Consider the following 50,058-nt stretch of genomic DNA (forward strand, 5'->3'; position numbering starts at 1 on the left):
GGTCCCGGAATCCGGGACCGGGCGACGACGGCGGTACTGCCGCCGCTCGTGCCGGCAACGCGCCTACGAGCAGCGGACGGCCGCGTCCGGTGGGCGGACCGACCCCGACGGTGTGGTGCTCACCGCCGCGGAGGCGACCGCCGTCACCGACCGCGCCTACCTGGTGCGGTGCGCCGCCGAGGACGTCGCGACGGCGGTCGACGAAGACGCCGACACCGACGAGTTGCGCCGCCTGTGCGGGACACTGCTGGAACTGGCGCGCGACGCCGAACGGTTGCGGTGAGCACCGGCCCGATCGGACCCACCGGTTCAGGCGAAGAACCCGCCCATCGTGTACACGACCTGGCAGAACGCACCGTTGGTGTACCGGATCGATCCGAACAGGGCCCCCATGATCGCACCACCGCCGGTGGAGACGGTCGTCGACAGCGGACCGACGGCGGACTGGTCGAGAGTTTCGATGCCGCCGCGGTACGCCTCCATGTTCATCCACACGAACGTCAGATCGGACGAGGCGATCGGTGCGGCGACGGTCGGTTCGACGTACACCCCGATCTGGCCGGGCAGCGCGGCGGCGTGCGGCCCCGGATGCACCCACGCGTTGGTCATCGCGTAGGGGACGATGCCGCCGCCGCAGCCGGGCCCCAGAGTCGGTGCGGGCGTGCTGAACGGTTGGACGACGTTGCGCGGCGGCGGTTCGAACGGATTCGCCGACCCGGAGTCGGCGACGAGCCGTTCGACCGCGGCGAGCATGTCGGGGGACTGCGCGGCGGCCTCGGCGCGCAGCACGTCGAGGGGAACCCCCGGTGGTGCGGGCTCGGCGGAGGCGTACGCGGGGGCGACCGCGACGACCGCGGCGGCGCCGAGCGCGGTCAGCAGTCGTAGGGTCCGGCGACGCGGCATCGGGTGCTCCTTTACGGACGGGTGCGGGTCGGTGCGTCAGGCGAACGAGCCGAATCACCGGCTGTGAACCCTGTGATTCGAGATTCGACAATAGGCACCGGTGACGCATCTCCGGGTGATTTCGGTATTTGTCGTCACGAAACCGACATTCACCCGCGACCGCACCCGATCGTCACCGAACCGCGATCGGAAAGTGACCCACAGGGGTGTTTTCGGTGTTCACGGTGCGGTGTCCGGGCGGGCCACGCACCGCGCCCGGAGGCGACGTGCGGTGGTGGTGCCGTCGGGTCGCCGGAAACCGCACCCGTGCCGGGAATCTGGTCTAGCTTGGGGGTTGCCGCCGACCCGACGGGTCGGGCACGACCGTGGGGCGCCGGTCGCGACGTCGGGTGCGGCCGGCGCCGCCGCGCGGCGCCTCGAAACGCAGATCCGGCCGTCCTCGCTTCTCGGAGGAGAAATTCGGAGGGGAAATGTCGTTGCGAGATCACCGGTTCCCATTGCCCGACGACGCGCATCCCCTGTCGTCGGCGCAACGCTCCATCTGGTTCGCGCAACAAATGGCACCGGACGTGCCGATCTGCATCGCGCAGTACGTGGATCTGCGCGGCGCGCTCGACATCGATCTGCTGCGCCGCGCCGGGTACACCGCCGGCCACGAGTTCCGGTCCGCGTTCCTGCGGGTCGTCGAGGTCGACGGGGAGCCCTACCAGTTCGTCGACCCGACGATCGCCGCGACGAGCATCCCGCTGCTCGACTTCCGCGACGCCGACGACCCGATGGCCGCGGCGCACACCTGGATGGACGCCGACTACGCGCAACCGATGGATCTGGCCGTCGATCCGCTGGTGAACATGACCATCCTGCGGGTCGCCGACGACCGGCACCTGTGGTACAGCCGCATCCACCACGTCGCGCTCGACGGGTACGCGGCGATGACGATGGTCAACCGGATCGCCGAGTTGTACAGCGCCGGGCTCACCGGTACGACCCCGTCCGCGTCCCGCGCCGCGGATCTGCGCACCCTCTACGAGTGGGACCGCGACTACCGGGAGTCGGCGCGGTACCGCACCGACCGGGACTGGTGGCTCGACCGGGTCGCCGGACTCGAGGACGGCTCGAGCCTGGCGCGGCGCCGGGGTCCGGTCGCCGCGCATTCGCTGCTCACCGGCACGGTGCTGCCCGCACCGATGGTCGCGGCGCTGACCGCGACCGACGACGCCCCGGGCGTCTCGTCGACCGCCACGGTGATCGCCGCGTTCGCCTGCTATCTGGCGCGGATGACCGGGCGGGACGATGTGGTGATCAATCTGCCGGTGTCGGCGCGGACCACCGCGTTGGTCCGCCGCTCCGGTGGCATGCTCGTCAACACCGTGCCGCTGCACATCCGGCTGCAGCCGGACGACACCCGCAGCGAGCTGGTGGCGCGGGTGCAGCTCGAGCTGACCGGGGCGCTGCGACACCAGCGGTGCAGCCTCGAGGACGTCCGCCGCGAGAGCGGGGCGGCGGGGGATCCGCACCGCTACGCCGGCCCGATGGTCAACGTGATGCTGTTCCACCAGCAGATCTCCCTCGGCGACATCCGCGGTGACTTCCACATCATGACCTCCGGCCCCGTCGAGGACCTGCTGGTCAACATCTATCTCAGCGGCACCCCGGCACGCACCCACCTGGATTTCCGCGGCAACCCGCACCGCTACGACGAGGACGAACTGCGCGGCCACCACAGGGATTTCACGACCCTGCTCGACGCGTTCCTCGGCGCCGCGCCCGCCACCGCCGTCGCCGACATCGACCCGGTCACCGCCCGGGTGGGTCGGCAACGCCGACGCACCGCCACCGACCTCGCGTTCTGGCGGGCCCGATCGGCGGACCTTCCCGACCTGCTCGCGTTGCCCCCCGCCGCCGACGGGGACGACACCCACACCGTCGCCGAGGTGGATCCCTCTGTGTCCGCGGCGGCGCTGCGCGCGTTGCTGCCCGATCCCGCCGCGGGCGCGCACCGGCACGGTGCGGGCACGGACGACTCCGGCACGGACGGCTCTGCCCCCGACCCGGTCGCCGCGCCGGTACCGTTCGCGGTACTGCACGCCGCGCTCGCGGTGGTGCTGACCCGGCTCACCGGCACCACCGACACCCTCGTCGGTCACCGGCTCCACCACGATGGGCCGCTGCTGCCGCTGCGGCTGCGACTCGACCCCGCCGAACCGTTCACCACGGTCGTGGCGCGCGCCGCGGACACCGGCCGGGACGCCGCCGCGCACGCCGACGTCACCGACACCGAACTGGCGGCCGCGGGCACACCCCCGATTCCCGTCGCCGTCACCGTCACCACCGGAGACGGTGACGGTGACAGTGACGGTGACGGGGGAGAGGGACACACCACCGACGGCACCGACCTGCACGTGCACGTGCGGGTCCACGACGATCGGGTGTTGCTGCGCGTCGCCCCGCGCGGCGACACCACCACCGCGACCACCACCGATTTCACCGGGCGGCTCGCCCGGATCCTGGCCGCGGCCGTCGCCGACCCGACCCGGCCGGTGGGGGACCTGCCGTTGACCGCCGCGCACGAACCCACCGGGCTGCTGCCGGCCCGCGGGCTGCCCCCGATGTCCGCGCAGACCTGGCCGGAACTGCTCACCGCGGTCGCCGCGATCGTGCCCGAGTCGACCGCCGTGGTGTGCGGTGACCGTGCGATGACGTACGCCGAACTCGACGAGTGGTCCAATCGGCTCGCCCGGATCCTCGTCGCCGACGGTGCCCGCCCGGAAACCTTCGTGGCCATCGGCATCGCCCGCTCCCTCGAATCGGTCGCCGCGGTGTGGGCCGTCGCCAAGTCCGGTGCCGCGTTCGTGCCGGTCGACCCCGGTTACCCGGCCGACCGCATCGACTACATGCTCACCGACTCCGGTGCGGTGCTCGGGGTGACCACCGGTGCGCACCGCGCCGCGCTCCCCGACACCGTGCCGTGGTCGGTGCTCGACGACGATCCGGTCCGCGACCGCCTCGCCGCGGTGTCACCGGCCCCGCTCACCGACCGTGACCGTCCCACCGACCTGCAGTTCGATCATCCCGCCTACCTGATCTACACGTCCGGGTCCACCGGCCGCCCCAAGGGTGTCGTCGTGCCGCACCGTGGCCTGGCGAACCTGTCCGCGAGCCTGCACGCCCGCCTGACCCCGACCCCCGATGCGCGGGTCTCGCACTTCTCGTCCCCGAGCTTCGACGCCTCGATCTTCGAGTACATGACCGCGTTCGGGATCGGCGCGACCCTCGTGGTGGTGCCCCCGCACGTCTACGGCGGCGAGGAACTCGCCCGGGTGCTGCGCGACCAGCACGTCACCCACGCGTTCTCCACCCCCGCCGCGCTGGCGTCCGTCGACCCCGCCGCCGTCGACTGCGGTGTCGTCACCGTCGCCGGGGACACCTGCCCCCCGGAGCTCGTGGCGCGGTGGGCGCCGGGCCGACGCATGTTCAACGCGTACGGGCCCACCGAAACCACCATCGTCGTCAACATCACCGCCCCGCTGATCGCGGGGGACACCGTCACCGTCGGTGCCCCGGTCTGCGGGGTCCGGGAGGTCCTGCTCGACACCCGGCTGCACCCGGTGCCCCGCGCGGTCGCGGGCGAGCTGTACATCGCCGGGCCCGGGGTGACCCGCGGCTACCACGACCGGCCGGCGCTGACCGCGACCCGGTTCGTCGCCGACCCGTACGGCCCACCCGGATCCCGGATGTACCGCACCGGCGACGTGGTGCGCTGGCACCGGCCCCGCACCGGCGACGACACCACCGACACCGTCGAACACCTGGGCCGCTCCGACTTCCAGGTCAAGGTCCGGGGTTTCCGCATCGAACTCGGGGAGATCGACGCGGCCCTGACCGGGCACGACGACGTCGTCTTCGCCGTCACGGTGGGCCGCACCGCCCCGTCCGGCGACACCCTGCTGGTGTCCTACGTGCTGCCCGGCACCGGACGCGTCGCCGACCCCGAGCAGCTCACCGCGCACCTGCGGACCCGGTTGCCCGCGCACATGGTGCCCGCCGCGATCGTCGTGCTCGACCGGATCCCGCTGACCCCCGTCGGGAAACTGGACCGTCGGGCCCTGCCCGACCCCCGGTTCGGTGCCGCCGGCGGCCCCGCCCCCGGCACCGACACCGAACGGGCCGTCGCGGCGGTGTTCGCCGACCAGCTCGGTCTCGACGGGATCGGTCTCGACGACGGTTTCTTCGATCTCGGCGGCAACTCGCTGATCGCCACCCGCGTCCTGGCGCGCCTCAACGACACCCTCGGCACCGACCTGGGGGTGCGTGCCCTGTTCGAGGCCCCCACGGTGCGGGCCCTGGCCCGCCGGTTGGCCGACGCCGGGATCTCCGCGCGCCCCGCGCTTTCCGCCCGCCCCCGCCCCGAGCACGTGCCGGTCGCCGCGGCCGCACGCCGACTGTGGTTCGTCAACCAACTCGACACCACCTCCGCGGCCTACAACATTCCCGTCGCGATCGGCCTGCGCGGAACCCTCGACGTGCCCGCGCTGGCCGCCGCCGTCACCGACGTCCTCGACCGGCACGAGTCGCTGCGCACCCGCTACCCGGCCGGCCCCGACGGTCCCGTCCAGCAGATCCTGCCGACCACCCCCGTCGATCTGACGCCGCGGCCCGTCACCCCCGAGCAGCTGCCCGCGGCCGTCGACGCGTGCGTGCACGCGGGCTTCGACGTCGCCGTCGACCCGCCGGTGCGGATCCGGTTGCTGCGCCTGACCGACGACCACCACGTCCTGGCGGTCGTCGTGCACCACATCGCCGCGGACGGCGCCTCGCTGGCGCCGCTCGCCCGCGATCTGATGACCGCGTATCTGGCGCGCCGCGACGGGCACCACCCCGACTGGGTGCCGCTGCCGGTGCAGTACGCCGACTACACCCTGTGGTTCGACGAACTGCTCGGCTCCGTCGACGATCCACGGTCCCGCGCCGGCACCCAACTCGCGTACTGGCGGGACCGGCTCGCCGGTGCCCCGGAACTGCTGCCGCTGCCCACCGACCGGCCCCGGCCCGCACAACAGTCCTTCCGCGGTGGGACCGTCGACATCGACATCCCCGCCGACCTCTACCGGCGGGTGCGTGCGCTCGCGCGCCGCCGCGGCGCCACCGACTTCATGGTCGTGCACGCGGCCCTGACGGTGCTCCTCGCCCGACTGTCCGGCACCGACGACATCGTCGTGGGCACCCCCGTGTCGGGACGCGGCGAAACCGCCCTCGACGACCTGGTCGGCATGTTCGTCGGCACCGTCGCGTTACGCACCGCCGTCCCCGCCGGCATCGGATTCGGAGACCATCTGCAGGCCGTGCGCGACACCGACGTCGCCGCGTTCGCGCACGCCGACGTGCCGTTCGACACGCTCGTCGACACCCTCGCGCCGACCCGCTCGGCGGCGCATTCCCCGCTGTTCCAGGTGATGCTCGCGTTCCAGAACAACGAACACGCCCACCTGCAACTACCCGACCTCACCGTCGACATCGACGAAATCGACACGGGCACCACCAAATTCGATCTGCACCTGCAGTTGACGACGGTCCCCGGCGACGACGGCGGCACCGTCGCGTTGCACGGTGCCCTGTCCTACGCGACGGACCTGTTCGACGCCGGAACCGCCGCCGCGTTCGTCGACCGGTTCGTGCGGGTGCTCACCGCCGCCACCGACGATCCCCGCATCCCCGTCGGAGACCTCGACCTGCTCACCGACACCGAACGCGCCCGACTGCGCACCTTCGACGGTGCCACCGTCGACGTCCCCGCAACCACCCTCGCGCAGATGTTCACCGCGCAGGTCACCGCGACCCCGCACGCCCCGGCGGTGACCTGCGGGGACCGCACCGTCGACTACGCGAGCTTCGACGCGGCCGCGACCCGGCTCGCGCATGCGCTGGCCCGCCGCGGCGCCGGACCCGAGCGCATCGTCGCGCTGGCCGCCCGCCGCAGCCTCGACATGATGGTGGGCCTGTACGCGATCGTCAAGACCGGCGCCGCGTACCTGCCCCTCGACCCCGACCACCCCACCGACCGCACCCGCTACGTCCTCGAGTCGGCCCGCCCCGTACTGCTGCTGACCACCACCGGCGACGCCGACGCCCTCACCGACGCCGTCGACGGCCGCGACATCCCCCTGCTGCGCATCGACGACCTCGACACCACCACCGAACCGGACACCCCACTGGACGTACCCGTCCACGGCGACACCGTCGCCTACGTGATCTACACCTCCGGCTCCACCGGCCGCCCCAAGGGCGTGGCCGTCACCCACCGGGCGATCGTCAACCGGCTCCACTGGATGCAGGACACCTACCGGCTCACCCACACCGACACGGTGCTGCAGAAAACCCCCCTCACCTTCGACGTGTCGGTGTGGGAATTGTTCTGGCCGTTGCAGACCGGAGCCCGGCTCGTGCTCGCCGCACCCGACGGGCACCGCGACCCCGCCTACCTGCTGCGCACCATCGACACCGAGACCGTCACCGTCGCGCATTTCGTACCGTCGATGCTCGCGGTGTTCACCGCCGCCGCCGGAGGCGGGCACGCCACCTGCCTGCGACTGCTGTTCGCGTCGGGGGAGGCCCTGCCCCCCGAGACCGCGGCCGCGACCCGCGCCGCACTCCCCGGCGCCGCCCTGCACAACCTGTACGGCCCCACCGAGGCCGCCGTCGACGTCACCGCGTGGCCCACCTCCGACACCGACACCGGCACCGTCCCGATCGGCACCGCCGTGTGGAACACCCGCGTGCACGTCCTCGACCGGCGACTGCACCCGCTGCCCCCCGGCGCCGTCGGCGAACTGTACCTGGCCGGGGTGCAACTGGCCCGCGGCTACCACGACCGGCCCGCCCTGACCGCCGACCGGTTCGTCGCCGACCCGTTCGGGCCCCCCGGATCCCGCCTCTACCGCACCGGTGACCTCGGGGTGCGCCGCCCCGACGGCGCCCTCGACTACATCGGCCGCACCGACTTCCAGGTCAAGATCCGCGGACTACGCATCGAACTCGGCGAGATCGAACACGTCCTGCGCGGCCACCGCGACGTCGCGCAGGCCGCCGTGCTCGTGCACCACCACGCCGACAGCGTGCTCACCGCCTACCTGGTCCCCGACGGCGACCGCACCGTCGACGTCGCCGCGCTCACCGCGCACCTGCGCAGCCGCCTCCCCGACTACATGGTGCCCACCTCGTTGATCGTCCTCGACGCCCTACCCGTCGGCGCGAACGGCAAACTGGACCGCGCGGCGCTGCCCGCACCGGACCCGACCGCGACCGCCACCGGATACCTGCCGCCCCGCACTCCCGTCGAACACACCGTCGCCGACACCTTCGCCGAACTGCTCGAGGTGCCGCGCGTCGGGGTGCACGACAACTTCCTCGACCTGGGCGGCACCTCGCTGCTGGCGATGCGGCTGGCGGCGCGCCTGTCCGCGACGCTCGGCACCGACCTCGGCATCCGCGACGTGTTCGACCATCCCACCGTCGCGGACCTCACCGACCACGTCCACCGCGGCGCCGGCACCGGCCACCGCCCCGACCCGGTCGCCGGGCCCCGCCCCGACCCGGTACCGCTGTCCCCGGCCCAGCAACGCATGTGGTTCGTCAACCAGTTCGACACCACCTCCCCGGCCTACAACATCGCGGTGGCGTTGCGGCTGCGCGGGCACCTGGATCTCCCGGCGCTGCGCGCCGCCCTCGGCGACGTCGTCGCCCGCCACGAGAGCCTGCGCACCCGCTACCCGCTCACCGACGGCGGACCCGTGCAGGTCGTGCTGCCGGCCTCCGCGTCCACCACCGGCGACCTCACCGTCGACGTCGTGCCCGCCGACACCGTCACCGACACCGTCGACCGGATCATCGCCACCGGGTTCGACGTCGCCACCGAGATCCCCGTGCGGGTACGGTTGCTGCGCCCCACCGACGACGACCACGTGCTGGTGCTGGTCGTGCACCACATCTCCGCCGACGGCTTCTCCCTCGGCCCGCTCGCGCGGGACGTGCTCACCGCGTACACCGCCCGCCGCGGCGGGCACCACCCCGACTGGGCGCCGCTGCCCGTGCAGTACGCCGACTACACCCTGTGGCAACACCGGGTGCTCGGCCCCGAAACCGACCCGCAGTCCACCGCCGCGCGGCAACTGGCGTACTGGACCGACCGGCTCGCCGGCATGCCGGATCTGCTCGAACTGCCCCTGGACCGGCCCCGCCCGGTGCAGCAGTCCCGCCGCGGCGCGCACGTCCCGTTCACCGTCGACGCCGCCACCCACCGGGCGTTGACCGAGCTGGCGCGCCGCCACGACACGTCCCTGTTCATGGTGCTGCACACCGCGCTGGCGGTGCTGCTGGCGCGCCTGTCGTCGAGCCGCGACATCGCCGTGGGCACCCCCGTCGCCGGGCGCGGCCACCGGCACCTCGACGACCTCGTCGGCATGTTCGTCGGCACCGTGGTGCTGCGCACCGACATCGACGACACCGCCCCGTTCGCCGACCTGCTCCGCGGTGTCCGCGACACCGACCTCGCCGCGTTCGACCACGCCGACATCCCGTTCGAACGTCTCGTCGAGGTCCTCGACCCACCCCGCTCCACCGCGTACACCCCGCTGTTCCAGGTGCTGTTCGAATTCCAGGACATCGAACGCCCCACGGTGACCCTGCCCGACCTGACCGTCACCGTCGTCGACCGCGCCCCCACCCTGTCCCTGTTCGACCTGCAACTGACCGTCGCCGAAACCGTCGACGAGCACGGCCCCGCCGGGATCACCGCGTCGTTCACCTACGCCACCGACCTGTTCGACGCCGACACCGTCGCCTCGTTCGCCGACCGGCTGCGCCGCATCCTCGACGCGATCACCACCGACGACACCGTCGTCGTCGGCGACATCGGCATCGTCACCGGGCGGGAACTCGCCGCGCTCGCCCCCGCCCGCGGGCTCCCCCCGGTCGCGCCCCGGCAGTGGCCGGAGATGCTCACCTCCGTCGCCGCGATCCTGCCCGACTCGGTCGCGTTGACCTACCGCGGCCACGACCTGACCTACCGGGACCTCGACGACCGCTCCACCCGCCTCGCCCGCCTCCTCATCGGGCACGGCATCGGACCGGAAACCGTGGTGGCCCTGGGCATCCCCCGATCCCTCGACTCGGTCACCGCGGTGTGGGCGGTCACCAAGACCGGCGCGGCGTTCGTGCCCGTCGACCCCACCTACCCACCCGACCGCGTCGACTACATGCTCACCGACTGCTCCGCGGCGCTCGGCGTGACCACCGCGGCCCACCGGCCGTCACTGCCCGCGACCGTGCCGTGGCTCGTCCTCGACGACCCGCAGACCCACGCGCGGCTCGCCGCCACCGAGACCACCGCGATCACCGACGCCGACCGCACCACCGCGCTGCGCTTCGACCATCCCGCCTACCTGATCTACACCTCCGGCTCCACCGGCCGCCCCAAGGGGGTGGTCGTCACCCACCGCGGCCTGACCAACCTCAACGCCGAGGTCCGCGACCACTTCGACATCACCCACCACGCCCGCATCTCCCACCTGGCGTCCCCGAGCTTCGACGCGTCGATCTTCGAATACACCAAGGCGTTCTGCGCCGGCGCGACCCTGGTGATCGTGCCGCCGGACATCTACGGCGGCGACGAACTGGCCCGCTACCTCCGCGACCAACGGGTCACCCACGCGTTCATCACCCCCACCGCGCTGGCCTCCCTCGACCCCACCGGCCTCGACACCCTGAAGGTCCTCGTCGTCGCGGGGGAGGCGTGCCCCCCGGAACTCGTGGCGCGGTGGGCACCCGGCCGCCGCATGTTCAACGGCTACGGCCCCTCCGAAGCCACCATCGAAACCAGCGTCAGCCCCGCCCTGCACCCCGGGCACACCGTCACCGTCGGTGGACCCGCCGTCGGCTTCCACCAGGTGGTCCTCGACGACCGACTGCACCCCGTCCCCGTCGGGGTCGCCGGGGAACTGTACATCGCCGGTCCCGGCGTGGCCCGCGGCTACCATCGGCGCCCCGACCTGTCCGCCGCCCGGTTCGTCGCCGACCCCTACGGCACCACCGGCGAACGCATGTACCGCACCGGCGACATCGTGCGGTGGCGCGGCGACGGCACCGTCGAATACCTCGGCCGCTCCGACTTCCAGGTCAAGGTCCGCGGATTCCGCATCGAACCCGGCGAGATCGACGCGGCCCTGACCGGCCACGACGACATCGTCTTCGCGCACACCCTCGGGCACACCGCCCCGTCCGGCGACACCGTCCTGGTGTCGTATGTGCTGCCCGCCACCGGACGCACCGTCACCCCCGCCGCGTTGCGCACCCACGCCGCATCCCACCTGCCCGCGCACATGGTGCCCGCCGCCGTCGTCGTCCTCGACGAGATCCCCCTGACCCCCGTCGGCAAACTCGACCGCCGTGCCCTGCCGGTGCCCGACCTGTCCACCACCGGCGGCGACTACCGGGCACCCGGCACCGATCTCGAAGTCGCCCTCGCCGACATCATCGCCGACGTCCTCGGCCACGAGCGGATCTCCGCCGACGACAACTTCTTCGACCTCGGCGGCAACTCCCTGATCGCCACCCGCGCCGTCGCCCGCATCAACGAGACGCTCGGCACCGACGCCGGGGTCCGCGCCCTGTTCGAAGCCCCCACCGTCGCCGCGCTCGCCGACCGCATCCTCGACGACCACGGCGGCCACGACGGCATCCCGCTGACCGCCGGGCCCCGCCCCGACCGCGTCCCCCTCGCCCCCGCCCAGCAACGCATGTGGTTCGTCAACCAGTTCGACACCACCTCCGCCGCCTACAACATCCCCCTCGCCCTGCAGCTGACCGGCCCCCTCGACACCGACGCCCTCGACGCCGCCGTCCACGACGTCCTCGACCGGCACGAAGCCCTCCGCACCTGGTATCCCGGCGACGACCACGGGCCCCGCCAACTGGTCACCACCGCCGACCGGGTCGTCGCCACCGTGCCCGTCGACGACGTCACCGACATCGACGCCACCACCCGCATCACCGACCTGATCGGCACCGGCTTCGACGTCGCCACCGCCGTTCCCGTGCGCATCCGGCTGCTGCGCCGCACCACCACCGACCACATCCTCGTGGTCGTCGTGCACCACATCGCCGCCGACGGCGCGTCCATGGCACCGCTGGCCCGCGACCTGGTCACCGCGTACACCGCCCGCGCCGCCGGCACCGCCCCCGACCGGACGCCGCTGCCCGTGCAGTACGCCGACTACGCGCTGTGGCACCGGCACCTGCTCGGCGACCTCGACGACCCCACCTCCGTCGGTGGGCGCCAACTCGGCTACTGGCGGGACCGGCTCGCCGACCTCCCCGACCTCCTCGACCTGCCCACCGACCGGCCCCGCCCCACCCGGCAGTCCTTCCGCGGCGACACCGTCCGGTTCACCGTCGATCCGGCCCTGCACACCCGGCTGCGGACCCTCGCCGCCGCGCACGACGCCACCGTGTTCATGGTCGTGCACACCGCGCTGGCGGTGCTGCTGGCGCGCCTGTCGTCGAGCCGCGACATCGCCGTGGGCACCCCCGTCGCCGGGCGCGGCCACCGGCACCTCGACGACCTCGTCGGCATGTTCGTCGGCACCGTGGTGCTGCGCACCGCCGTCGACACCGGCAGCGGCTTCGCGGACCTGCTCCGCGGTGTCCGCGACACCGACCTCGCCGCGTTCACCCACACCGACCTGCCGTTCGAACAACTCGTCGACGAACTCGCCCCGGCCCGCTCCACCGCGCACGCCCCGCTGTTCCAGGTGATGCTCGAATACGGCAACACCGAACGCGCCCACCTGCAGCTCCCCGACCTGACCGTCACCGCCCTCGACGCCGACACCCACGTCGCGAAGTTCGACCTGCAACTGAACATCGCCGAGCACCCCGCCGGGCACCTCGACGCCGCCCTGACCTACGCCACCGACCTGTTCGACGCCGCCACCGCCACCGCCACCGCCGACCGGTTCCTGCGTCTCCTCGACGCCGCCACCGGCGACCCGCACCGCCCCGTCGGCGACCTCGACCTGCTGCTGCCGGGCGAACACCCCGCACCCCCCGCACCCCCCGCACCCACCGGCACCGGGGACACCCTGCTCGACCTCTACGCGCGCGGCGCCGCACACGACCCCGCGGCCGTCGCGGTGACCGACGCGGACACCACCGTCACCTACGCGGACCTGTCCGCGCGGGTGCACCGGCTGGCCCGGTTGCTCATCGACCGTGGCGCCGCCCCCGGCACCCTCGTCGCGGTCGCGTTGCCCCGCACCACCGACGTGGTCGTGGCGTTGCTCGCGGTCCTGCACAGCGGAGCCGGGTACCTGCCCGTGGACGTGTCGTACCCCCCGGACCGTCTCGCCTTCATGTTCACCGACGCCGACCCCGTGACCGTGCTCACCACCACCGCGGACGCGGCGACCCTGCCCGACGCCGCCCCCGACCCGATCCTGCTCGACGACCCGCAGGTCACCGCCCGCCTCGCGGCCCTGCCCACCGACCCGATCGACGACACCGAACGCCACGCCACACCGCACCCCGGATCCACCGCGTACGTCATCTACACGTCCGGGTCCACCGGCCGACCCAAGGGCGTGACGGTGCCGCACCGCACCGTCGTGACCCTCCTGCGCGACACCCGCGGCCTGTTCGGTTTCGATCACACCGACGTGTGGACACTGTTCCACTCGTACGCCTTCGACTTCTCCGTGTGGGAATTGTGGGGGGCGCTCGCGCACGGCGGTCGCCTCGTCGTCGTCGACTACCACACCGCCCGCACCCCCGACCGGTTCCTGACGTTGCTCCGCGACGAACACGTCACCGTGCTCAACCAGACACCCACCGCCTTCACCCAACTCGTCGACGCCGACACCGCCGCCGGCGTCACCCACCCCCTCGACCTGCGGTGGATCATCTTCGGTGGGGAAGCCCTCGACCTGCAGTTGCTCGACCGCTGGTACCGGCGGCACGACGACACCGCCCCCACCCTGGTGAACATGTACGGCATCACCGAAACCACCGTGCACGTCACCGCGCTGCCACTGACCCGCGACTCGGCGGCCACCGCCACCGCCAGCCTCATCGGCACCTCCCTCCCCGCGCTGCACCTGCACATCCTCGACGACCGGCTGCATCCCGTGCCCCCCGGCGTGACCGGCGAACTGTACGTCTCCGGTGGGCAACTCACCGACGGCTACCACCGGCGACCCGACCTGACCGCCGCCCGCTTCGTCGCCGACCCGTTCGGCGGCACCGGGCACCGCCTCTACCGCACCGGGGACCGGGCGCGCCGCACCCGCCACGGCGACATCGAATACCTCGGCCGCACCGACTTCCAGGTGCAGCTGCGCGGCTTCCGCGTCGAACTCGGCGAGATCGAGGCGGCCCTGACCCGCAGCATCGGGGTGTCCCGCGCCGTCGTCGTCGTCCACCACGACGACCGCACCGACACCGACCGGCTCGTCGGGTACGTGGTGCCCGAACCCGGCACCGACCTCGACGTCGACACCGTCCTCGCCGACGCCGCCACCGACCTCGCCGCCTACATGGTGCCCGCCGCCGTGACCGTGCTCGACACCCTGCCGGTGACCGCCCACGGCAAACTCGACCGGCGGGCCCTGCCCGCACCGGACTTCGCGGCCCGCAGCCGCACCACCCGCGCCCCGGCCGGCGACACCGAAACCCGCCTGGTGACCCTGTTCGCGCAGGTCCTCGGCCTCGACACCGTCGGCGTCGACGACTCCTTCTTCGCGCTCGGCGGCGACTCGATCATGTCCATCCAGCTCGTTTCCCGCGCCAAGGACCTCGGGTTGACCCTGACCCCCCGCGACGTGTTCGAACACAAGACCCCCGCCGCCCTGGCCACCGTCACCACCACCGCCGAGGCCCCCACCGTCCTCGACGAACTGCCCGGCGGCGGCCTCGGCGACATCCCGCTGCCCCCGATCGTGCAGTGGATGCTCACCCGCGGCGGCAGCCACCACCGTTACGCGCAGGCGGTGCTGCTGCGGCTGCCCGCGGCGCTGCCCGCCGCGGACCTGACCGCGGTGCTGCAGGCCGTACTCGACCGGCACGACATGCTCCGCGCCCGCCTGCACCACGACCCCACCGCCGCGCACGGCACCCGCCTGACCGTCGACGCACCCGGCGCCGTCGACGCCGCCACCGCGATCCATCGCGTGCCGGTGACCAGCGCCGCCGACAGCGACGACTTCTTCGCGTTGGCCGCCACCGAACTCGACGCCGCCGCCGACCGCCTCGACCCCGCCACCGGCACCGTGCTGCAGGCGGTGTGGTTCGACGCCGCCAGCGGCGCCGGCCGGCTGCTGCTGGTGATCCACCACCTGGCCGTCGACGGCGTGTCCTGGCGGATCCTGGTGCCCGACCTCGCCGCGGCGTGGGCGGCCCGCACCGCCGCACCCGCCGATCCACCCGCGACACTGCTCCCGGCGTTCACCGGCACCTCCGTGCGCCGCTGGGCGCACGCCCTGCACGACGCCGCCGCCACCGACGACCGGCACCGCGAACTCGACTTCTGGACCCGCACCCTCGACGTCACCGACCCCCCGCTCGGACACCGGCCCGCCGACCCGGCCCGCGATACCACCGCCACCGTCGTCACCATCGCCACCGACCTGCCCACCACCGTCACCGACACCCTGCTGACCACCGTCCCGGACCGCTTCCACGGCTCCGTCGACCACGGGCTGCTGACCGCCCTGGCGTTGGCGGTCACCGCGTGGCGCCGCGACCGCGGCACCGACACCACCCGACTACTGCTGACCGTCGAGGGCCACGGCCGCGACAGTACCGCCGCGACCGGCGCCGACCTGTCCGGCACCGTCGGCTGGTTCACCACCATCCACCCGCTGCTGCTCGACCTGACCGGCGTCGACATCGACGCCGCGTTCGCGGCCGGCCCCGCCACCGGCCGCGCCGTCAAGACCGTCAAGGAACACCTCGCCGCGGTACCCGATCACGGCACCGGATACGGGTTGCTGCGCTACCTGCGCGCGGACACCGCCGCGCACCTCGCGGCGCTACCCACCCCGCAGATCAGCTTCAACTACCTCGGCCGCCCCACCGCCGGCACCGCCGGCACCGCCGCGCCGTGGATGCCGGTCGACGGCTTCGACCGCGGCGGCACCCAGAACCCCGACATGCCCGCCGCCGCCGTCATCGACATCAACGCCGTCACCGTCGACACCGACACCGGTCCGGTGCTGCGGCTGCACTGGTCCTACCCGGCCGGACTGCTCGACCACACCGACCTCACCGACCTCACCGACCGGTTCACCGCCGCCGCGACCGCCGTCGCACGGCACGCCCGCACCCCCCACGCCGGCGGCCTGACCCCCTCGGACCTGCCGTTGGTGCGGCTGCACCAGGACACCATCGACGCCCACGAACACCGCTACGGGCCCCTCGACACGATCTGGCCCGCCGCGCCCCTGCAAACCGGCCTACTGTTCCACGCGCTGCTCGCCGGCGACGCCCCCGACGCCTACGTGGTGCAACTGGTCCTCGACATCGACGGGGACCTCGACACCGACCGGCTGCGCCGCGCCACCGCGCACCTGCTCACCCGCCACCCCAACCTGCGGGCCGCGTTCACCACCGACACCACCGACGGCCCCGTGCAGATCGTGCCCAGCCATGTGGACGTCCCGTTCACCGTCGCCGACACCACCGACGACCCCGACCCCGACGAGGCCGCCGCGCACCTCCTCGACACCGACCGGCGCACCCCCTTCGACACCACCCGGCCACCGCTGCTGCGGGTGACCGTCGTACACACCGGCGGCACCCGCCACCGGGTGGCGCTCACCAACCACCACCTGCTGCTCGACGGCTGGTCCACACCGGTGCTGCTGCGCGAACTGCTCACCCTGTACGCCACCGGCAACGACACCACCGCGCTGGACCGCCCCCACAGCTTCGGGACGTTCCTGGCGTGGCTCGCCGACCGCGACGCCGACGCCTCGGTCGACGCATACCGGCGGGCCCTGACCGGCCTCGACCAACCCACCCTGCTGGCCCCACACCACGACACCACCCTCTCCGGAACCTCCCGGGATCTGGACGTGCACCTGACCGCCGCGCTGTCGACCCGACTCGACCGGGTCGCCGCGGACCGCTCGGTGACCGTCAACACACTGATACAGACCGCGTGGGCGCTCGTGCTCGGCGCACTCACCGGCCGCCGCGACGTGGTGTTCGGCGCCACCGTGTCCGGTCGGCCACCACAGATCGACGGTATCGAGACGATGATCGGGCTGTTCATCAACACCGTGCCGGTACGCATCACCATCCGCGACGACGACACCGTCGGCTCCCTCCTCGACCGGGTGCAGGCCGAACAGGCCGCGCTGCTCGACCACCACCACGTGAACCTGACCACCCTCGACGCCCGACTCGGCGCCGCCGCCCGCTTCGACACCCTCACCGTGTTCGAGTCGTACCCGATGGACACCACCGGGTACGCCGACACCGACCTCGGCGGCATCCGCGTCACCGGCGTGACCGGACACGACGCCGCGCACTACCCGCTGAGCATCGTCGCGCACACCGACACCACCGCACACCTCCGCATGAAATACCTGCCCGAGGTGTTCGACCGCGACCAGGTCGCGACGATCGCCGACCGGATCGTGCGGGCCCTGACCGCGCTCACCGGCGACCCGGCCGTGCCCCCGACCCACATCGACGTGCTCTCCGACCCCGAACGCCGCGCGCTGCTCCCGGTCCGCGGACCCGACGGCGGCTCCACCCTGACCCTGCCGGAACTGCTGGCCGCGACCGTCGCCGCGCACCCGCACACCATCGCCGTCACCGACGGACACCGGTCCCTGACCTACCGGCAACTCGACTCCGCCGCCGGCACCCTCGCCGCGGCCCTGCGCGCGGCAGGGGCCCGACCGGAAACGTTCGTGGCGCTCGGCATCGCACGGTCCCTCGAATCGGTCACCGCGATGTGCGCGATCACCCGCACCGGCGCGGCGTTCGTGCCGGTGGATCCGCGGTATCCGGCCGACCGGGTGGCGTTCATGCTCGACGACTGCGGGGCCACCCTCGGGGTGACGGTGCCCGCGCACCGCGCGCAGCTGCCCGACACGGTGCGGTGGCTCGACGTGCACCCCGACGTGCACCCCGACGTGCACCCCGACGCGCACACCGCCACCGCGACCGCCACCGCGACCACCACCGCGGCGCCGCACCTCGATCAGGCGGCGTACCTGATCTACACGTCCGGGTCCACCGGCCGCCCCAAGGGAGTGCTCACCACCCACCGCAGCCTGCACAACTTCGCGCTCGACCAACGCGACCGGTTCGGTGCCGGCCCCGGCGCGCGGGTCATGCACGTCTCGTCCCCGAGCTTCGACGCCTCGATCTTCGAGTACCTGCTGGCGTTCGGGTCCGGCGCGACCCTGGTGGTGGTGCCCCCGGATCTGTACGGGGGGCGGGAGTTGGGCCGGTTCCTCGCCGACACCGCCGTCACCCACGGATTCATCACCCCCGCGGCGCTGGCATCCCTGGACCCCACGGACGTGCCGGCACTGACCGACCTCGCGGTCGGTGGTGAGGCGTGGCCCGCGGAACTGCTCGACACGTGGGCACCCGACCGGCGGCTCGTCAACGCGTACGGGCCGACGGAAACCACGATCATGGTGGCGATCAGCACCCCACTGCACCCCGGTGACGACCCGATCCTCGGTCCACCACTGCGCGGTGCCCGCGCCGTGGTCCTCGACACCCGGCTGCGGCCCGTCCCGATCGGGGTGGCCGGGGACCTGTACGTTGCGGGAGTCGGTCTGGCCCGCGGCTACCATCGCCGCCCCGATCTGACCGCCGGACGGTTCGTGCCCGACCCGTACGGCCCGCCCGGAACCCGCATGTACCGCACCGGGGACGTGGTGCGGTGGATCGGGGACCCGGATCGTGGGGTGCAGCTCGAGTACGTGGGTCGCTCCGATTTCCAGGTCAAGATCCGCGGGTTCCGTGTCGAGCTCGGCGAGATCGATGCGGTGCTCACCGCGCACCCGACGGTCGGGTTCGCGGTGACCGTGGCCCGCACCGCACCGTCCGGCGACAGCGTTCTCGTCGCCTACTGCCATCCCGCACCCGACGCGACCATCGACCCGGAAGCATTGAAAGACCATGCGACACAGCACCTGCCGTCGCACATGGTGCCGTCGACGATCGTCGCGCTCGAGCAGATCCCGCTGACCCCCGTCGGGAAACTCGACCGCCGCGCCCTTCCCGAGATCGACCTGACCGGCAGCGACCACCCCCACCGGGCACCCGCCCCGGGCCTGGAAACCGTCGTCGCCGACACCCTCGCCGACGTCCTCGGCCTCGACACGATCTCCGCCGACGACGGATTCTTCGACCGCGGCGGCAACTCGCTCGCCGCGACCCGCGCCGCCGCGCGGCTGAGCGAACACCTCGACCGCGACGTGCCGGTGCGCGCCGTGTTCGAACACCCCACCGCGATCGAACTGGCCGCGCACCTCACCCACACCGGCACGGTGCCCGCCCCCGGCGGGCCGGTCGCCACGCTGCGCCCCGACCGCATCCCACTCTCCCCGGCGCAGGCCCGACTGTGGTTCCTCAACCAGTTCGACACCGCATCGGCCGCCTACAACATTCCGTTGGCGATCCGGCTGAGCGGGCACCTGTCCCCGGCGGCCCTGTCCGCGGCCCTGCACGACGTCCTCGCCCGCCACGAGGCGCTCCGCACCGTGTACCCCGCCGACGCGCAGGGCCCACGGCAACGCATCCTCGACCCCGCCGACGTGCCCCTGACCCTCGACGTGGTGCCCGCCACCGACGACACGATCACCGCCGCCGTCACCGACTTCGTCACCGCCGGATTCGACGTGACCATCGACGTACCGATGCGGGCCCGGGTGTTCGCGCTCGGCCGCGACGAACACCTCGCCGTCCTCGTCGTACACCACATCGCCGCCGACGGCGCATCCCTGCCACCACTGGCCACCGACCTGATGACCGCCTACCGGGCCCGCACCCGCGGGGACACCCCGGTCCACCCGCCGCTGCCCGTGCAGTACGCCGACTACACCCTGTGGCAACTCGACCGGCTCGGCGACCCCACCGACGACACGTCCCCGGCCGCCACCCAACTGCAGTTCTGGCGCGAGACACTCACCGGCCTGCCGGACGTGCTGACGTTGCCCACCGACCGGCCCCGCCCCGCCCAACAGTCCTTCCGCGGCGACATCGTCCGATTCACCGTCGACACCGGACTGCACACCCGGATCCGAGCCCTGGCCGCCGCGCACGACACCACCGAATTCATGGTGCTGCACACCGCGCTGGCGGTGCTGCTGGCACGCCTGTCCGGCAGCGACGACATCGCCGTGGGCACCCCCGTCGCCGGGCGCGGACACCGCACCCTCGAACCGCTCGTCGGCATGTTCGTCAACACGATCGTGCTGCGCACCCCCATCGACGCCGCCGCAGCGTTCGCCGATCTGCTCGACGACGTCACCCGCCGCGACCTCGACGCCCTCGACCACAGCGACATCCCGTTCGACCGGGTCGTCGAAGCCGTGGACCCGGCCCGCTCCACGGCACAGTCCCCGTTGTTCCAGGTATCCCTCGAATTCCAGGACGCCCCGATCGGCACCACCGCGACCGGCGGGGACCACACCGCACTGGAACTGCCGCACCTGAGCGTGCACGGCGTGGCACTCGACCCGACGGTGTGCAACTTCGACCTCGAACTGCTCGTCGCACCCGGGAACCCCACCGACCCCACCACCGGACTCGCCGCCGCCTTCGTGTACGCGACGGACCTGTTCGACCCCGGTACCGTCACCGGGCTCGCCGACCGACTGGTACGGCTGCTCACCGCCGTCACCGCCGACCCACACCACCGCGTCGGCGACCTCGACCTGCTCACCCCCGACGAACACCACACACTCGTACCGGCCACCGGCCCCCACAGTGCCGGAGCCCGCACCTGGCCCGCCCTGCTCGACGACGCCGTGGCCGTCGACCCGGACGCCGTCGCGGTCCTCGACACCGACCGCACCCGCACCTACCGCGATCTCGACACCGACGCCACGGCACTGGCACGGCTCCTGCTCGCACGCGGCGCCGGACCCGACAGCGTCGTCGCGCTCGCATTGCCCCGCTCCCTCGACTCCGTCACCGCGGTGTGGGCGGTGACCCGCAGCGGCGCCGCGTTCGTACCCGTCGACCCCACCTACCCACCCGACCGCATCGACCACATGCTCCGCGACTCCGGCGCCCGCATCGGGGTGACCGTCACCGCGCACCGCGCCGCCCTGCCGGACACCGTCGCCTGGCTCGTCGTCGACAGCGACGACACCGCCGCCGAACTCGCCGCCGCCGACACCTCCGCGATCACCGACGCCGACCGCCCGCAGCAACTGCACCCCGATCATCCCGCCTACCTGATCTACACCTCCGGGTCCACCGGCCGCCCCAAGGGCGTGACCGTCACCCACCGTGGCCTCGCCGACCTCGCCGCCGAAGAACGCGACCGTCTGCAGGTGCAGCCCGGTGACCGCGTCTCGCACCTGGCGTCCCCGAGCTTCGACGCCTCGATCTTCGAGCAGATGATGGCGGTGTCCGCCGCCGCGACCCTGGTGATCGTGCCGCCCGGCATCTACGGCGGCGACGACCTCGCCGACGTCCTGCACACCCGCGCCGTCACCCACGCGTTCATCACCCCGACCGCACTCGCCTCCCTCGACCCCGACCGGGTGCCCGAACTGCGGGTGCTGCTCGTGGCGGGGGAGGCATGCCCCCCGGAACTGGTCGCACGCTGGGCCGACGACCACCGCATGATCGACGCATACGGGCCCACCGAGGCGACCATCATGACGTCGCTGACCGACCCGCTGACCGTCGACACCGCGGTGACCATCGGCCGTCCCTCCCGCGGATTCACCGCCGTGGTCCTCGACACCCGGCTGCGGCCCGTCCCCACGGGCGTCGCGGGGGAACTGTACGTCGCCGGCGGTGGCCTCGCCCGCGGCTACCATCGCCGCCCCGATCTGACCGCCGGACGGTTCGTGCCCGACCCGTACGGCCCGCCCGGAACCCGCATGTACCGCACCGGGGACGTGGTGCGGTGGATCGGGGACCCGGATCGTGGGGTGCAGCTCGAGTACGTGGGTCGCTCCGATTTCCAGGTCAAGATCCGCGGGTTCCGTGTCGAGCTCGGCGAGATCGATGCGGTGCTCACCGCGCACCCGACGGTCGGATTCGCCCACACCCTCGGGCACACCGCACCGTCCGGGGAAACCGTGCTGGTGTCCTACGTACACCCCACCACCGGCGCGACCGTGGACCCGGCGACGCTGCGCCGACACGTCGGCGACACCCTGCCCGCACACATGGTGCCCACCGCCGTGACGGTCCTCGACCAGATCCCGCTGACCCCCGCCGGGAAACTCGACCGCGGTGCCCTGCCCACCCCGGACCTGACGGCCCGCGCCGGCACCGGACGCACCCCCGACGGCGACCTCGAACGCCTCGTCGCCGACGTGTTCACCGCCCACCTCGGGGTGCCCGGACTCGGCGCCGACGACAACTTCTTCGACCTCGGCGGCACCTCACTGCTCGCCACCCGCCTCGTCCCCGACCTCGCGCGGCGCCTCGGCCGCCGGGTGACGCTGCCGGAGTTGTTCACCCACCCGACGGTCGCGGACCTCGCCGCGCACCTGGCCGCGGGGCACCGGGCCGGTGTCGACGACGCCCTGCGGGTGCTGGTGCCGCTGCGCGAGACCACCTCGCCCGCACCGGCGGTGTTCTGCGTGCATCCGGCCGCGGGCCTGGCCTGGGCGTACACCGGTCTCGCCCAGCATCTCGGGGACCGTCCGGTGTACGGGCTGCAATTGCCCACCCTCTCCGGCGGCGACACCGCCGCGAGCATCGGGGCGCTGGCCCGCCGTTACGCCGACGAGATCCGCCGCGTCCGGCCCCGGGGCCCCTACCATCTGCTGGGCTGGTCCCTCGGGGGCATCGTCGCGCATGCCGTCGCAGTGGAACTGCAACGCGACGGTGCCACGGTGGACACCCTGGCGCTGCTCGACACGCACCTGACGGTGCCGGGCACCACCACGCCCGCGGTCAAGGACATGCTCCGCGACCTGGGGGTGGGCACCAACGGTGGACCCGACCCCAGCTACGAGGACGCGCTGGCACTGCTCGAGGAGACCCTCGGTGACGGCACCGGGTTGACCGCCCAGCACCTCGAACGGCTGCACGCGGGGTCCGCGGCAGCGGCCCGCGCCGCGCGCCTGCACACCCCGGCCACCTTCCACGGGGACGTGTTGTTCTTCACCGCGACGCGTTCCACGGTGTCGGTGCCGGCGGTCGCGGCGTGGCACGACGCCGTCGACGGCACCATCCACCAGTACCGCATCCCGTGCGAACACCACGAGATGGTGTCGCCCGGCGCGGTCGCGACGATCACCGCGGTGCTCACGGCGCGGTTGCGCGACAGCGACGCGGTGCTGCGGCAGCACACGCGCGGGATCGGATCGACGTCACATTGATACCGCCGCGGCCGGTGCCACCGGGGTGGGGGCGGGGTCACCGGGGTGGGGGAGCGGCGTCCATGCGGGTGGCCAGCGCGTCGAGGACGCGGTCGAGACCGAACACCCAGGCGGCGTCGGGACTGTAGGAGGTGTTCATCGCCTCCCCGGCGGCGGCACCGACACGCCGCGCGAGCGGATACGCCTCACCGACATACGCGGCGAGCCGATCCTGCCAGGCTCCCCAGAGGTCGGCCATGTCCACGGCCGCCGCGGCGGATCGGCGGGCACGCGCGGACGCCCGCACGAAGTCGGCGACGAACGTGCCCGCCGCATCCCGGTCGACGTCGCTCAGGCCGGTGCCGTCGAAGGCGTGCAGGTCACGGTCGTACTTGGCGATGGTGCCCGGCCCCAGCGCCAGCCGCGGGTCGGTGACCTCGAGCAGCCACGGGTGCGCGGTGTACAGCGCGAGATCCGCGGCGGCGACCCGCCGGACCCGGTCCCGCCATCCGTCGTCGGCGTCGGCGGCCGGGCCGGCGTGACGACCGTGCACCGCGTCGGCCATGAGCACGAGCAGATCGTCGCGGGAGCCGATGTGGGGGTACAGGGCCATGGCGGTCACCCCCAGGTGCGCGGCGAGCCGTCGGACGGTCACGGCATCGAGTCCGTCGGTGTCGGCGAGGGTGATGGCCGCGTCGACGGCCCGGGAGGTGGTGATCTTCGCCTGTGGGCCGCGGGTGCCGCGGCGTGGCGCGTCGGGGTGGTCGCGCCAGAGCAGGTCGAGCAGGTCACGGGCCATGAATTCCTCCGAGGTGCACATCCGACACAAACTCTCTACACTGAATACAGTATACGTCGTACAAGATTCTTTCCCTGGAGGTCGTCATCGAGATCACCGGCACCGCCCTGTCCCTGAACGTCCCCGACCCCACCGCGTCCGCCGACTTCGCCGCCACCCACTTCGGATTCACCGAAGCCATGTCCGCCGACGGGTTCATCTCCCTGACACACCCCACCGCCGGGGTGAACCTCGTGTTCCTCCGCACCGGCCTACCCACCTTCACACCCGCCACCATCGCCGGCGACGCCGGCCAAGGACTGCTCATCGCGTTCGTCGTCGACGACCTCGACACCGAATACGCCCGCATCGCCGCCGCGGGCGCCGACGTGGTCACCGCACCGGAAACCGAACCGTGGGGAGAGCGGTACTGCCAGTTCACCGACCCCAACGGGCTGGTATGGCAACTCGTCCAGTGGGTGTGACCGGCGCGGTCGACACCACACTCGACGGGTGACCCGGGCGCCGTCGGCCCTCACCCCACTTCCGTGAGCACCGCCGGCGCCCACACCGGCCACCGGATCACACCGACCGGCTCACCCGCCGCGAACCGCGCCACCGGATCCGGCGTCCCCGACGCCGTGTCGTACACCGTCGCCTGATCCGCACGACCGATCGCCTCGACCACCAGCGGCCACAACCGTCGGTACCGCGACCGGATCTTGTCCTCCGGCACCGAATGCCCCCCGGACACGACACGGTGCGCCACCCGCCGCACCGACATCGCCTCCGGCACCAGCATCACGTGCAACACCACCGTGAACCCCGCAGCCCGCGCCCGATCGATCAGATCGAGCTTCGACGGATGCGAGAACACCGTCTCGGCGATGAACGAGCGCCCCTCGGCGACGAACCGGTCCCGCACCGCCGCCGCGACCTGCGCCGCCTCGTACGACATCTCCTCGGCCCGCTCCCGCCACCGCTGCCGCGCGATCACATCGGCGTTGACGAACACACTGCCCGGCAGCAGGGGAGCGAGCGACAACTCCACGAACGTCGACTTCCCCGCACCGTTCGGCCCGACGATCAGATCCAGCCGCCTCATGCCTCCTCGAGCACCACCGTCGTGCCGTCCGGCCGGCGCTCGACCAACCGGCCCTGCTCGTCGAGCACCACCGTGGTGACACCGCGCGCGGCGAGCACCGCCGGATAGTCGGTGTCGGCGAGCCGGTCGGTGAGGCGGGCGTCGATCTCGGCGTTGAACAATCGACCCTCGGCGTCGGTGAGGTCGCCGGTCGGGCGGGTGCCGGCGAGCGCGTCGTGGACGCGACGCAGGGACGCCGTCTCGTGGGCGGTCATCGCGCGCCCGATCCGCGCCCAGTACTCGAGTTGCTGGCGGCCGGTGCGGTTCTGCCGGCCACCCTCGGCGATGGCACTGTCGACGAGTTCGGCGTCGAAACGGGTGACCTTGTCGGTGGACGGAGCCATCACGACCTCCTCGTGTTGCAGTCTGCTACCGATCGTAGCTCAGTGATACCACCCTCGTCGTCCGCGACGAAACCGGGGCGCGTCACCGTCCACGAACACGCCTAGACTGTGATGTACACCACAATCACAGGAGGTGGCTGATGAGCACCCCGGAGACACCCGCCCTCGACACCACCGAACTCGAACGAGTCCTCGGACAACTCGTCACCGACATGGGAGCCGCCGTCAACGGCGCACTCGTCCTGACCGGCATGGATCTCGGGCTGTGGCGCGCACTCGACGGCGCCGGGCCCCTGACCGTCCACGCCCTCGCCGACCGGACCGGCATCCGCGAACGCTACCTGCGCGAATGGTGCTCCGCGCAGGCCGCGAGCGGCTACCTGCGCTACGACGCCGACACCGACACGTTCACCCTGTCCCCGGAACAGGCCATGGCCTTCGCCCGCGCCGACAGCCCCGTCTACCTCGCCGGCGGCTACCACCTGATCAGTTCCGTGTTCAAGGACCGCGAACGCGTCACCGAACGCATCCGCGCCGGCGAGGGATTCGGCTGGCACGAACACGACCCGGAACTGTTCACCGGCACCGAACAGTTCTTCCGCCCCGGCTACCGCGCGAACCTCGTCGACGCGTGGCTACCCACCCTCGACGGGGTCGTCGACCGACTCACCCGCGGCGGGCAGGTCGCCGACGTCGGTTGCGGGCACGGCGTCTCCAGCACCCTGATCGCACAGGCCTTCCCACACTCGACCGTGCACGGATTCGACTACCACGACGCGTCCATCGCCCGGGCACGCGAACTCGCCGCCGAACAACACGTCGGCAACACCGAGTTCACCGTCGCCTCCGCCACCGACTACCCGGGACACGGATACGACCTGATCTGCTTCTTCGACGCCCTCCACGACATGGGCGATCCCGTCGGGGCGCTCCGGCATGCCCGCGCCGCCCTGTCCGACGGGGGCACCGTCATGCTCGTCGAACCGAACGCGCACGACACCCTCACCGACAACCTCAACCCGGTTTCCCGGATGTACTACGCGGCCTCGACGATGCTGTGCACCCCCTCGTCACTGAGCCAACCCGTCGCCCTCGGGCTCGGCGCCCAGGCCGGCGAGCACCGACTCGCGCAGGTCGCCGCCGAAGCAGGTCTCGGCACCTTCCGGCGTGCCGCCGAGACACCCTTCAACCTCGTCCTCGAAGCACGACGGTGACGCGTTCCCCGACGCCCCGCACCGCGGGACACCGGGGGAGAGGTGGACCCCGGACCGCGGATCAGCGCGACAGGGGACGGTAGAAGACGAGTCCGTTGCCCTTGTTGTCGTACACCACCGCGCGGCGTTCGTGCGCATCATCGTAGGGACCCTTGACGATTCCACCACCGGACTCCTCGACGGCCTTCGCCGCGGCATCCACGTCGTCGGTCTTGACACCGACGACGACCTGGCCGTGGATGGGATGATCGACGGCCGTCGCCAGCGCGATGGTGACCGGGCCACCGTCGATCGCCGCGAAGTGCGCGCCGTCGCGGAACTTCAGCGGCATCCCCAACGTCTCGGTGTAGAACCTGATCGACTCGTCCAGATCGTCGGTCGACAGCACGATCATCTTCACTTCGTGGCCACTCACGTGACATCCTCCTTCGTCGAAAGTGCGCTCAGCGTAGCGCCGTTCGGGCGCGCGCGCCGAGAGTCGGACGTCCCTGCCGCGGCGGCACACCGACACGGGGCAGGCAGCAGGGACACCCTCGGAGAACGGAGATCGCGTGCGCGGATGCCACCGCACCCCGACCCCAGTTTCGTCACAGTGACGTAATGGGGGTCGGGGTACCGGCCGTGGGGAGTGGTGGTCGAGACCGGAACGGTCGTCGACTGCCGCGTCGACACAACCACCACGTCGACACAACCACACGGTGCCGCATCGCACACGGCGCCCGATGCGCACCCGCCGATCACCCGGGGCACCACGACGTGCGGGCGCGCCCCGGACCGACGCGGATCTCGTCGTGGATCACGATGCGGGGACGCGGCCATCCACCGGACGGGTCCGACGAATCCCGGCGACGACCCGAAGAACCCCCGGTCCCAAATGTGCCGATAATCTACATTATGTCAACTTACGCGGAATCGGCCCTGCCCGACCGGGGTCGGAGCCTCCGCGGCGCGCATCTACGCGCACACGTTGGGCCGTGCGGGACCCCGCGGCCGCACGCCCGCGATCCGGCGCCGCCGTCCCGACCCGGAGGCCGAATCCGCCACCGGCGGGTTTCGCGCCCCACAGCCCGGGACGGTCACCGACGATCGGCGCCGCAGACGATCGGCGACGTGGCAGCGCCCACGCACACGACGACATGCCACGACCCGCGGATCACGGGTGCACGGGACGCACCGCCGCGACCTCGGCCCGTTCCGCGGCACACCCCCGCTCGGCGCCGTCCCCACCCACCCAAAAATGATCTTGATGGATAATCACCGTTATCCATCATTTCGTCACGTGACGCTACGATCTCGCGGCGCGCGCACGCTGCTACGCTGCGGGCAGTGATCGACATCCGTACCGCGTGACCACGTCCGCACCGCAGCGTCCCCCGCGGCGCCCCTCGCAGGCGGTGGCGATGCCGCATGCCCGGGTCGGGACCACCCTCCCGACCCCCGCGCCCGCATCGACCCCACCTCCACGGAGATCACGTGAACACCACTCCCCTGCCCTTCGGCACCCGCCCCACCGCCGACGACGACCGTTCGACACTGCACGGCGACTGCCTCCGATGCCACGCATTATGTTGCACCGCACTCGGTTTCGAGCGCTCGGCCGATTTCGCCGTCGACAAACCGGCCGGCACACCGTGCCCGCAACTCGCCACCGACCACCGCTGCACCATCCACGACGCCCTGCGTGCCCGCGGCTACCGCGGCTGCACCGTGTACGACTGCTTCGGCGCCGGACAGATCGTGTCCGCCGCCACCGCAGACCGACACCCCGGACGGGCCCGTACCGCCTTCCCGCGGGTGCAGCACCTACACGAGATGCTGTGGCATCTGCACGACGCCGCCCACCGCACCTACGACCCCGACACCGCCGCGGACGCCCGCGCCCTCACCGAGGAGATCCACACCGCCGTCACCGCCGTCACCGCCGTCACCACGGGGACGACACCCAACCGCACCGAACCCGACATTCCGGATCTGCATGCCCGCGTGCGGGCCCTGCTCCGCGGCGTCAGCGACGAGATCCGCGGATCCTACCCCCCGATCGACGAGGACCGGCCCCGGCTCGCGGCCGGCGTCGACCTCGCCGGCGCCGACCTGCGCCACCGCCGCGTGTACGCCGCGGATCTGCGCGGCGCCTGCCTCATCGGCGCCGACCTGCGCGGCTGCGACCTCACCGACGCCGATCTGCTCGGCGCGGACCTGCGCGACGCCCGCATCGACGACGCTGATCTGTCCCGCGCCCTGTACGTGACCTCGCCGCAGATCGGGGCGGCGCGCGGCAACCGGTGCACCCGCCTTCCCGCCGACATCCCGCCACCGTCACATTTCCGGTGACCGCATCTCGGTGGACCCCTCTCGGTGGACACGACCGATTCGGCGGTCGGGGCCGGTAGGCGTCCCGGCGGGTACCGAGGGGAACATGTGTGCGAGTACCGTGCACAACAGCGGAACGACAACGCCGAGACCGGGAGGCCACGCCATGACGAGCCGGGACGAACCGGGCCTGTGGGACTGGGTGACGTCGTACCTGGAGACCCTGCAGACCGCGAAACGGTCCGCGCACACCGTCAAGGCGTACCGGCTCGACCTCCTCGGAGTGTGCACCGCGCTCGCTGCCGCGCGCGGCAGCGAGGTGGCGGCGTTGCTCGTCGAGGATCTGACGATCCGGGCGTTGCGGTCGGCGTTCGCGGAGTTCGCCCGCGAGCGCCGACCCGCGTCGGTGCGGCGCGCCTGGTCGGTGTGGAACAACTTCTGTAATTTCCTGGTCACCGAGGGGGTGTCGGAGGGCAATCCGATGGCGTCGATCACCCAGCCCAAACGCCCCGAGCACACCCCGAAATCGTTCACCCCGGCCGCGGTCGACCAACTCGTCGACACCGTCACCCGTGACGCCGCGCATCCGGCGGAGTCGGCACGGGACTGGCCGGGCCGCGATCTCGCGTTGATCGCGACGCTGCTGTTGACGGGGATCCGCTCGGAGGAGCTGATCTCGTTGAATCTGTCGAGCATTCTCGGCGGGACCGCCGCTCCGGTGTTGCGGGTGCACGGCAAGGGCGCGGTGGAGCGGGAGATCCCGCTCGAGGACAGTTGGACGGCGATCGTGTCGGCGTATCTGGAGGAGCGGTACACCCGCTTCCCTCCCCTGCGTCGCACGGTCCTGGCGGCGCGGACGGATCTGCCGGTGTGGGAGCGGCATCCCGGCGACGATCCGTTGTTCGTGGGGGCGGACGGCACGCGGATCACGCGGGGCACGCTGCAGTACCGGGTGCGGCGGGTGTACCGGCGGGCCGGTATCGAGTCCGAACGCAAACGTGGGGCGTTGGCGCACGCGTTGCGGCACACGTTCGCGACGAGTCTGGCGGACAGCGGCGCGACGATGATCGAGTTGCAGCAGCTGCTGGGTCACCGGTCGTTGCAGACGGTGCAGATCTACACGTCGGCGACGAACGAGGCGGTGCGGCACGCGGCGCGGCACAATCCGGTGTACGGGCTGCTCGGCGAGCGTTCCGACGACGCGCGGTGATCCGGGGGTGCGGGGTGCTCGACCCGATCACCCTGTGAGGTCCGGTGTCAGCTGCAAGACTGGGTGCCGAACCGTCCGAACGCGGTGGGCCCCACCGGTGGGGTCGCGCCGCGGACTGTGAAGGAGCTTGCATGAGCGTGCAGCCGGTCCCGTCTCCTCGTCATCGTGTCGTCGTCATCGGATCCGGGTTCGGTGGGTTGTTCGGCACCCAGGCGCTCGCCCGCGCCGACGTCGACGTCACCCTGGTCGCACGGACGACCTATCACCTGTTCCAGCCGCTGCTGTATCAGGTGGCGACGGGGATCCTGTCGGTCGGTGACATCGCTCCGGCGACCCGCATGGTCTTGCGTAAGCAGGACAATGCGCAGGTGTTGCTCGGGGAGGTGGAGACGATCGACCTGGCGAACAACACGGTCACGTCCCGGTTCCTGGACCGGGTCACGGTCACCGGGTTCGACAGTCTGATCGTCGCGGCCGGTGCGGGCCAGTCGTATTTCGGCAACGACCATTTCGCCGAGTTCGCGCCGGGAATGAAGAGCATCGACGACGCCCTGGAGTTGCGGGGCCGGATCCTGGGGGCGTTCGAGCAGGCGGAGTTGTCGTCGGACCCGGAGGAACAGGCCCGGTTGCTGACGTTCGTGGTGGTCGGTGCCGGCCCCACCGGGGTGGAGTTGGCGGGGCAGATCGCGGAGTTGTCGCGGCGCACGTTGCGGGGTGCGTTCCACAACATCGATTCGACGCAGGCGCGGGTGGTGCTGCTCGACGGCGCGGCCGATGTGCTGCCGGTGTACGGCGGCAAGTTGTCGAGGAAGGCCCGCCGGACCCTGGAGGGGCTGGGGGTGGAGATCCAGTTGGGGGCGATGGTCACCGACGTCGACGCGCACGGGTTGACCGTCAAGGACAAGGACGGCGGCGAACGCCGGATCGAGTCGCAGTGCAAGGTGTGGTCGGCGGGGGTGGCGGCCAGTCCGCTCGGCCGGCAGCTGGCGGAGCAGAGCGGCGCGGGGATCGATCGGGCCGGTCGGGTGGAGGTGTTGCCGGACCTGTCGCTGCCGGGGCACCCGAACGTGTTCGTCGTCGGGGACATGATGTCGCTCGACAAGTTGCCGGGGCTCGCGCAGGTCGCGATGCAGGGCGGTCGGTACGCGGCGCAGCAGATCGTGGCGTCGCTCGATGGCGCGGATCCGGCGCGGCGGGCCCCGTTCAAGTATTTCGACAAGGGCAGCATGGCGACGATCTCGCGGTTCAGTGCGGTCGCGAAGGTCGGCAGGCTCGAGATCAGCGGGTTCCTCGGGTGGATCGCGTGGTTGTTCATCCACCTGCTGTATCTGGTGGGGTTCTCGTCGAAGTTGTCGACGCTGGTGTCGTGGGCTCAGGCGTTCTTCTCGGCGGGCCGCAACGAGATGGCGGCGACCGAGCAGCAGGTGTTCGCGCGGATCGCGATCGAACGGATGCGGGAACTCGAGGACGCACCGGAGTCCTCGGAGTCTTCCGCGACCGCCGCGACCGCCGCGTCCTCGGAGGCCTCGGCCGGGCGGGAGGCGACCGGCTGACGCGGCCCGTGACGGGACCGGCCCGGCCGTTGCGGTGTGCAGCGGCCGGGCCGGTCCCGGGCGTGTCGGTTCGGGTCAGTGGCCGAGCCGGTCGCTGTCGTCGACGTTGGCGAGGCGGACCTGCCCCTGCGCGATGGTGCGGTCGCGGTCGTCGACGATCTGCACGCGCCACAGCTGCTGGGTGCGTCCGCGGTGTACCGGAACCGCGGTGGCGGTGAGGACACCGTCGCGGGCGGCGCGCAGGAAGTCGGTGTTGTTGTTGACACCGACGACGTTGCCGCGGTCGCCGAGCCACACTGCGGCACCCATGCTCGCCAGGGTTTCGATGACCGCGCAGTACACCCCGCCGTGCACGATGCCGTAGGGCTGGTGGTGTTCCGGGGTCACGGTCCAACGGGCCCGGACGACGTCGCCGGTCAGCTCCACGAACTCGAGCCCGAGGGCGGCACCGAACCCGGTGCGGTTGAGCGTGGTGACGTCCGCGGGGTCGAGGGCCGGCGCGGGGGTCCGGGTGGTCTGCTCGCTCATGGGGTCTCCGTGTCGGTGGGTCGTGCCGGTCGGTACCGGTGTCCGTGGACCGATGCTAGGGCATCGGGATACGCGGCGGCGGCGAGCGGTGCCGATGGGGTGGAACGGAACCGGCGGGATGGACCGGGAGTCTCTGCAGCCCTCAGGACTCCGGCGCGGTCCGGTGGTTGTTCCGCCCACCACTATAGGGAAGGCTGCCCTAATCCGGCAAGTCCCCGGACGGGGAAACCCGCGGCGACGAACGCGTCGAGGAGTCGCTGGCCGCGTCGCGCGGCGTCCCGGTGGGACGCGCCCGCGAGGATCGGTAGTTGCGCGGAGCCGGTGACCACCGCGCGTCCGACCATCGACCAGAACCGGGCGCCGCCGAGTGGGGCACACCGGTCCACCGCCGTGTGGACGGCCGTCAGCGCGGTCACGGCGCGGTGCGCGGTCCACACCGCCATGGCGGCTTCGCAGGGCAGCACGACCGTGCCCGGGCCGCCGGCGGCCCGGTCGCCGGGCAGTACCCGCAGGGTGTCGTCGGCCACACCCGCCCAGTCCACACAGCCGTCGCTGTCCTGGTGCAGCCACAGATTGTCCAGACCCGGATCCCACACGCGCCCGTCGAGGGCGAAGGGCGCCAGGACCCGCCCGACGATCGCGTGGATGAGGGTCGCGGCGACCTGCTCGGCGGCGATACGCGGGTCGTCGGTGTCTTCGAGTGCACGGCGGTAGAGCAGGTCGATGCGCTGGGCGCGTTCGCTGCCGCCGAGGTACCACCAGCGCCGTTTGGGTTCTTCGTCGATGCAGGCCACCGCGTACACGCGGGGGGCGCCCGCGGCGAGGGTCCGCAGCCGTGTGCGGGTCTCCTCGAAGGGGCCGACGGGGTGGGCCCGGGCGGGGTCCGCGGAAGCGGGCGGGGGCGCGACCGTGGTCGGCGGCAGCAGCAGCGTCGTCATCCGACACCTCCTGTTCGACGTGATCGAAACAATGTGGCTTAGGTAAGCCTAACCATTTCATCCGGGTGGGGGTCGGCGCAACCCCGGCTCCCCCGTGACCCCGCCCACCCCCGTGACAGCGGGAAATAGGATTCCGTAACCTAACCCCAGACCGGGCCGACTTCGACCGCGGTCTCCGCCACGAGGAGCACCCCACGCACGTGACCACCACCCGACCACCCGAGATCCCCGCCGCCGTCACCGCGCCGCCCGGGCCGTCCCTGCCGGTCCGCCGGGCCGGCGCCGAACTCTTCGACATGCTGCTGCTCGCCGTCCCCGTGCTCATCGGAGTGCTCCTCGTCGACACCCTCGGCGAGGCCAACGGCGGCGGACAGACCGATCGGCTCGTCTTCGGTGGCGCCGCCGCCCTGGTCGCCGCCGGATTCCTGCTGTGGAACCGGGGGATCCGCGAGGGCCGCACCGGGACCTCCCTCGGCAAGCAGTGGACCGGTGTACTCACCCGCGACCCCGACACCGACGGCCCCGTCGGCACCCTCCGGGCCCTGTTCCGCGTCCGCACCCAGGTGGTCACCGCGCGCGAGGCGGCGCTCGACGGTTTCGCTCCGCGTCCCCCGGACACGTCGGTCGCCGCGATCCGCCGGCGGCGCCTCGGCGGCCTCGCCGTCCTGCTGATCCTGCTGGTCCTGGTGCTGCTCGCGTCCGTCGCCATCGGCGCCCGACCGATGACGTTCGCGGAGGTCTACCACGCGCTCGTGGTCAACGACGGCGCCGAAACCGATGTCATCGTGCAGTCGCTCCGCGTCCCCCGCACCCTGCTCGGCCTCGTCGTCGGCATCGCCCTCGGCGTCGCCGGCGCCCTCATCCAGGGACACACCCGCAACCCCCTCGCCGACGCCGGGCTCCTCGGCATCAACGGCGGCGCCGCGCTGCTCGTGGTCCTGTCCATCTACCTGTTCGGCACCAGCACCCCCATCGAATACCTCTGGTTCTCCTTCGCCGGTTCCCTTCTGGCCAGCGTCGTCGTGTTCGGTTTCGCCTCCATCGGCAACGGCGGGTCGAGCCCACTGAGCCTCGCCCTCGCCGGCGCCGCCGTCGCCTTCTTCCTCCAGGCGATGGTGCAGACCATCGTGCTGCTCGACCAGACCAGCCTCGACGGCTTCCGCTTCTGGGTGGTCGGTTCCGTCGCGGGACGCGGATTCGACGTGTTCTGGCAGGTCCTGCCGTTCATCGTCGCCGGGCTCGTCATCGCGCTGGCCTCCACCCCCGGCCTGAACGTACTGAGCCTCGGCGACGACGTCGCCCGCTCCCTGGGCACCAACATCGCCCTGACCCGGGTGATCGGCATCACCGTCATCACGATCCTCACCGGCGCCGCCACCGCCGCCTGCGGCCCCATCGCGTTCGTCGGCCTGATCGTGCCGCACATCGCCCGCGCCATCACCGGCCCCGACTACCGGTGGCTCGTGCCCTACGCCGGGCTGCTCGGCGGGGTCCTGCTGGTACTCGCCGACGTCATCGGCCGCATCGTGGTGCGCCCCGGGGAACTGCAGGTCGGCATCGTCCTCGCGCTCGTCGGCGCCCCGTTCTTCATCGCACTCGTGCGTCGCCGGAAGCTGGTGTCACTGTGACCGACTCGACGAAGACCACCGTCCCGACGACCCCCCCGACCGGCACCGACCACCGCGCCGGCGTTGCGTGGCGCCGCTCCCCCGTCCACGTCTCCACCGCCGTGCCCAGCCGTCCCGCGTTCCGCATCGGCGCGTTCTCGCTGGTGTGGCGCGGCCGCATGGTGCTCGTGTGCGCGCTGCTGGCGGCCGCGGCGTTCCTGCTGCTGTGCATCGGACTCGGTCGCGGCGACTACCCGATGTCCGTCCCCCAGGTCATCGAGGTGCTGCTCGGCGGCGGGGAACGCATCGAACGGTTCATCGTCCTCGACCTGCGACTGCCCCGCGGCATCGGCGGACTGGTCGTCGGCGCCGCACTCGCGGTGTCCGGCGCCATCACCCAGTCGCTGTCCCGCAACGCCCTGGCCAGCCCGGACATCCTCGGCATCACCGCCGGTGCCAGCGCCGCCGCGGTCGCACTGCTCGTCGTCACCGGCGGCGGCACCGTCGTCGGGGTCCTCGCATCCCTTGGGCTGCCCCTCGCCGCGCTCACCGGCGGCATACTCACCGCCGCCGTGATCTATCTGCTCGCCTGGAAACGCGGCGTCGACGGCTTCCGGCTCGTGCTCATCGGTATCGGTGTCAACGCGATGCTCGTCGCCGTCACCAACTGGATGCTGGTCAGCGCCGACATCAACGACGTCTCCCGCGCCCAGGTGTGGCTCACCGGTTCCCTGAACTCCATCAACTGGAGTCAGATCGTGCCCGCCGGCATCGCACTCGCCGTCATCGGCATCTGGACCCTGATCGCCACCTTCACCATCGGCGCGTTGCGGCTCGGCGACGACACCGCCCGGTCCCTCGGGGTGAAGCTGCAGACCCAACAGGCCCTGCTGCTCGTCGCCGCGTGCGGACTCGCCGGTATCGCCGTCGCCGCCGCCGGCCCGATCGGATTCGTCGCGCTCGCCGCCCCGCAGGTCGCGATGCGCCTGGTCCGTTCCGCCGGGCCACCGATCTTCGCGTCCGCCCTCACCGGCGCCGCCCTCGTCGTCGGCGCCGACATCATCGCCCGCACCATCCTGCCGGTGTCCCTGCCCGTGGGGCTCGTCACCTCCGCGCTCGGCGGCCCGTTCCTGCTGTATCTGCTCGTGCGTTCGAATCGGAAGGTATCGGCATGACCGACATCCAGCCCCACACCGCCGACACCACCGGTCCCGGGCAGGCGCAACCACGCCTGACCGCCCGCAACGTCGCGCTCGGCTACGGCGACCGCGTCATCGTCGAGGACCTCGACCTCGACATCCCCACCGGGGTCGTCACCACCATCATCGGCCCCAACGGCTGCGGCAAATCCACCCTGCTGCGCGCGCTGAGCCGACTCCTCAAACCCCGCACCGGCAGCGTCGTCCTCGACGGCCGCGACGTCACCTCCATGCGCACCCGCGACGTCGCCCGTGTCCTCGGGCTGCTTCCCCAGGCGCCCACCGCACCGGAGGGGCTCACCGTCGCCGACCTCGTCGCCCGCGGCCGGCACCCCCACCAGTCGTGGATCCGGCAATGGTCCTCCGACGACGAGGGCGAGGTGTCCCTCGCCCTCACCCGCACCGGCATCGCCGACCTCGCCGACCGGCCCGTCGACGAACTGTCCGGTGGGCAACGTCAACGTGCCTGGATCTCCATGGCCCTCGCGCAGGGCACCGACATCCTGCTGCTCGACGAACCCACCACCTACCTCGACCTCGCCCACTCCGTGGAGGTCCTCGACCTCGTCGACCAGTTGCACAGCGAACTCGGTCGCACCGTCGTGATGGTGCTGCACGACCTGAACCTGGCCGTGCGCTACAGCGACCACCTCGTCGTGATGAAACAGGGACGCATCGTCGCGACCGGCGCCCCCTCCGAGATCATCTCCGTCGACCTGCTCCACGACGTGTTCGGGCTCGACGCCTCCGTCATCGCCGATCCCGTCTCCAGCCGGCCGCTGATCGTGCCCATCGGCACCCGCCACGTGTACGGCACGATCGGTGGGGACGCCCCACCCGTCGACCACACCGCGGTCCCCGGGCATGCCCCCGCACCCATGGTCGACGCCGGATGATGCAGGTCACCACCGTGCACCACACCTACGACCGAGGGTAGTACGCACAAAGGTCGGAGACTCCGTAGAATCGCCCTATGGCAGCACTCGGCGATCTCGAACGAGCAGTGATGGACCACCTCTGGGCGTCCACCGAACCCCAGACCGTACGGCAGGTCCACGAAGCCCTGTCCGCGCGACGCGCCCTCGCATACACCACCGTCATGACCGTTCTCCAACGCCTCGCGAAAAAGAACCTCGTCATCCAGCAACGCGACGACCGCGCCCACCGCTACCTGCCCGTCCACGGCCGCGACGAACTCGTCGCCGGACTGATGGTCGACGCCCTCGACCAGGCCGACGAAACCGCCGGGCGCGCCGCCGCCCTCGTCCACTTCGTCGGCCGTGTCGGCGCCGACGAAGCCGCCGCCCTGCGCGCGGCACTCGCCGATCTCGAGGCCCGCCACGCCACCGACGACACGGCCGACCGCGGCACCGGCCGAGCAAGCTGACACACTCGACTCCATGAACGCGACCACGGCGCTGGTATTCGGGATACTCGCGCTTCTCCTCGCGGGCCCGATGCCCCGGCTGCTCGCCCGCGCCACCTGGCCGCACCGGAATCCGCGGGCCGCCCTCGTCCTGTGGCAGGCCATCGCGCTCGCCGCGGTCCTCTCCGCCTTCAGCTGCGGACTGGCCATCGCCGCCCGACTCCTCGTGCCCGGCCCCGACGGCCGCCCCACCACCGGCCCCCTCGACGAGATCGACGCCCTCGGGTTACCCCTGTGGCTGATCTACATCATCGTGTTCGCCCTGACCCTGTTCGTCGGGGCCCGCCTGATCTTCTCCACCATCCGTGTGGGCATCCGCACCCGCCGCCGCCGCTCCCGCCACCGCATGCTCGTCGACCTCCTCGACCGCCGCGACATCCACGGCGCCGTCCGGCACCTACCCCACGTGCGGATCCTCGACAACGCCGACCCCATCGCCTACTGCCTGCCCGGCATCCGGCACCGCGTCGTCCTGTCCGAAGGCACCATCGGCTCCCTGACCGACGACGAACTCCGCGCGGTCCTCCGCCACGAACACTCCCACCTGCGGGCCCGCCACGACCTCATCCTCGAGGCGTTCACCGCCGTGTACGAAGCCTTCCCCCGCTGGGTCCGCTCCCGCTCCGCGCTCGGCTCCGTGCAACTGCTCGTCGAGATGCTCGCCGACGACTCCGCCGTCCGCGCCACCGGACCCACCCACCTGGCCCGCGCCCTCGTCACCTGCGCCGGCTCCCCCACCCCCACCGGCGCCCTCGCCGTCGGCGGCCCCTCCACCCTCCTGCGTGTCCGCCGCCTCTCCGGCCCCGGCCCCGACCTGACCGTCTCCGCCTGCGCCTACATCGCCGCCGCCGCCATCCTCGTCGTCCCCACCGTCGCCGTCGCCGTGCCCTGGCTCACCGAACTGACCCTCCTGTTCTCCCACTGATCGTCCGCCCGTTCGATTTCGATCACGCACCGATTCGGGGGAAGCTGTACCCATGACCGTCGAACACACCGCCACATCCCGCGCCCAGATCGGCGTCACCGGACTGGCCGTCATGGGATCGAACATCGCCCGCAACTTCGCCCGCCACGGCTACACCGTCGCCCTGCACAACCGCAGCATCGCCAAGACCGACGCGCTGCTCGCCGAGCACGGCGACGACGGCGACTTCGTGCGCACCGAAACCATCGACGAGTTCGTCGCCGCCCTCGAGAAACCCCGCCGCGTCCTGATCATGGTCAAGGCCGGTGACGCCACCGACGCCGTCATCGACGAGCTCGCCGCCGCCCTGGACCCCGGCGACATCATCATCGACGGCGGCAACGCCCTCTACACCGACACCATCCGCCGCGAAGCCGCCCTGCGCGCCCGCGGCCTGCACTTCGTCGGCGCCGGCATCTCCGGCGGTGAGGAAGGCGCCCTGCACGGGCCGTCCATCATGCCCGGCGGCCCCGCCGAATCCTACGCAGCGCTCGGCCCCCTCCTCGAAGCCATCTCCGCGCACGTCGACGGCACCCCCTGCTGCACCCACGTCGGCCCCGACGGCGCCGGCCACTTCGTCAAGATGGTGCACAACGGCATCGAATACGCCGACATGCAACTCATCGGCGAGGCCTACGCTCTGCTGCGCAACGCCCTCGGCTACGACGCCGCCGCCATCGCCGACGTCTTCGCCGACTGGAACACCGGCACCCTCGAGTCGTACCTGATCGAGATCACCGCCGACGTCCTGCGCCAGACCGACGCCGCCACCGGCAAACCCCTCGTCGACGTCATCGTCGACTCCGCCGAGCAGAAGGGCACCGGCCGCTGGACCGTCAAATCCGCCCTCGATCTCGGTGTCCCCGTCACCGGCATCGCCGAAGCCGTGTTCGCGCGTGCCCTCTCCGGATCCCGCGACCAACGCGCCGCCGCCCACGGACTCGCCGCCGGCACGCTCGGCACCGCCCCCACCGACGCCGCACAGTTCACCGAGGACATCCGCGCCGCCCTCTACGCCTCCAAGATCGTCGCCTACGCGCAGGGCTTCGACCAGATCGCCGCGGGCAGCACCGATTACGGCTGGGACATCGACCGTGCCGCCATGGCCACCATCTGGCGTGGCGGCTGCATCATCCGCGCCCAGTTCCTCAACCGCATCAAAGAGGCCTACGACGCCGATCCCGCACTGCCCAGCCTGATCCTCGCCCCCTACTTCCGCGAGGCCATCGAAGCCGGCATCGACAGCTGGCGGCGCGTCGTCGTCACCGCCACCACCCTCGGCATCCCCGTGCCCGCGTTCGCGTCGTCACTGTCGTACTACGACGGTCTGCGCGCCGACCGGCTCCCCGCCGCCCTCACCCAGGGGCAACGCGACTTCTTCGGTGCGCACACCTACGAGCGCACCGACAGGCCCGGCAAGTTCCACACCCTCTGGAGCGGCGACCGCACCGAGATCGAGGTCTGACCGGCCCCGACCGTGACCGGCACCGCGGCAGCGTCCGTGGCGTGCGCCCTCGCCGCCGCGGTGCTGTTCGCGGCCGGCAGCGTCGCACAACACCACGCCGCCACCACCACCGGGCCGCTGCTGACCAGCTTGATCCGCAGCCCCCGCTGGTGGGCCGGGCTCCTCGGCGACGGCGGCGGCTACGCCCTGCAGGTCGCCGCTCTCGCGCTCGGCGCGATCCTCGTCGTGCAACCCCTGCTCGTCACGTCCCTGCTGTTCGCCCTGCCGATGTCCGCGTACCTCACCGGCCGGTGGCCCACCCGCACCACCTGGCTGCTCGCCGCCGGACTGTGCACCGCACTCGCGGTGTTCCTGATCGTCGGCAATCCCACCGCCGGCGGCGGCAACCCCGACGACGCCCGGTGGTCGTGGCCACTGGCCGGGGCCCTGACCGTCACCGCCGCCACCGCTGCCATCGGCGCCGTCGCCCGCACCCCCGGTGCGCGTGCCCTCGCCCTCGGCGCGGCCGGCGGCACCCTCTTCGGTGTCGCCGCCGCCCTGACCGCCCACGTCGCCGACCTGATCACCCGCGGTGTCCCCACCGTCCTCGGCTCCTGGCAGACCTGGATGCTGTGCACCACCGGGCTCGCCGGCTACTACCTGCAGCAACGTGCCTTCCACGCCGGGCCGCTCACCGCGTCACTGCCCGCGCTGACCGTCGCCGAACCCCTCACCGCCGTCGCGCTCGGCATCACCGCGCTCGGCGAGCATCTCGACACGGACGGACCGCACCTGATCCTGGTCCTCGCCGCCGTCGGTGTGCTCCTGGCCACGACGGTCGCGCTGTCCCGGCGGTCCGCCGCCGACGACGCCGCGGTCACGCCCGGGACAGCACCGCCACCAGGAAACCCGACGCCGGAGTGAACGGACGCAGATCCCACGTCGACAACCGCAGATCCACCGTCAACCCCGAGGCCTCCGCGTCCGCGAAGAACTCGTCGAAGTCGTACCCGCGCTCGGCACCGAATCCCACGACTGCGCGACCGTCGGGTGCCAGGTGCCGGGCGAACCCGGTGAGCACCGCCCGGCGCGTCTGCGGAGCGAGGAACGTGACCACGTTGCCGGCGCACACGATCGCGTCGAAGTCGGCGGGCACCCCGCGGGCCGGCAGATCCAGTTCGGCGAGGTCTCCGATCAGCCACGTCGGGCCGGGATGGTCCTGTTCGGCGGCGGCGATCAGCACCGGATCGACGTCCACCCCGACGACGGTGTGCCCGGCCTCGTGCAGATGGGCCCCGACCCGACCCGGACCGCACCCGGCGTCGAGCACCCGTGATTCCCGGTCGAGCATCGCATCGATCAGTCGGGCCTCGCCGACGATGTCGTCGCCCTGCTCCGCCATCGCCCGGAACCGTTGCACGTACCACGTCGAATGCTCCGGATCGGCCGCCGTGATCTCCTCCCATTGGCTGCGGATGCGTTCGCCCATGGTCACCAACCTCCTCGTCCCGGTGATCCGCCGGCGCGGACCGATCTCACCGTCACGCCCACCCTAGGCGTTGCCGCACGCGCCGCCGCGCACCGCACGATTCCCGGCGGGACGCGACCGGTCGGCGGGGGCCGCTTCCGCCGTCGGCACCGGACGCCGGCCCCGGTGCCCACGACATCACCCGAGTAACACCGTGTCGACCAGCACGTATGCCGCGACCGCGAACACCAGGTAGGCGAACCACCGTTGCAGCCGTTCGGTGTCGATGCGGGCCCCGAAGTGGCCGGCGACGACGGATCCCGCGATGGCGGCGCCGGCGAACGCGGCCGTGACGGCCCAGTCGACGTCGGCGGTGTTCAGATGCGCCACGAGCCCGGCGGCGGAGTTGACGACGATGACGGCCAGCGACGTGCCGACGGCGATCCGCATCTCGACGCCGAGCAGCAGAACCAGTGCCGGGACGATGAGGAATCCTCCGCCGACACCGAACAGCCCGGTCATCACTCCGACCGCGAACCCGGCCGGTATCGAGCGCATCGTGCACCGGCGCCAGTCGATTCCGGATTCCGTCGTCCTGCAGGACGTGCCGACTCCGTCGTTGTCCGAGAGCATCCGCAGCCCGGAGATGATCATCACCCCGGCGAAACCGAGCAGCACCGCGGACTGCGGGAGCAGGCGGCCCACCGCGCTGCCCACGAACGTTGCGGGGATGCCCGCGGCGGCGAAGACGGCGGCGAGGCGCCATTCGATCCGGCGGGCACGAATCCTCGGTATCAGGGCGACTGCCGACGCCGTCCCGACGACCAGCAGCGAGACGGGGATCGCCTGTTCGATGTCCAGTCCGATCGCGTACACCAACGCGGGTACGGCCAGGATCGAGCCGCCACCGCCGAGGAGGCCCAGGAGGACGCCGATGGCGACCCCCAGGCTCAGCGTGATCGTCAGTGTCATGTCGCATCGTCCTTGCAGTCGTGTCGACGAGATGTTCGTGCCGGTGCCCCGTTCGAGTCCCGCCGTTTCGTGGACCCTTGTGGCCGTCGGTCGGCGCCCCCCTCCCGCGACAATACCCCATAGGGTATATTGACCAGGGGTGACATCGCCGATCGGCACGCGCCGGAACGTGATCCACCCGATGTCGAGTCGCCTCACCTTGATACCCCCCGGGGTATATGCCATACTGGGGTCACCCCACCACCCGTCCGATCGGAGGACACCCATGCTTCTCGAGCAGTACTACATCGAGTGCCTCTCCCACGCCTCCTACCTCATCGGTGACCGCACCACCGGCCGCGCCGTCGTCGTCGACCCCCGCCGCGACATCGACGAGTACCTCACCGACGCCGACCGCCACGGACTCACGATCGAAGGGGTCATCAACACCCACTTCCACGCCGACTTCGTCTCCGGACACCTCGAACTACTCGACGCCACCGGAGCCTGGATCGGCTTCGGCGAATCCGCCCACACCGACTACCCCATCCGCCGCCTCCGACACGGCCAACACCTCAGCCTCGGCGACGTCGACCTCGAAATCCTCGCCACCCCCGGCCACACCTGGGAATCCATCAGCGTGCTCGTCCGCACACACCCCGACGCCACCCCCACCGCCGTCCTCACCGGCGACTCCCTGTTCATCGGCGACGTCGGCCGACCCGACCTCGCCAACCTCGGCGACAGCTCCACCACCGACCTCGCCCGCGCCATGTACCGCACACTGCACGACACACTGCTCACGCTGCCCGACACCGTCACCGTCATGCCCGCCCACGGCGCCGGCTCGTCCTGCGGAAAAAACCTCTCCAGCGAACTCACCTCCACCATCGGAGAACAACGCCGCACCAACCCGGCCGCGCAACCCATGAGCGAAGACGACTTCGTGGCGATGATCACCGACGGACAACCCGCAGCCCCCACGTACTTCTCCGCCGACGTCGCACTGAACAAAACCGACCGGGCACGATTCGACCCGCACCACCGCATCCCCGAGATCACCACCGACCGACTGCGCACCGAACTGACCGCCGGCGTCCGCGTCCTCGACACCCGCACCCCCGACGACTTCGCCGCCGGCCACCTCCGCGGCTCCGTCAACGTCGGATTCGACGGACGATTCGCCGAAACCGGCGGCATGGTCGCCGACATCGGAGACCGCATCCTGCTCATCACCTACCCCGGCGACGAACAAGCCGCCGCCCTGCGCCTGGCCCGCATCGGATCCGACGGCGCCGCCGGCTACCTCACCGTCGACACCACCGGAACATTCCCCACCGACCTCACCGACCTCGTCACCACCGCACCCCGCACCACCGTCACCGAACTGAACCGACTACGCGCGGCGGACGAGATCACCGTCCTCGACATCCGCAATCCCGGCGAACGCGAATTCGGTGTCATCCCCGGAGCCGTCCACATCCCCCTCCCGCACCTGCGCGACCACCTCGACCGGATCCCACGCGACCGCCCCCTCGTCGTGCACTGCGCAGGCGGCTGGCGCTCGAGCGTGGCCGCATCACTGCTCCGCGCCGAAGGACTCGACCACGTCAGCGACCTGATCGGCGGCTACGACGCCTGGACCACCGACCGCCACCACACCTGACCCGCCCACCACCGAACCAACCCGAGGAGAACACCCCATGTGCTACCCCACCACCTGCAACACCTGCCGCAAGACCACCTGGGGCGGATGCGGACAACACGCCGACACCGTCATGCGATCCGTCCCCGCCGCCGACCGCTGCAACTGCACCCGAACCGACACCGCCCCGAAAACCGGATTCCTCCGATCCCTGTTCGGCCGCTGACCGACAACCACCGCACCGAACCACCACACCCGGGCCCGCCACTCGGCGACCCGGCACCCGGACACGCCCCAGGAGAACAGACATGACCCGCGCGGACACCGTGCACGCCGACACTCCGCCAGACACGCCGACCCCCCGGGCCGGAACACTCGGCCGACTCGGCGCAACGATGGTGGGACAGGCACGCTGGGTCTTCGGGATCTGGCTCCTCACCCTGATCGCGCTCGGCGCCGCCGCACCGAGCGTGTTCACCTCACTGGCCGGCGCCGGCTGGCAGGCCAACGGCTCCGAATCCGTACAGGTCCGCGAACTGGCACAGGAACACTTCGGCGGGAACTCCTCCGCCGCAGTGCAGGTCGTCGTCCACTCGGACACCACCCCGATCTCCGACCCCGCCGTCCAACGCGTCCTCGACGACGCCACCGCCCTCTTCCGCGCCGACCCCCGATTCGGGGACGTGATCGCGCCCCGACCCGGCATGACGATCAGCCCGGACGGGCACACCGGCATCCTCATCGCCGGCGCCGACGCCGACACCGACGACATGGTCGCCGCCGTCGACGACCTCAAAGGCGACCTGACCGCACTCGGCACCGACGACATCGAGGTCTACCCCACCGGCGCGTCCGCACTGTGGAGCGACTTCAACAAAGCCAACCACGACGCGATGATCCAGGCCGAGATGATGTCCTGGCCCGTCACCCTCGCGATCATGGTGCTCGCATTCGGATCACTGGTCGCCGCCGGACTTCCGCTGCTCCTCACCCTCGCCGGCCTCGTCGCCTCCGCCGGAGGACTGGTACTCCTCAACAGCGTCACACCGATCTCCGTGTGGGCCATGAACTTCGCCATGATGTTCGCACTCGCCCTCGGAATCGACTACGCCCTGTTCATCGTCGCCCGGTTCCGCGACGCACTCCGCAAGACCGGCGACCCCCGCGCCGCCGTCGCCGAAACCATGGACACCGCAGGCAAGGCGGTCGTACTCTCCGGCCTGACCGTCCTCGTGAGCCTGTCCGCCGTACTGCTCGTCCCCGCACCCGCCGTGCGCACCATGGCCGTCGGAATCATGCTCGCGGTCACGTTCGTCCTCGCCGCGACGCTCACCCTGCTCCCCGCCGTGCTCGGCAGACTCGGCACGAAGGTCAACGCGGGATCGCTGCCCTACGCCAAGCGTCAGACACACGAATCCCCCCGGTTCACCGCCTGGGCCACCCTGCTGCACAAGCACCCCTGGCCCTTCGCCGTCGGTGCCGTCGCCGTGCTCGTCGCGCTGTCGGTCCCGGTGTTCCGCCTCGACGTCGCGATGCCATCCATCCAAGTCGTCCCGGCCGACGCCCCCGTGCGACAGGGCTACGAACTCGTCCAGCAACAGATGGGTGAAGGCGCCCCCGGCATGCTCCAGATCATCGCACCCACCCACTCCGCCGACACGGCAGCGGCCACCGCAGCGGCCACCGACGGCATCGCAATGGTCACCGCACCGATGCCCACCACCGACGGAACCGACCACGTGATGCTGCAGGCGATCCCGACGGTCGACCCGTCCGACCCCGAGATGAGCACCATCCTCGACAGTCTGCGCACCGACCTACCGGTCGACGCGCTCGTCGGCGGCGCACCCGCAGAGAACCTCGACCTGCAACAGGCCCTCGACGACTACCTCCCGATCATCATCGGCGTCATCCTGGCGCTCGGCTTCCTGCTCCTGCTGGTCGCGCTGCAGGCACCACTGATCGCCCTGATCGGCACCATCGTCAGTCTGCTCTCCACCGCCGCCGCCTTCGGTGTGGCCACACTGATCTTCCAGGACGGACACGGAGCAGGCCTGCTCGGATTCACACCGCAGGGCTTCCTCGACGGGTGGGGACCGGTGTTCTTCTTCGCCATGATCTTCGCCATCGCCATGGACTACACCGTGTTCCTGCTCTCGACCGCGAAGGAACACTACGAGAAGTCCGGCGACCCGAAGGTCGCACACGTGATGGGGCTCGCACACTCCGGCCGGATCATCCTCGCCGCCGCCGCGGTGATGGTCGCGGTGTTCTTCACCTTCGCCCTCGCCGAGCCGCTGCCACCGAAGGAGATGGGCATCATCCTGGGCGTCGCCGTGCTCCTCGACGCGGTCCTGGTCCGGCTCGTGCTGCTCCCCGTCGCGTTGCGGCTGACCGGCCATGCCGCCTGGTGGTCACCGACCTGGCTGCGCCGGGCCCTGCCGAAGATCAGCTTCGCCCACGGCTGATCGGCGGCGACACCCCCAGGGCACGCACCCCCGCCGAGGATCGCCACGGTTTCTCCACCCGGGAGACGGTGGCTATCCTCGGCGTGTGGGCGTCGACCGAGGAACCGTCTGATCTTGAGCACAGCCGAACCACCCCCTGCGCACGCACGCACCGCCGCCGCTCCCGGCACGACGCCGGGCAGCACGATCCTGGCCGAAGCGCAATGGACAGCCCGACGCGACCGCCACCACCGAGCCGTCGACGACCTGCTCGCCGGACACCTGCACCGGCGCGCGGCGCGGGAGAAGCACCCGGTGCACGACTTCCTGTTCACCTACTACAGCTACCGGCCGGGACAGTTGCGACGCTGGCATCCCGGATACGGCACGGTACTGCTCGGTGACGCGACCCGCGAGTTCCGGGACCACCCGGCGTACGAACGGGTGGACGTCGACGGTCGGCGTGGAATCCGGGTCCGCGTCGACGTGCTCGATCAGCGCCGCGACACCATCGACTTCGTGGCCCGGTTGCTCGCGGCGACGGCGGCGCGGCCGCCGCAGTTCGGGTGCTTCGGGTTGCACGAATGGGCGATGGTGTATCGCACGGACGACGATGACCTGCGCCACTCCCAGGTCCCGCTGCGTCTCGGTCACGCACGGACCGACGCGGTGGTGGAATCAATGCAGTTGCGATGCAGTCATTACGATGCGTTCCGGTTCTTCACCCCGGATGCCGCGCCACGCAACATGCTCGAACTCACCCGCACCGACCGGACGGCACACGAGCAGCCGGGCTGCCTGCACGCCGGCATGGACCTGTACAAGTGGAGTCACAAGCTCGCGCCGCTGGTCGACTCCGACCTGATCCTGCAGTGTTTCCGGCACGCCTGGACGGCTCGTGAACTCGACATGAGGGCCAGCCCGTATGATCTGAGCGACTACGGCTACTCGCCCATCACGATCGAGACCGCCGCGGGACGCGCACACTACGTCCGCGAGCAGTCGGCGCTCACCACCCGCGCCGCAGCGCTCAGGCAGGAGCTGCTGAATCGATGCACCGCCCTGGGTGCGTGCCGATCCGACGCACCGCTGGCTACCGGCGGGTAACATTTGTGGTGTTTTCTGTGCAACCGGGCCTCGCGGCCCGGACGTACGACGAACCGGAAAGAGTGAGGTTATGACTGAACGCGTGCAGGTCGGCGGACTCCAGGTCGCGAAGGTGCTCTACGACTTCGTCAACGACGAAGCCATCCCCGGCACCGGTGTGGACGCGAACGCGTTCTGGGCCGGCGCCGACAGCATCATCCACGATCTCGCCCCCAAGAACCGCGCACTTCTCGCCAAGCGGGACGACCTCCAGGCACAGATCGACACCTGGCACCGCGACCGCGCAGGCAAGACCATCGACCCCGCCGAATACAAGGCATTCCTCCAGGAGATCGGCTACCTCGTGCCGGTTCCCGCACCGTTCGAGGTCACCACCGCCGACATCGACGCGGAAATCGCCACCACCGCCGGACCCCAACTCGTCGTGCCGGTGCTCAACGCCCGTTTCGCGCTCAACGCCGCCAACGCCCGCTGGGGTTCGCTGTACGACGCCCTCTACGGCACCGACGCCATCTCCGAAGAAGGCGGAGCCGAGAAGACCTCCGGCTACAACAAGGTCCGCGGCGACAAGGTCATCGCCTGGGCCCGCGACTTCCTCGACAAGGCCGCCCCGCTGGCCACCGGCTCCCACACCGGCACCACCGCCTACGTCATCGAGGACGGTGCACTGAAGGTCACCCTCGCCGACGGCACCGTCACCGCCCTCGCCCAGCCCGAGAAGCTCGTCGGCTACCTCGGCGACCCCGCCGCCCCCACCTCCGTGCTGCTGCGCAACAACGGCCTGCACATCGACATCCAGATCGACGCCGCCTCCCCGATCGGCAGCACCGACACCGCCGGCATCAAGGACCTCGTCCTCGAATCCGCCGTCACCACCATCATGGACTTCGAGGACTCCGTCGCCGCCGTCGACGCCGACGACAAGGTCGTCGGCTACCGCAACTGGCTCGGCCTCAACCGCGGCGACCTCGCCGAATCCTTCGACAAGGGCGGCAAGACCCTCACCCGCACCCTCAACCCCAACCGCGTCTACACCGGCATCGACGGCACCGACCTCGAACTCCACGGCCGTTCCCTGCTGTTCGTCCGCAACGTCGGTCACCTCATGACCAACCCCGCCATCCTCGACAGCGACGGCAACGAAGTCCCCGAAGGCATCCTCGACGCCCTCGTCACCAGCCTGTGCGCCACCCACGGCCTGCACACCGACGAAGCCCACGGCCCCCTCGCCAACAGCCGCACAGGCTCCATCTACATCGTCAAGCCCAAGCAGCACGGCCCCGAGGAATCCGCCTTCACCACCGAGCTGTTCGGCCGCGTCGAAGACGTCCTCGGCCTGCCCCGCAACACCCTCAAGGTCGGCATCATGGACGAGGAGCGTCGCACGACCGTCAACCTCGCCGCATCCATCGAAGCCGCATCCGCACGTGTCGCGTTCATCAACACCGGCTTCCTCGACCGCACCGGCGACGAGATCCACACCTCCATGGAAGCCGGCGCCGTCGTCCGCAAGGCCGACATGAAGAAGCAGCGTTGGATCGCCGCCTACGAGGACTGGAACGTCGACACCGGCCTCGCCGCCGGACTGCAGGGCAAGGCACAGATCGGCAAGGGCATGTGGGCCATGACCGACCTCATGCACGACATGCTCGTCCAGAAGATCGGCCAGCCGAAGGCCGGCGCCAACACCGCGTGGGTCCCGTCCCCCACCGGCGCCACCCTGCACGCCACCCACTACCACGAGGTCGACGTCTTCGCCGTCCAGGACGAACTGAAGAAGGGTGGTCGCCGCGCCACCGTCGACGACATCCTCACGATCCCGCTCGCCGAGAACACCGACTGGTCCGACGCCGAGAAGCGCGAGGAACTCGACAACAACTGCCAGTCGATCCTCGGCTACGTCGTCCGCTGGATCGACCAGGGCGTCGGATGCTCCAAGGTCCCCGACATCCACGACGTCGCACTCATGGAAGACCGCGCCACCCTGCGCATCTCGAGCCAGCTCCTCGCGAACTGGATCCGCCACGGCGTCGTCACCGAAGCCGACGTCGTCGCCTCCCTCGAACGCATGGCACCGGTCGTCGACCGCCAGAACGAAGGCGACGCCGCGTACAAGCCGATGGCACCGAACTTCGACACCAACATCGCCTTCCAGGCCGCCAAGGAACTCATCCTCGAAGGCACCACGCAGCCCAGCGGCTACACCGAGCCGATCCTGCACCGCGCCCGCCGCGAGTACAAGGCCGCCAACGCCTGACCCTCGACACCGGACCGACAGTGGGGCCCCGATCCGACCGGATCGGGGCC

At 71.5% G+C, this 50,058-nt stretch carries 28 protein-coding genes; 19 read left to right on the forward strand and 9 right to left on the reverse strand.

All coding sequences use genetic code 11. The features are described from left to right. The coding region (locus LDQ05_RS09175; protein WP_226436612.1) for a hypothetical protein at positions 1–283 on the forward strand (283 nt) is incomplete at its 5' end. A 26-nt stretch (positions 284–309) separates the two neighbouring features. On the opposite strand, the gene LDQ05_RS09180 is transcribed toward LDQ05_RS09175, so the two are convergent. Continuing rightward, positions 310–903, reverse strand: a complete 594-nt coding sequence (locus tag LDQ05_RS09180) for a hypothetical protein (RefSeq protein ID WP_226436613.1) — start codon at positions 901–903, stop codon at positions 310–312. Positions 904–1,373: 470 nt separating this feature from the next. Between LDQ05_RS09180 and LDQ05_RS09185 the strand changes: the two genes are divergently transcribed. Continuing rightward, positions 1,374–23,495, forward strand: coding sequence for a non-ribosomal peptide synthase/polyketide synthase (locus tag LDQ05_RS09185; RefSeq protein ID WP_226436614.1), 22,122 nt, complete (start codon positions 1,374–1,376; stop codon positions 23,493–23,495). Positions 23,496–23,532: 37 nt separating this feature from the next. Here the strand turns inward: LDQ05_RS09185 and LDQ05_RS09190 are convergent, their stop codons facing one another. Further along, entirely contained in the window at positions 23,533–24,273 is a 741-nt protein-coding gene (locus LDQ05_RS09190) for a TetR/AcrR family transcriptional regulator (RefSeq protein WP_226436615.1), read from the reverse strand. An 86-nt stretch (positions 24,274–24,359) separates the two neighbouring features. Here LDQ05_RS09190 and LDQ05_RS09195 point away from each other — a divergent pair, with 86 nt between their 5' ends. Beyond that, entirely contained in the window at positions 24,360–24,737 is a 378-nt protein-coding gene (locus LDQ05_RS09195; RefSeq protein ID WP_226436638.1) for a VOC family protein, read from the forward strand. A gap of 50 nt (positions 24,738–24,787) precedes the next feature. Here LDQ05_RS09195 and LDQ05_RS09200 read toward each other — a convergent pair whose 3' ends face one another. Both LDQ05_RS09200 and LDQ05_RS09205 read right to left on the reverse strand, forming a co-directional pair. Continuing rightward, positions 24,788–25,357, reverse strand: a complete 570-nt coding sequence (locus LDQ05_RS09200; protein ID WP_226436616.1) for an ATPase — start codon at positions 25,355–25,357, stop codon at positions 24,788–24,790. Continuing rightward, positions 25,354–25,740 (reverse strand): TA system antitoxin ParD family protein, encoded by a 387-nt coding sequence (locus LDQ05_RS09205; RefSeq protein WP_226436617.1) that lies wholly within the window; start codon positions 25,738–25,740, stop codon positions 25,354–25,356. The genes LDQ05_RS09200 and LDQ05_RS09205 overlap by 4 nt, the downstream gene beginning before the upstream one ends. Positions 25,741–25,880: 140 nt before the next feature. Between LDQ05_RS09205 and LDQ05_RS09210 the strand changes: the two genes are divergently transcribed. After that, positions 25,881–26,954, forward strand: a complete 1,074-nt coding sequence (locus LDQ05_RS09210) for a class I SAM-dependent methyltransferase (protein ID WP_226436619.1) — start codon at positions 25,881–25,883, stop codon at positions 26,952–26,954. Between the two features lie 61 nt (positions 26,955–27,015). On the opposite strand, the gene LDQ05_RS09215 is transcribed toward LDQ05_RS09210, so the two are convergent. Beyond that, positions 27,016–27,369, reverse strand: a complete 354-nt coding sequence (locus LDQ05_RS09215; RefSeq protein WP_226436620.1) for a VOC family protein — start codon at positions 27,367–27,369, stop codon at positions 27,016–27,018. A gap of 1,058 nt (positions 27,370–28,427) precedes the next feature. On the opposite strand from LDQ05_RS09215, the gene LDQ05_RS09220 reads away from it, so the two are divergent. From LDQ05_RS09220 to LDQ05_RS09230, 3 genes are all read left to right on the forward strand, one after another. Continuing rightward, positions 28,428–29,285 (forward strand): pentapeptide repeat-containing protein, encoded by an 858-nt coding sequence (locus LDQ05_RS09220; RefSeq protein WP_226436622.1) that lies wholly within the window; start codon positions 28,428–28,430, stop codon positions 29,283–29,285. 145 nt (positions 29,286–29,430) lie between these two features. Then, entirely contained in the window at positions 29,431–30,474 is a 1,044-nt protein-coding gene (locus LDQ05_RS09225) for a tyrosine-type recombinase/integrase (RefSeq protein WP_226436623.1), read from the forward strand. 131 nt (positions 30,475–30,605) lie between these two features. Then, entirely contained in the window at positions 30,606–32,027 is a 1,422-nt protein-coding gene (locus LDQ05_RS09230) for an NAD(P)/FAD-dependent oxidoreductase (RefSeq protein ID WP_226436624.1), read from the forward strand. A 75-nt stretch (positions 32,028–32,102) separates the two neighbouring features. On the opposite strand, the gene LDQ05_RS09235 is transcribed toward LDQ05_RS09230, so the two are convergent. Together LDQ05_RS09235 and LDQ05_RS09240 are read right to left on the reverse strand one after the other, a co-directional pair. Next, the gene (locus LDQ05_RS09235) at positions 32,103–32,555 is read right to left on the reverse strand and encodes a PaaI family thioesterase (protein ID WP_226436625.1); all 453 of its coding nucleotides are present in this window, start codon (positions 32,553–32,555) and stop codon (positions 32,103–32,105) included. A gap of 182 nt (positions 32,556–32,737) precedes the next feature. Further along, positions 32,738–33,493, reverse strand: coding sequence for a hypothetical protein (locus LDQ05_RS09240; protein ID WP_226436626.1), 756 nt, complete (start codon positions 33,491–33,493; stop codon positions 32,738–32,740). Positions 33,494–33,693: 200 nt separating this feature from the next. On the opposite strand from LDQ05_RS09240, the gene LDQ05_RS09245 reads away from it, so the two are divergent. The 7 genes from LDQ05_RS09245 to LDQ05_RS09275 all read left to right on the forward strand — a co-directional run bounded on the left by LDQ05_RS09245 (position 33,694) and on the right by LDQ05_RS09275 (position 41,057). Next, positions 33,694–35,121: a FecCD family ABC transporter permease gene (locus tag LDQ05_RS09245; protein WP_372461064.1), complete on the forward strand. Its 1,428-nt coding sequence runs from the start codon at positions 33,694–33,696 to the stop codon at positions 35,119–35,121. A gap of 158 nt (positions 35,122–35,279) precedes the next feature. Then, positions 35,280–36,275: a FecCD family ABC transporter permease gene (locus tag LDQ05_RS09250; RefSeq protein ID WP_264184670.1), complete on the forward strand. Its 996-nt coding sequence runs from the start codon at positions 35,280–35,282 to the stop codon at positions 36,273–36,275. Continuing rightward, the gene (locus tag LDQ05_RS09255) at positions 36,272–37,195 is read left to right on the forward strand and encodes an ABC transporter ATP-binding protein (RefSeq protein WP_226436627.1); all 924 of its coding nucleotides are present in this window, start codon (positions 36,272–36,274) and stop codon (positions 37,193–37,195) included. The genes LDQ05_RS09250 and LDQ05_RS09255 overlap by 4 nt, the downstream gene beginning before the upstream one ends. A 77-nt stretch (positions 37,196–37,272) precedes the next feature. Then, positions 37,273–37,686 (forward strand): BlaI/MecI/CopY family transcriptional regulator, encoded by a 414-nt coding sequence (locus LDQ05_RS09260; RefSeq protein ID WP_226436628.1) that lies wholly within the window; start codon positions 37,273–37,275, stop codon positions 37,684–37,686. Positions 37,687–37,699: 13 nt separating this feature from the next. Further along, positions 37,700–38,650 (forward strand): M56 family metallopeptidase, encoded by a 951-nt coding sequence (locus LDQ05_RS09265; RefSeq protein WP_226436629.1) that lies wholly within the window; start codon positions 37,700–37,702, stop codon positions 38,648–38,650. Positions 38,651–38,702: 52 nt separating this feature from the next. Then, positions 38,703–40,154 (forward strand): NADP-dependent phosphogluconate dehydrogenase, encoded by a 1,452-nt coding sequence (gene gnd, locus LDQ05_RS09270; RefSeq protein WP_226436630.1) that lies wholly within the window; start codon positions 38,703–38,705, stop codon positions 40,152–40,154. A gap of 12 nt (positions 40,155–40,166) precedes the next feature. Further along, positions 40,167–41,057, forward strand: coding sequence for a DMT family transporter (locus LDQ05_RS09275; RefSeq protein ID WP_226436631.1), 891 nt, complete (start codon positions 40,167–40,169; stop codon positions 41,055–41,057). Here the strand turns inward: LDQ05_RS09275 and LDQ05_RS09280 are convergent. Then, complete coding sequence (locus LDQ05_RS09280) at positions 41,011–41,622, reverse strand: class I SAM-dependent methyltransferase (protein WP_226436632.1); 612 nt, start codon at positions 41,620–41,622, stop codon at positions 41,011–41,013. The genes LDQ05_RS09275 and LDQ05_RS09280 overlap by 47 nt on opposite strands. A gap of 177 nt (positions 41,623–41,799) precedes the next feature. Next, a complete protein-coding gene (locus LDQ05_RS09285) occupies positions 41,800–42,573 on the reverse strand; it encodes a sulfite exporter TauE/SafE family protein (RefSeq protein WP_226436633.1) in 774 nt (257 codons plus the stop codon). 265 nt (positions 42,574–42,838) lie between these two features. On the opposite strand from LDQ05_RS09285, the gene LDQ05_RS09290 reads away from it, so the two are divergent. The 5 genes from LDQ05_RS09290 to LDQ05_RS09310 all read left to right on the forward strand — a co-directional run bounded on the left by LDQ05_RS09290 (position 42,839) and on the right by LDQ05_RS09310 (position 50,008). Continuing rightward, positions 42,839–44,218 carry an MBL fold metallo-hydrolase gene (locus LDQ05_RS09290; protein ID WP_226436634.1) on the forward strand — a complete coding sequence of 460 codons (1,380 nt, stop codon included), beginning with the start codon at positions 42,839–42,841 and terminating at the stop codon, positions 44,216–44,218. A 37-nt stretch (positions 44,219–44,255) separates the two neighbouring features. After that, positions 44,256–44,423: a DUF8730 family Cys-rich protein gene (locus LDQ05_RS09295; RefSeq protein WP_226436635.1), complete on the forward strand. Its 168-nt coding sequence runs from the start codon at positions 44,256–44,258 to the stop codon at positions 44,421–44,423. Positions 44,424–44,505: 82 nt separating this feature from the next. After that, the gene (locus LDQ05_RS09300; RefSeq protein WP_226436636.1) at positions 44,506–46,665 is read left to right on the forward strand and encodes an MMPL family transporter; all 2,160 of its coding nucleotides are present in this window, start codon (positions 44,506–44,508) and stop codon (positions 46,663–46,665) included. A 114-nt stretch (positions 46,666–46,779) separates the two neighbouring features. Beyond that, positions 46,780–47,751, forward strand: coding sequence for a 3-methyladenine DNA glycosylase (locus LDQ05_RS09305; RefSeq protein WP_372461065.1), 972 nt, complete (start codon positions 46,780–46,782; stop codon positions 47,749–47,751). Positions 47,752–47,821: 70 nt separating this feature from the next. Further along, positions 47,822–50,008 (forward strand): malate synthase G, encoded by a 2,187-nt coding sequence (locus tag LDQ05_RS09310; protein WP_226436637.1) that lies wholly within the window; start codon positions 47,822–47,824, stop codon positions 50,006–50,008. The last annotated feature ends 50 nt before the right edge of the window (positions 50,009–50,058 follow it).

It is taken from the genome of Rhodococcus yananensis, from assembly GCF_020515525.1.
In the GTDB taxonomy this organism is placed as follows: domain Bacteria; phylum Actinomycetota; class Actinomycetes; order Mycobacteriales; family Mycobacteriaceae; genus Rhodococcus; species Rhodococcus yananensis.

Coding starts and splice junctions, on each gene's coding strand:
- LDQ05_RS09255 (WP_226436627.1), top strand. CDS start 36,272: ATGACCGACATCCAGCCCCACACCGCCGACACCACCGGTCCCGGGCAG.
- LDQ05_RS09300 (WP_226436636.1), top strand. CDS start 44,506: ATGACCCGCGCGGACACCGTGCACGCCGACACTCCGCCAGACACGCCG.
- LDQ05_RS09230 (WP_226436624.1), top strand. CDS start 30,606: ATGAGCGTGCAGCCGGTCCCGTCTCCTCGTCATCGTGTCGTCGTCATC.
- LDQ05_RS09280 (WP_226436632.1), bottom strand. CDS start 41,622: ATGGGCGAACGCATCCGCAGCCAATGGGAGGAGATCACGGCGGCCGAT.
- LDQ05_RS09200 (WP_226436616.1), bottom strand. CDS start 25,357: ATGAGGCGGCTGGATCTGATCGTCGGGCCGAACGGTGCGGGGAAGTCG.
- LDQ05_RS09265 (WP_226436629.1), top strand. CDS start 37,700: ATGAACGCGACCACGGCGCTGGTATTCGGGATACTCGCGCTTCTCCTC.
- LDQ05_RS09185 (WP_226436614.1), top strand. CDS start 1,374: ATGTCGTTGCGAGATCACCGGTTCCCATTGCCCGACGACGCGCATCCC.
- LDQ05_RS09295 (WP_226436635.1), top strand. CDS start 44,256: ATGTGCTACCCCACCACCTGCAACACCTGCCGCAAGACCACCTGGGGC.
- LDQ05_RS09190 (WP_226436615.1), bottom strand. CDS start 24,273: ATGGCCCGTGACCTGCTCGACCTGCTCTGGCGCGACCACCCCGACGCG.
- LDQ05_RS09250 (WP_264184670.1), top strand. CDS start 35,280: ATGGTGCTCGTGTGCGCGCTGCTGGCGGCCGCGGCGTTCCTGCTGCTG.
- LDQ05_RS09210 (WP_226436619.1), top strand. CDS start 25,881: ATGAGCACCCCGGAGACACCCGCCCTCGACACCACCGAACTCGAACGA.
- LDQ05_RS09235 (WP_226436625.1), bottom strand. CDS start 32,555: ATGAGCGAGCAGACCACCCGGACCCCCGCGCCGGCCCTCGACCCCGCG.
- LDQ05_RS09285 (WP_226436633.1), bottom strand. CDS start 42,573: ATGACACTGACGATCACGCTGAGCCTGGGGGTCGCCATCGGCGTCCTC.
- LDQ05_RS09290 (WP_226436634.1), top strand. CDS start 42,839: ATGCTTCTCGAGCAGTACTACATCGAGTGCCTCTCCCACGCCTCCTAC.
- LDQ05_RS09205 (WP_226436617.1), bottom strand. CDS start 25,740: ATGGCTCCGTCCACCGACAAGGTCACCCGTTTCGACGCCGAACTCGTC.
- gnd (WP_226436630.1), top strand. CDS start 38,703: ATGACCGTCGAACACACCGCCACATCCCGCGCCCAGATCGGCGTCACC.
- LDQ05_RS09225 (WP_226436623.1), top strand. CDS start 29,431: ATGACGAGCCGGGACGAACCGGGCCTGTGGGACTGGGTGACGTCGTAC.
- LDQ05_RS09260 (WP_226436628.1), top strand. CDS start 37,273: ATGGCAGCACTCGGCGATCTCGAACGAGCAGTGATGGACCACCTCTGG.
- LDQ05_RS09240 (WP_226436626.1), bottom strand. CDS start 33,493: ATGACGACGCTGCTGCTGCCGCCGACCACGGTCGCGCCCCCGCCCGCT.
- LDQ05_RS09180 (WP_226436613.1), bottom strand. CDS start 903: ATGCCGCGTCGCCGGACCCTACGACTGCTGACCGCGCTCGGCGCCGCC.
- LDQ05_RS09310 (WP_226436637.1), top strand. CDS start 47,822: ATGACTGAACGCGTGCAGGTCGGCGGACTCCAGGTCGCGAAGGTGCTC.